Origin of the sequence: Aeromonas sp. XH, assembly GCF_033348475.1 — a bacterium.
GTDB lineage: Bacteria > Pseudomonadota > Gammaproteobacteria > Enterobacterales > Aeromonadaceae > Aeromonas > Aeromonas sanarellii.
Genome location: NZ_CP137630.1, coordinates 1 through 57,671, shown reverse-complemented (window position 1 = coordinate 57,671; position 57,671 = coordinate 1). Strand labels below are relative to the sequence as shown.

Below are 57,671 nucleotides of genomic sequence, written 5' to 3'. Positions count from 1 at the left end.
TCAGCCCCGGCCAGCGCCACAGCCCCCCTCAGGATCGCCAACGTCATCATTCCCGCCAGCTTTGCCAGCGCACTGGAAGAGGGGCTGGCGGTGCCGGTGCGCCTCCAATACACGGATGAGGACAATCGGATCGACACCCTGACCGATGGCTCCATCGGCAACGCCACCCTGTTGCTCCAGGACGGCAAACTGCATTTGCTGCACCTTGATTTCAGTGCCGGCCAGCAGCAAGGCCTGCTGAACGACGCCCTCACCGCCATGCTCTCCAGCAAGCAGCAACGCACCTTTTCTGCCGATGGCAGCCTGCGGCTCGATGCCAATGCGAGCATGCAGCTGGACCTCGTCGCCATGCTGTTGACCATTCGGGTCTCGCGGGAAGCATTTGGCCAGGCCAGGCAACCGGACAACCGGGTGGCATTGACCCCGACGGTCGATACCTTGACGGGGGTGCATCGCTACAACCTGGGCTACTCCTTCATCAACAACCCGCAAAGCGGTCACAGCGACTCCAATTTCCTGCAACTGGACAGCACCGTCGGGCTGGGTGCCCATCATGTCGCCATGGACGCCTCCCTCTACAATCTGGGTGAGCCTGAGCAGACCGGAGATATCTACCGCGCCATGTACGAACGGGATCTCGATGATCGCCGCATCGCGGCCGGCATGGTGTCAACGTGGGATCTGCAGACCCTGGGGGTGGTGACGGGCCTGACCACGGGCCGTATCTACGGGGCATCCTATGGCAACCAGGCGCAGTCTCGCAAACAGACGGCCAACGAATCGACCACGCCGCTACAAGTCTTCATGCCCGCCAATGGCGAGGCCAGAGTCTATCGGGATGGACGCCTGATCGGCCTGCAAAACCTGGCTATCGGCAACCAGAGCCTGGATACCTCTGCTTTCCCCAACGGGGTCTACAACGTCACGGTCGAAGTCCATGTGGATGGACGGCTGACCAGCACCACGACACAGCGTGTCACCAAGCTGGGCGGCAACCTGGGTTTTACCCGGGAGTGGGGCTGGCAATGGTGGGGAGGCATGATGGAAGGTACCCAGAATAACAGCGATTCCCCCCTGTTTGGCATGTCGCTGGCGCGTTCGCTGGACACCCTTGAACTGGCCACCACTACCTATGCCTTCGAGGAGGCGGCGGTAGGCGAGGCGCGCGCAAGCTGGCAGGTCACCGATCGCCTCGGCACCCAGCTGCAAAGCATGCTGGCTTCGGATCGTTCGTGGCGATTGGCCTCCAGCCTCTCCCTGCAGGCCCACGACTACGCCTCCTTGTGGATCAGCCAGGAGAAGCTGAAGACTGGCAGCACCCTGATGGTGGGCGATACCGAGCTCTACTCCGCCGGCATCACGCTCAACCTGGGTGGCTGGATCAGCGGGCTGGGTCAGCTGACCTTCAACACCCTGCACGATCGCCAGATGAACAGCGATCGCAGCTATATAGATTACTACCAGCACCTCTATGCGGGTCGATACGGCAACCTGTCGCTGCGCGCCAGCCTGCAGAGTGACAGTGGCACCCTCAATGGCTTCAGTAACAAGAGTGTCACCCTGGATTATTCGATTCCGTTCGACAACCTGTTCAGCTTTGGCATGAGCAGCAACGAACAGGGTCAGACAACGGCCAACCTCAGCTACCAGAAACGCATGGACGGCGTCATCAATCTGGCTGCGTTCAACGCCTCGCGCATGGTGCACGGCAGCGATGAGCACAATACGGCACTCTCCGGCACCCTGGGTTTCGAGCACAGTGCCATGGGCGGCACCATGACGCTGGGCCGCGGCCATGGCGGTGACATCAACGGCAACCTCATTGCACGGGGCGCCCTGGTCACCACGGAGAATGCCGTGATCGCATCGAGCCGGAGTGCCTCGGGTGCAGGTCTGATCATCAATACCGGGATCGCCCGTGAAGGGAAGATGATCGCCAAGGTGAATGGGCAGGACTACCCCCTGCAAGGGGAACAGACCTTCCTCGCCCTCTCCCCCTATCAGGAATACGAGGTTGAACTGCTCAACAGCAAGACGGGGAAAGACAGCTATGACATCAATACCGGCAAGCAGCGCTACACCCTGTTCCCCGGCAGCGTCGCCACCCTGGATGCAAGCGATAGCGTCAAGGAGATGGTGACTGTCTTCGGCGTACTCAAGGCAGAGGATGGCTCACTGCTGGCCAACGCCCGCATTGACAACCATATCGGGACCACGGTCACCAACGACGCCGGCGAATTCTCTCTGGATGTGGACAAGGCCAATCCCTTGCTGACCTTCCGCCAGGGGAGTGACTTCTGTGAAGCCGAGCTGGATCTTGCAAGACACACGGGCGCGGCCTGGGTCGGAGTCGTGACCTGCCAGGGACTGCCCACCTATGCCATGGTGAGGAAATATTAATCATGAACATCACACACAGACTGCTATTGGTCATTGCGCTTGGTACTGGCTGGGCTCAGCAGGGCAGTGCGGCTGTCTCCAAAACCGTCTGGCCGAATGCACCACTTCGCAATTTCCTGTTCATTGAAAACCAGGAAGACAACAACCTGTTTGTTGCACCAACCGATGCACTGGATCCACGACTGACCGGTGCGAATGCCTGGACCTCGCTCAAAGGAAATGGACAGGTGAGTCTGGCGTACGTTGATAACGGGTACAACACCGATATCAACAACTGGAACGTCGACATGTGGGAGAACGGCCCCATCCGTCGCCCTTATGTCAACCAGCGGTGCATCATGACATATACCCGTTGCGATCCCGACACAGCAGAGGCAGTCAACAAGCCGGCCGTTGTCGATGATCTCGGCTTTTTCGGGCTCATGGGGGCATCCGCTGGATGGGGCCATGGCAAGCTGAGTCCAGGCTTCTTCGACTATCTGCGGGTAATGCCCGTTGGGGCGATTCTGAACAGGGAAATGAATCTGTGCAGGACCACGCTCAAATATGATGCTGCTGCCGGAGAACGCTGTGTCGATCAGAACAGCGGTAACTGGTATGTGAGGAACATGCAGCACAAGAAGGCCGGACATTTACGCTTTATACAAACCAACGCAATTAGCGAAGTGATCGTAGACAGCAATGGAACACCTTACGTCTTGCCGGGTTCACAGGGTTGCGAGAACTACAGACTGGGCACTCGAGACGGTATTTTGTGTCGATTTCTTGATTACAATTTCAATGAAGATGGCAGCCAGAGCTATACCGAGCCTTATATGTATACCAATGTCAAAAACAGCTCGCTAAATAGCGCCATCGGCACAGCAGACCTGCAAATGAGCGCAGATCTAAAGAACTGGGCAAATAAGGGATCTCGTTACAATATCAGCTACTTAAGGGGGCAACAGTCTGTCTACCTTTTCTTGTCTAGCAACTTTTTCAAGCAGATCGTGAGACTGGGTTTACAAGAGCAGCTCACTCGCAGCCTGATCAACTTCAACATGAAAAACGGATATGCTCCAGAGAGTGGATATTATGAGTTCAGCGGTACAACCGAGATTCATATCAAACCACGGGATTTCAGCGTCTCGATCCTATCTTCGGATGGAGTAACCAATCCTTACAGGGAAGGCAGCGTCGGTAAAGATGTATTGAGCTTCCCATACAATATTTCGGATAGTGGCCCCATCAGTGCCGATCTGCTTGAGATCTTCATATCACAGGATAAGGGTGCCCCTTACCAGGGGTATTGCACTTTTTATCCTGCCGGAACGTCCACCTCCGAACAGGCCGTACCAATACCGACCAGGCTGGTATTCGATTCGGCGACGCATGGTGCCGCCTCCCGACATGCCATTCGCTGTGATCGGACCCCGGTAGATATTCGCGCATTGGGCATACAAGACAGCCAGCCACCGCAGGAATGGAACGATCCGATCAACGGCAAAGGCATTACGCGGTTCTATCAACTGGCGCTGGAATTTGACCTGACCGATCCCAGGGTACAGCGCACCGTCAACGATGAGATGTGGGAAGGTGCGGTAGAGCAAAGCGGCACCATTACCATCAAGGGAACCTGGCGCTGAGAATGGAGCACAACATGCATCGTCTTCTTTGGCCCTTGCTGGCCAGCCTCTTTGCCTCACAGGCCACGGCCATCGACATCGGGGCCATGACGGTTGCCATGGACCCGAAGGAAGAGTTCACCACGCGTACCGTGACCAACAACAGTGGCGCACCCAAGGTGTACGAAGTGCAGATGGAGAAGATCAGCGATCCCACGGCCAGAGGGCGCGCGGTGCCCACCATACCCGGTGAGCTGTTGTTTGCCCCCAAGCGCTTCACGCTGCACGGCAGGCAGGCACAGAACGTCAAACTCTACTACAAGGGACCGGCGGATAGCCAGGAGCGTTACTATCGCATCACCTTCACCGAGTCGCCGGCAGCCCAGGTGGATGAAGGCGGTCAGGCGCAGCGCCGGGGAACCGTAGAGGTGAAACTGGCTCTGCAATCCATCTTGGTCGTGCGCCCGCGTCAGCCACGTTTTGAATACCAGCTGGATCCGGCAAAGGGCAGCATCACCAATACCGGCAATACCTACTTCGAGTTCATGGTCAAACAGGGTTGTCAGCAGGCGGACAGCGAGGCCGACAGCAAGTACCTGCTGCCCGGCGAGACCTATCACAACCCCAGGATCGGTCAGCCGGGCAATCAGAAGCTGATCGTCTATCAATCCAGATTCATCCAGGTTGGCAAGGAGTGCTGGCCAGACTAGAGGCGCCCAGGGTCCTGCAACCCTCCAAGGGTCAGGAGGAGAGGGTTGCCAGCCGGGCGGCGAAACCCATGAAGAAGAGGCCGATGAGGCCGTTGCCGAGGCGCGCCGCGGTCTGGCGCCGGCGGAAGAAGCGGGCCATCAGGGTGCCGCCGAAGATCAGCAGGGTAAGGTAGACGAAGCTCATGGCCTCCAGCATGCCGGCCAGCACCAGATAGGAGATCCAGGTGTGGGCATAGCTGAAGTCGATGAACTGCACGAAGAACGATACGTAGAACAGGATCGCCTTGGGGTTGGTGAGGCTTAAGGTGAGCGCCTTGGTGAAGTAGCGCTCCCCCGGGTCCATCGCCGACGCCTGCCCCGCCTTTCTGGCGACGAAGTTGGCATGCAATATCTTCACCCCCAGGTAGAGCAGATAGAGGGCGCCGAGGTAGCGCACCAGGGTAAACAGCAATGGGGTGGTGCGAATGAGGGAGGCGATCCCCAGGTAGGCGCAGAAAATCAGGATGGCGTCGCCGACGAAGACCCCGAGAGCCGCCTTGTAACCCGGGCCTATGCCGCGCACCGCTCCGGTACGCAGCACGTACAGGGAGTTGGGCCCCGGCGCTATGATGATGAAGAAGAGACCCACCAGATAGGTCCAGACGTTGATAACACCCAAACTCTCAAACATGGCGCGCCCCCCTGGACTTGGAAAATAGCCCGGTCAGGCAGGCCCAGACGTTGATGAAACCCAGGCTTTCGAACATGTTCCCTCCATGGCGGGTGATGAACCGGATAACGGCGGCAGGCCTTCTATACTAATCCGCCCCCCGCCAAGCACAAGATCTGGCCTGCTCTCCACACGCCTTAGGATGAACGGCCTGCGCGCCGATCGAGAGCAACCCCGGAGTTCGCCCACTTTGGTTATGTCCAGACGCCCAGGGATAAGGCATGGTAGAAGACGTTTTGAACCACAGACACCACACCCCATGGAAAAGATCCTGAGCACAGAGACGCTCGACGCGCCCCCCGCAGCCGATGCCCTGAACACCACCCGATACCCCGTGATCGCCGCCATCAGCTTCTCGCACCTGTTGAACGACATGATGCAGTCGGTGCTGCTGGCCATCTATCCGCTGCTCAAACTTGGTCTCGACCTGTCGTTCGCCCAGATCGGCCTCATCACCCTCACCTACCAGTTCACGGGCTCGCTGTTGCAGCCGCTGATCGGCCTCTGCACCGATCGCAGGCCCATGCCCTACTCCCTGCCCCTCGGCATGGGGTTCACCCTGGTGGGGCTGCTCTCCCTCTCCCAGGCGGACAGCTTCGGCGCCGTGCTGCTGTCGGCCATGCTGATCGGCATGGGCTCGTCGGTGTTCCACCCGGAATCCTCCCGGGTCGCCCGCATGGCGGCCGGCAACCAGCCCGGCCTGGCCCAGTCCCTGTTCCAGATCGGCGGCAACCTGGGATCGGCCATAGGTCCCCTGCTCGCGGCCCTGATCATAGTGCCGCAGGGTCAGGGCAGCGCCGCCTGGTTCTCCCTGTTCGCCCTGGTCGGTGTCGTGGTGCTCGTCTTCGTCGGGCGCTGGTCAAGCCAGCACGGTGCCCACTTCCACCGCAGGATGAAGGCCCAGATCGGCAACGGCCTGAGTCGCCGCCAGATCGGCTGGTCCCTGGCCATCCTGGGCCTGCTGATGTTCTCCAAGTTCTTCTACATGACCAGCCTGAGCAGCTATTACGCCTTCTACCTGATGGACAAGTTCGGCCTGTCGCTGGACAGAGCCCAGCTCCATCTGTTCGCCTTCCTGTTTGCCGTCGCGGCGGGCACAGTGCTCGGCGGGCCGGTCGGCGACCACATCGGCCGCAAGCGGGTGATCTGGATCTCCATCCTGGGCGTCGCCCCCTTCACCCTGCTGCTGCCCCATGTCGACCTGTTCTGGACCACGGTGCTGTCGATGATCATCGGCCTGATCCTGGCGTCGGCCTTCTCCGCCATCCTGGTCTATGCCCAGGATCTGGTCCCCGGCAAGGTTGGCACCATCTCCGGCCTCTTCTTCGGTTTCGCCTTCGGCATGGGGGGCATAGGGGCGGCCCTGCTGGGCCGGCTGGCGGATGCCACCAGCATAGAGACCGTGTATCAGGTCTGCGCCTACCTGCCGCTCATCGGCTTGCTGACCGCCTGCTTGCCGACCATCAGAAAGGGCTAGCGGATAGCCCGCGAGGAATGCCGACCATAAAAAACGCGGCCCGAACGGGCCGCGTTGAAGTGGATGAGAACAAGGGCAGGTCAGCAGTACTGGCCGGCCACCCAACCGGAAGACCAGGCCCACTGGAAGTTGTAGCCGCCGAGCCAGCCGGTCACGTCCACCACCTCGCCGATGAAGTAGAGTCCGGGCACCTTGCGCACCTCCATGGTCTTGGAGGAGAGCTCGTTGGTGTCCACCCCCCCCAGGGTCACCTCGGCGGTGCGATAGCCCTCGGTGCCGTTCGGCAGGATCTGCCAGTCCCCCAGCAGGGTGGCGACGGCCTCCAGCTCCCGCTCGTTGTACTGGCGCATCGGCTTGCTGACCAGCTGACCCAGCTCCACCAGCTTGTCGACGAAGCGCTTGGGCAGCTCGCGCCCCAGCACCGTCTTCAGCTCCTGGGCCGGGTGGGCCTGGGCCCACTCCTTGAGGGCCGCCGGAATGTCCAGCTCCGGCAGCAGGTTGATGTGGATCTTCTCCCCCGCCAGCCAGAAGGAGGAGATCTGCAGGATGGCCGGGCCCGAGAGGCCGCGATGGGTGAACAGCATGGCCTCCTTGAAGCGGGTGCCATCCTCGGCGGTCACCGCCACCGGCAGGCTGACCCCGGCCAGATCGGCGAAGGCCTCCTTGTCGGCCTGATGCAGGGTGAAGGGCACCAGGCCGGCGCGGGTCGGCAGCACCCTGAGGCCGAACTGCTCCGCCAGCTTGAAGCCGTAGGGGGTGGCACCGAGCTTGGGCATGGAGAGGCCGCCGGTGGCCACCACCAGGGAGTGACAGCTGATTTCCCCCTGACTGGTGGTCAGCATGAAGCCCTCTTCGGTCTTGCTGACGGCGAGGATCTCGGTCTGGAACTGCAGGGTCACGCCGGCCCAGTCGCACTCGGTCAGCAGGATGTCGACGATCTCCTTGGCGCTCTCGTCGCAGAACAGCTGGCCGAGCGTCTTCTCGTGATAGCGCAGCCCGTGCCGGTCCACCAGATCGATGAAGTCCTGCTGGGTGTAGCGCGCCAGCGCCGACTTGCAGAAGTGGGGGTTGGCCGAGAGGAAGGCGTGGGGCCCGGCCTGGTGGTTGGTGAAGTTGCAGCGACCGCCGCCGCTGATGAGGATCTTGCGGCCCGGCTTCTTGGCGTTGTCCAGCACCAGCACGGAACGGCCCCGATAACCGGCCTGGGCCGCACACATCAACCCGGCCGCCCCGGCGCCGATCACCACCACGTCAAGCTGCTTCATCATCACTCACCCATCAAAAGAAAAACGGCCCCTGTACGAAAGACCGTCATTGTGCCCGGCAGAAACCATCGCCGCGGTTTCATGGCATGTCCAATAAAAAACAGCCCCTTTGCAAGGGGCCGTCATTGTACTGGCTGAACACTGAGTGTCCACGACTATCAGGCAGCGCCATCCATGATGCTGGCGGGAGCGCCCTTGGCCAGCTCGGCCAGCTCCTTGTCGATGAAGTAGAGGCCCTTGCCATCCTCGCCCACCAGCGACAGACGATCGACGATGCTCTTGAACAGCTTCTCCTCCTCGTGCTGCTCGGCCACATACCACTGCAGGAAGTTGAAGGTGGAGTAGTCCTGGGTGGTGAAGGCCACGTGGGCCAGGCCGTTGATGCACTTGGTGATGTGGTACTCGTGCTCCAGGGTGGTGCGGAAGATGTCGCCAAGGGAGTTGAACTCGTGGGGAGGCGCCTCGATGGCCCCCAGCAGCGGCATGGCACCGGTCTCGCTCACATAGGTGAACAGGCGCTCCATGTGCTGGCGCTCCTCGACGGCGTGCTGGCGCAGGAAGTTGGCCGCCCCTTCAAAGCCCCTGTCCTCGCACCAGGCGCTCATCTGCAGGTAGAGGTTGGAGGAATAGAATTCAAGATTAATCTGCTCGTTCAACTTCTCGATCATGGCTTTGGCCAACATGATGATTCTCCACTGTGATTTGCTCACGATTGTCGCCACTGTTGCATCCTGACGCAACCAGATACGACCGTCGGCGCGCGCAGTCATGACGGTTTCCCGCCTCATCCTGTCCCCCATACGGTTATAGAGAAGCAAAGAAACATGGTGTAGGTGACGTCAGCCATTATGATGGCGCCAGTGGTCAGGGACAGGATTCAATGAGATTCATTATGACACTGGCACTGCTCTGGATGATCCAGCTGCAGGCCGCTCCCTCCTTGCTCAGCGAGGCAGAATTGCAGGCAGCAAGGGATCCCATCGGATATCTTCAACGCCTCGATGCCAGCCCCCAGCAGGAGATGGAGCTGTTTCATGCCAGATCCCTGGCCAAGGCGGCACTGGGGCGCTATCCCGACGCCCTGCTGGACAACGCCCGTGCCCGCGCCCTGGCCACCGCCCGCCATGAAACCACCCGACTGCTGGATTTCCGGCTGCAGCAGGCGGCCCTCACCCTGGATACCGAAGAACCGCACCGGGCCCTCCGGCTGCTGGCGCTGCTGCAACCCGAGATCGGCGACCACCCTGCCCTGCTGTCGGAGTGGCACGCCCTCAACGGACTCGCCCTCTATCGCACCCAGCAGCTGAGCGCGGCGATCGCCGAGCTCAAGACCGCCTTCCGCCTCAAGCAGGCGGCGCCCGACTCCCCCATCGCCAGCCTGCAGTGTGCCCGCCTGCTGATGACGCTGGGCAACCTCTATGCCGATCTGAGCCTGCCCCGGGAGGCCGAAGGCTATTATCTGGAGGCCCTGCAACGCATGGTGCTGCTGAACGAGCCCAACAGCCAGATCATCATCCGCGCCAACATGGCGCGACTCTATATCGATACGGATCGCCCCGCCCAGGCCAGGCGACTGCTCGACAACCTGCTGGCCAACCCGGCGCTGGCACCGGATTACCGCGCCATCATCCTGGGTTATCAGGCCATGGCGCTCAACGCACAGCGCGACTGGGCGGGTGCCCTGCGCACCCTGGACGAGGCCCAGGCGCTCTATCAGCAGCTGGGTTATCCGGATGCCGGAGCACGCCTGCTGGAGACCCGGGCCCGGGCACTGCAGGGCACTGGCGAGAAGCAGCTGGCACTGCAACTGCTGACCACCCGGGGCGCCGCGGGAGCCAGCAGCAAGGCGCTGCAGGCCAGCCTGCTGGCCGATCAGGGACGCTATCCCGAGGCCTACCGGGCGCTCAGCGAATACGTGAGCGACTACAAGCAGCACTTCAACCAGACCCTGAGTCAGCATGCTGCCGCCTTCCAGGCCGAGATGGATCTGGCCCGCAGCGAGGCCAGCAACCGGGCGCTGCAGCAGGAGAACGAGAGCAAGCGCCAGCAACTGCTGCATCAGCATAGCGCCCGTTACTACCAGCTGATGCTGGTCGGCCTGCTGGCCGGCGCCCTGCTGCTGCTCGGGCTCACCACCCACCGGCTGCACCGCAGCTCGCGCCACCTCTACAAGCTGGCTACCTTCGATCAACTGACCGGGCTGCCGAACCGGCGAGCCCTGCTGGAGCGGCTGGCGCAGCAGTGGCAGCTGGAAGTTCCCCTGACCCTGATCATCATCGACATCGATCATTTCAAGCAGATCAACGACAGGCACGGTCACCAGGCCGGGGACCAGGCCATCCGGCAACTGGCCAGGGAGCTCAAGAGCTGGGCGCCGGACCAGCACCAGATCGGGCGCCTGGGCGGGGAGGAATTTCTGGTGGCCATGGAGCAGGATGGCGCCACCTGCTGGCGGCTTGCCGAACAGCTGAGAAACCGGATCGCCTACCTTGCCGCCCCCCACATGACCATCAGCATAGGGGTGGCGGAGCGTTCACCGGACGATGACAACCTGGGCCAGCTCATCCACCGGGCCGACATGGCCATGTATCAGGCCAAGCGCCAGGGGCGCAACCAGACCGTCCTGGCCCTGGCTCCCCAGGCCCAGGACGAACTCGCCTGCAACGTCGCCTGAGACGTAGGCCCGGGCCTACCGTCAGGATCAGGGCATCAGCTCGGTGAGCGACGCCACACTCACCGGTTCCCCGTAGTCCACCCCCGGCAGCCCGAAACCGTTGAGCTGCAGGAAATCCTGACGCAGCCCGGCAAAGTCCCCCAGGGCGTGGAAGTTGTCCGGCGTCACCTTGGACCAGAGCGCCGAGACGGCGGCCTGAATGGCCGGGTCGAGCTCGTGGTCGTCCATCCGGATCAGCCGGTTGCCGTCGGCCACCACCCCTCTGGGTCCGTACATCTTGGTGGCGAACAGCCGCTGCATCTGCTCGATGCAGCCCTCGTGCACACCGCGCTCCTTCATCACCCCCATCAGCAGGCCGAGGTAGACAGGCAGCACCGGAATGTAGGCGCTCGCCTTGGTCACCAGCGCCTTGCAGACCGACACCCAGGCGTGGCCGCCGACTTCCGCCAGTTGCAGGTTGATGGTCTCGGCGGTGGCGTGCAGATGCTCCTTGGCATAGCCGATGGTGCCGTCCCGGTAGAGGGGATAGGTGGATTCGGGGCCTATGTAGGAATAGGCCACGGTTTGCGCGCCGGGGGCCAGGCAATCCGCCTGTTGCAGCGCCTGCATCCAGAGCTGCCAGTCCTCGCCGCCCATCACGGTGACGGTGTCGCGGATCTCCTCCGGGGTGGCGGGAGCCAGGGATTGCTGTACCAGGGCGTCATGCTCCAGATCCAGCCCCCAGCCGCTGAAGGGCTGGCCCGTGGTCTTGAGCACGGAGCGCACCTGGGTGCCATCGGCCAGCACCCGGATGCCGCTCGCCAGCGAATAGATGACCAGGTCCACCTGCCCGAGCTGCTGGCGTATGGTCTCGATGGCCTGCTGGCGCATGGCATCGGAGAAGGCATCGCCGATCAGGTTGACGGCGATGCGCCCTGCCTGCTCCGCCTCCTTGCGAAACCAGATGTTGTTGTACCAGCCGGCGCTGCCCAGCCCCTTGTCGGAGGGGCCGCGCTCGAACGACACGCCGACGGTGTCGGCACCGGCACCGAAGGCGAGCGTGATGCGAGACGCCAGCCCGAAACCGGACGAGGCCCCAAGCACCAGCACCCGTTTGGGCCCGTTGAACGATCCCTCCGCCCTGACGCTGGCAATCTGCTGCATCACGGCGGCGCGGCAGCCGATGGGGTGGCAGTTGCGGGCAACACAGCCCTGGATTTGCGGGTGAATGATCATCGAGGAGTCTCCGGGAAAGGGGTGCAACAGGAGGAACGTCCGTGGCGGGCCGGCCCGCTCTCGGGGCCCGGTGACGCACGACGGTTTGCCAAGGGAACTGGCTACAGCATAACCAAGCGGCGGGGGATTACCTTGACATGGGGCGGAATATCGACGGGAAAAGGGCAGAAAAACAAAAGGGAGCGCGAGGCTCCCCAAAGCGGTATTCAGATGCTTTTTGTTGTTTTGTGTTCATTGCGAAGCACGGGCACATCCTATGCCCCTCCCTCTGTCGGGGCAATAGACCGCCTGTGATCGGCTTCAAACTCCTGTTCAAAATATACACTACCTTTTCATCGGGCACGGCAGCCCGGGTGTACGGGGCCCATGCAAATCCTGAAACTGTGGCAACGCCGCCGTTTTAGTTTCAGCAGACATTGGTATAGTGGACCCAGGATCAGTGAGGAGAACTCCCATGAATGGAACCTATTACAAACACGTACTGGCCGCGATCGACCTGTCGGAAGACAACCGCAAGGTGATCGAGAAGGCGGTCGACCGGGCCCGCTCCAACGGCGCCAAGCTGTCGGTGATCCATGTGGATGTGGACCTCAAGGATCTCTACACCGAGATGATCGACATCGACATCGACAACGTGCAGGACCAGGTGATCGCCGAGGCGAAGGAGAAGCTGGAAACCTTCCTGGCCTCGGTGGACTACCCCATCGAGAAGAAGCTGGTGATCTGCGGTGATCTCAGCGAGCGGGTCAACCAGGCGGTCAAGGATTACCAGATAGATCTGCTGGTGTGCGGCCATCGTCAGAGCTTCTGGAGCCTGCTGACCTCCAGTGCCCGCCAGCTGATGAATACCGTGCCCTGCGATCTGCTGGTCGTGCCCTTGCAGAAGTGATCAAACAGGCGTAGCTTGATTTGCCATGAACATGACCTCATTCAATCACAAGAACTGGTGGTGCCGCTTCTAAACAGGCGGCGCTGCTTTTCTATGTAAATTTTCCCAAAGAAAACACCGTGACCGCCGAGAGGCGGTCATTGTTTTCATCCCTGTGTCGCCTCCCGGCCCACCCCAACCGGAGAGAGTGACATGCACAACCCCATCATACTGACCGGCGATCGTCCCACCGGCAAACTGCACATCGGCCACTATGTCGGCTCCCTGCGCCAGCGCGTGGCGGCCCAGCACCATTACCGCCAGTTCGTGATGATCGCCGATCTGCAGGCGCTGACCGACAACGGCCACAACCCGGCCAAGGTGACCGATCACGTGCTGGAGGTGATAGCCGACTACCTTGCGGCAGGCCTCGACCCGGCCAGGACCACCTTCTGCCTGCAGAGCGCCCTGCCCGCCCTCGCCGAGCTCACCTGCTACTACCTGAACCTGGTCAGCGTCGCCCGGCTGGAGCGCAATCCCACGGTGAAGGCGGAGATCCAGCAGAAAGGGTTCGAGCGCAGCCTGCCCGCCGGCTTCCTGGTCTACCCGGTCAGCCAGGCCGCCGACATCACGGCATTTCGCGCCACCCATGTGCCCGTGGGGGAGGATCAGCTGCCCATGCTGGAGCAGACCAACGAGATAGTGCGCCGCTTCAACGCCCTGGTGGGCAAGGAGGTGCTGACCGAGTGCCAGCCCATACTGAGCGACACCGGCCGCCTGCCCGGCATCGACGGCAAGGCCAAGATGTCCAAGTCCCTCGGCAACACCATAGAGCTCGGCATGTCGAGGGACGAGATCAAACAGGCGGTGTTCGCCATGTACACGGACCCCGAGCACCTCAAGGTGAGCGACCCGGGTCGGGTGGAGGGCAATACGGTGTTCGCCTATCTGGATGCCTTCCACCCGGACAAGGCCCTGGTGGCCGAGATGAAGGCGCACTACAGGCGCGGCGGCCTCGGCGACATGCGCTGCAAGCAGGAGCTGAACGACTGCCTGCAGAGTCTGCTCGCCCCCATGCGGGAGCGGCGCCAGGCCGCCATCGCCGACAAGGGCCAGCTGCTGGCGCTGCTGCACCGGGGCACGCTGCAGGCCCGGGCCCTCACCGACGAGGTGCTGGCCGAGGTGAAGGGAGCCATGGGGCTGGACTACTTTGCCGGGCTGCGCTGAGCCGGCGTGCCCAGTGCGGCCTCGCCGTAGCGCTCGAAGGCGAGGCCGTGCAGCAGGCTCTTGAACCAGCGGATCGCCTCGTCGTGGGCACTGAGCGGGTGGCCCGCCATCAGATAGACGATGGGGATGGCGGGATCCAGCGGATGGAGGCGCAGCGGATAATGGCGGCAGAAGTGGCGCCCTATCATCTCGGGCACCACCACCAGGTAGCGTCCGGTCGCCATCAGGGGCGGCACCGCCATGAAGCTCGGCAGTCGGACACCCAATTCCCGCTCCACCCCGAAGCGCCCCAGCCAGAGATCCACCATGGCCTGGCTGTGGCCCCAGCTGGAGGTGTGGATGTGGGGCCGGCTGACCAGATCGTCCGGCCCCAGCGCCTCGGGCAGCGCGCTGCCAAGCGGCGACAGGCACACCAGGGGATTGCTGAACCACTCCTCCCGCCACAGCCGGGGGGAGAGATGGTTGGCGCCGGCGAACCCGATCACCAGATCCAACTCCCCCTTCTCCAGCTCCCGCTCGTAGTCGCTGTCCGCCAGCTCGCACACTTCCAGACGGCAGTGGGGCGCCAGCTGCACCATGCACTCCACCAGCGTCGGGACCAGGCCGTGCTCCACCGACCCCGGGGTGGCGATGCGAAACACCCGCTGGGCGCTGGCGGGATTGAAGTCCTTGGCCTGCCGCAGCCCCTGCTCCAGCATGGCCAGCGCCTGGCGTACCGGTCCCGCCAGCGCCTTGGCCCGCTCGGTCGGCATCATCTCGCGCCGGCTCATCACGAACAGGGGGTCATCCAGCGCCTGGCGCAAGCGTCCCAGGGCGTGGCTGACGGTGGACTGGGAGAGGTGCAGCCGTTCGGCGGCACGGGTGACGTTGCGCTCCTGCATCAGCATGTCGAACACGGTGAGCAGGTTGAGGTCGAGGCGGGAGAGGGGCAGTTCCATCGATATTAGCCATAGTTGAATGATGACAATTCATTTTTGGCATAGTAGCAGATTGCATAGAATGCGCAGGCGAATTACATCGGAGATTCAAATGCGTAGCTATCTGTTGTTGCTGGCGATCGGCCTGTTGTGGGGCTCCCAGTTCATCTTCATGCACCAGGCCGTGGCGGAACTGCCCCCCATCCTGGTGGCGGCCGGCCGCGCCCTGTGCGGCAGCCTGACCCTGGGCCTGCTCTGCCTGTTCATGCGCCTCAAGAGCGAACACACCCCCTGGCGCACCTACATGCTGATCGCCCTGCTCGACGCCACCCTCCCCTTCATCATGGTGGCCTGGGGCCAGCAGTACGTGGACAGCGCCATCGCCGCCGTGGTCATGGGTTGTATCCCCTTTGTGACCATTTTGGCGGCCCCCTTGTTTATTTCTGGTGAAAGAATCACCAAGGGTGGCCTCGTCTCCGTGCTCATCGGTTTCGTCGGCGTGCTGGTGCTGTTCTGGCCGAAGCTGGCCAGCGGCATGAATGCCGGTCTGCTCGGCGCCATGGCCATCCTGTTCGGGGCCAGCTGCTTCGCCATCGGCCTGCTGATGATCAAGCGCTTCGCCAAGGATCACCCCGTGGTGGTGGCGCGCAACATCCTGATCTCGTCCGCCGCGCAGCTGCTGCTGGCCGCACCCTTCGTCGCGGACCTGAGCGCCTTCACCCTGCCGAGCCAGCAGGCCATGGGCGCCGTCGCCATGCTGGGGATCTTCTGCACCGGTCTGGTCTACTTCCTCTATATGGCGCTGATCCAGAAGGCGGGCCCGACCTTCGCCTCCTTCAGCAACTACCTGGTGCCGCTGTTCGGCGTCATGCTGGGGGCCCTGTTCCTCGGCGAGCAGATCCAGTCCACCACGGGTGTGGCACTGGCGCTGATCCTGGGCTCGGTCGCCCTCAACCAGTGGGCCCAGCAGCGCCGCAACCAGCGGGAGGCCGCCCCATGTCAGGCATCCTGACCACGCTCTGCGGCGGCCTGGTGCTGATCGCCAGCTGGCAGTATCGCCACCGTCTGGCCGGGGTGCTGGGTCTGCTGATGGTGCTGCTGCCCTGGTTCTTCGACAGCAAGCTGCAAGCCATGCTGAACTATGCGCTGAGTGCCTGAAGACCCTCTCTGCGTGTGTGACGAGAGTGAGTCTCTCCTGTTTTTTGGGACCGTTTTGAAAAAACCTCCGATTTGTCCCTTCTACCGGCGCCCTGCGCCGGTTTTTTTATGCCTGCCCCCCGGGCCCGTAGCGGTAGCTCAGCCGCTCGTTCTTGCGCGGCCCCCGGATCTGCCAGCCGAGCAGGAAGCCGCCCTCTGTCTCGGTCAGCTCGGCACTGTAGTGATCCTGGCCACACAGGTGGGGCTCGGCGGTGAGCCAGCGGCCATCCGCTTGGGGCAGCAGCTCGAACAGCGCCACCGGCTGCTCGTAGCGCAGGTGGGAGAGCAGAATCCCCCTCGGGGTACGCTGCCACCAGAAGCGGTTGTGCATGGCCAGCACCCGGCCATGGGGGGTGGTGTAGTGGCCTCGCTCGGCAAACAACCAGCCTCCCTGGTGATCGGTCACCGTCACAACCCCCTCGCCGCGGCCGCACCAGTCGGTGGCGGAGCCCGCCCCGTTGCTCGCCTCGAAGGCAAATGCTCCGATCTGTGGCAAGCCTTCCCATAAACGCTGGATCGCGCCTTCCAACTCGGCCATCATAGCGCCCTCCAAATTGACAATTGACGACATTTCAATCACATGAACTACTTGATAGGGGTTACCCTGCTCTGGTCCTTCTCCTTCAGCCTGATCGGGGTCTACCTCGCCGGCCAGGTGGATGCCTACTTCTCCGTGCTGACCCGCATCGTCCTCGCCAGCCTGGTGTTCCTGCCCTTCCTGCGCCGCCGCTGGCTGCGCCCCGATCTGGTCGCCAAGCTGATGGCGCTCGGCGCCATCCAGCTTGGCATCATGTACCTCTTCTACTACCACTCCTTCCTGCTGCTGACGGTACCGGAAGTGCTGGTGTTCACCATCTTCACCCCCATCTACGTGACCCTGACCCACGATCTGCTGGAGGGCCGCTTCAAGCCGACCTATCTCTGGGGGGCCCTGCTGGCGGTGCTGGGTGCGGCCGTCATTCGCTTCGACGGTCTGACCGAAAGCTATGTGCTGGGATTCCTGGTGGTGCAGGGGGCCAACGTCTGCTTCGCCCTGGGCCAGGTGGGCTACAAGGTGCTGCTGGCACGGGAGGCCGAGCAGCCGCCCCAGCTCGCCGTGTTCGGCTGCTTCTATCTGGGGGCCCTGGTGATCGCGCTGCCAGCCTGGTGGCTGCTTGGCCAGCCCCAGTACCCGACCAGCAACCTGCAATGGGGCATTCTGATCTGGCTGGGGGTGGGGGCATCCGGGCTCGGTTACTTCCTGTGGAACAAGGGGGCAACCCTGGTCAGCAGCGGCGTGCTGGCCATCATGAACAACGCCCTGATCCCGGCGGGCCTGCTGGTCAATCTGGTGCTCTGGGGCAAGGATACCGACCTGCTCAGGCTCACCCTGGGTGCCCTGCTGATGCTGGCATCCCTCTGGGTCTGCCAGCGTCGCCGGGTCAGTGAAGGTTGACAGGAAACGGGCCCGCCCAGGCTGGCCCTCTTTGGTTCCACAGGTATTCGCGGGTGAGTGAGCGCTGACTGAAGATCAGCCGACGACGGTGTTGTGTTCCCGCTTCGCCTGGCCGTGGCAGGAGGCCAGTCGGGCCAGCAGATGATCGAGCTGCTCGGCACTCTGGCTCTGCACCAGGCCGATGCTGACGGTCACCGGGCGCTGGGGCAGCAGGCTGGCGTCGGCGATTTCGAGGCGCAGCCGCTCGGCGATCTCCAGCCCGCTCAGGCGATCGGTCTGGGACAGCATCAGGATGAAGCCGTCCTCGTCCCAGCGGGCGAAGGGATCTTCCCGCCGCAGCTCGCGGCGCACGATACGGGCCAGCTTGGCCAGCATGGCGTCGCAGGCGGCCTCCCCGAACAGCTGCAGGATCTTGCTGCGGTGATCCACGCTGAATTGCAGCAGACAGAAGCTGCCGCTCTCGCTGGCCAGCCGCTCGTCCAGCAGCATCTCGAAGTGGCTGCGACTCTCGAGGCCGGTGAGGGGATCCGTGTCATGGCGATCGTCCAGGGGCGGCATGGCCGCATCCAGATGGCGCACCACTCCCAGCAACTGCCCCCGCTCGTCGCGACGAACCCGCTCCTCCAGCCGAATGTAATGGCCCTGATGGTGCAGGATGCGGTATTCGAGCCGCAGCCCGCTGCTGCGTCCCTCCTGACAGGCCTCCAGGGCCTCGGCCAGGCGGGGGGCATCGTCCGGGTGCACCCGGTCCAGCCAGCCGAGATCATCCAGCTCGCTTGCCTCCAGCCCCAGCAGCTGCAGGCAAGAGGGATCGCGCCTCAGGCCGCGCTCGGCCGACCAGGTCCAGATCCCGGCCTCCAACATCGCCATGGCTTGTGCCATCAGCGTCACCTCAAGGGGAGTGGTGACCTCAACCCTGGGAGTCTCATACCTTTCCATCACGCGCCTCGACACCGGATCCGAATATCTGACCAATCAAACACTCTCAATAAGTAACATTGGCACTGGCGCCGAGCAACCGCGCCAGCACCACTTCCTCACCCCTCCAGGCCCTCATAGTCCGTTATCAGAGCCTGCCAACCTCCAGACACTAAGTGGAGGTCGGGCTCAGTCCGTCTTGTCCTGATAGCCCTTTATCAGTGCCTGCCAGCCTCCAGACACGAAGTGGAGACCGGGTTCAGTCCGTCTTGTCCTGATAGCCATTCATCAGTTCATGCCAGTTCTCCGGCACGAAGTGGAAACTGGTATGCAGCTGGGACTCCTTGTTGAAGGAGCGCAGCAACCGCTCCAGATTGGCCTGCTGCCAGCTGCCTGGGGAGCGGATCGCCCCCTTGTCGAAGTCGATCACCCACACCTTGCCCTCCTTGTCGAGCAGCAGGTTGTGGCTGTTGAGATCCGCGTGATAGACGCCGGCATCGTGCAGCTGGCGCACCGTCTTGCCTATCTTGTGCCAGACCTCACCGGCGATCGGCCCCTGCTTGAGCAGGGCCACCAGATCCTTGGCACCGCGGATGCGCTCGATCAGGATGTCGGCCCGATAGAAGGGCCCCTGTTTGACCATGCGCGCCGCGAACGGGCGCGGCACCGGCAGTCCCTGCTCGCTCAGGGTGGCCAGCAGGCGGTACTCGGCCATGGCCCGGCTCGACTCAACCCCTTCGAACCAGAAGCGATCCCGCACCAGCTTGCCCACCATGCCACCACGGTAGTAGTGGCGCAGCACCAGGTGGCGCGACTCATCCTTCACGAACCAGGTCACTCCGCGGCCGATGGAGGAACCCACCACCTGACGATGGGTCTGCCACCAGGCCGGATCGAACAGGGAGGGGGAAGGATCGCGGAAGGCACCGTCGGCATACCAGCAGATCTGGTTGTGGGTGGTCTGTGTCAGCATCATGAGAATTCCGGTCGATAGTGGGATGCAGGGCCCCCCTTCAGGGGACTGTGCCGGTCGGGCAGCTGGCGCAATTTTACAATCCGCAGGGGAGTTTGCATAATGCCATCCATCCATTTTGCCATCGTTGCGCCACATCATGCCGCTGTTCCAAACGCCGCCCTCCTCCATCTGCATCCTGCGGCTCTCCGCCATCGGGGATTGCTGCCACGCGCTGGCGCTGGTGCGCGTCATCCAGCGGGCGTGGCCAGAGACCCGCATCACCTGGATCACCGGCAAGATAGAGGCAACGCTGTTTGCCGATCTGCCCGGCGTCGAGGTCATCCCCTTCGACAAGAGCAAGGGCTGGCGTGGCTATCGCGATCTCTGGCGCACCCTAAAGGGACGCAGGTTCGATGCACTGCTCCATCTGCAGGCGGCCCTGCGAGCCAGCATCGCGACCCTAGGCATCAAGGCCAAAGTCAAACTCGGCTTCGACAAGGAGCGGGCCAACGACGGCCAGTGGCTGTTCACCAACCATAAAGTACCGTCCCCAGCCTCCCCCCACGTGCTGGACGGCTTTCTCGCCTTTGCCAAAGAGCTCGGCATCGAAGATCTGACCCCGGACTGGCAGCTCCCCCTTAGCGCCGAGCACCAGGTCTGGGCCAGGGAGACGATCGGCGGCAAACCGACCCTGCTCATCTGCGCCGCCGCGAGCAAACCCTTCAAGAACTGGACCGCCGAAGGCTATGCCGCCCTGGCGGATCACGCGGCCGGCAAGGGCTTTCAGGTCTATCTGTGCGGCGGCCCGGCCAGGCTGGAGCGGGATCTCGCCGCCGACATCCAGCGCCTGAGCCGCAGCAAACCGGTGGATCTGGTGGGGCAGACCAACCTCAAGCAGCTGCTGGCGCTGATCAGCGAAGCCAGCCTGGTGCTGGCCCCGGATACCGGCCCGGCCCACATGGCCACCCTGGTGGGGACACCGGTGATCGGCCTCTACGCCCACCACAACCCGGCGCGCACCGGCCCCTACCTGTGCCGCGATTACCTGGTCAGCGTCTATCAGGAACTGATCGAGCTGGAGACCGGCAAGCCGCTGGCCGAGCTCGACTGGCGTACCCGCCTCCAGGATCCGGACGCCATGAGCAAGATAACCCGCGAGAGCGTCATCGCCGCTTTCGACCGCCTCTGCGCCGCTCGCCATCTCCTGCCCGCCCGGGGCAACTCGGAAATTCCGAGCCCTGAGGCAGGGATAATCTGATGGCCCTCCCCCGGCACCGGAGGCAGAATGGCGGCCAATGTGGGTAACGCTCCCGCAGCAAGCTACGAATATTTTGATCGGCTGGAATATGATTCCGGCCGTTTTTTTATCCGCCCCCATCTGCTAACATTCGCCGCCTTTACATCCTCCTGGCTCTGATTCTTCCGCGTATTGCGAGCAACCGTCTCCCTGTCGGGCACAAGACGGCGGCCTCTGCTACAACCAAAGCGCGGCTCATCGTTTAAAGGTACAGACATGGCGCAACAAGGCACTCTCTACATCATCTCCTCCCCGAGCGGGGCAGGTAAGTCCAGCCTGCTCAACGCCTTGCTGACCAAACACAACAGCGCAGGCAAGATGCAGCTGTCGGTCTCCCACACCACCCGCGCCAGCCGTCCCGGCGAACAGCACGGGGTGCACTACCACTTCGTGCAGGTGGAGACCTTCAAGGAGCTGATCGAGCGCGGCGACTTTCTGGAGTGGGCCGAGGTGTTCGGCAACTACTACGGCACCTCCCGCGCCGCCATCGAGGCCTGCCTGGCTCAGGGGATCGACGTCTTCCTCGACATCGACTGGCAGGGGGCCCGCCAGATCCGCGAACTGATGCCGACCAAGTCCATCTTCATCCTGCCCCCCAGCCGCGAGGAGCTGGAGCGCCGCCTGATCGGCCGTGGCCAGGACAGTGCCGAGGTGATCAGGGGCCGGATGGAGAAAGCCATTGCCGAAATGGTGCACTATGACGAATATGACTATGTCATCATCAATGAAGACTTTGAGCAGGCACTGTTCCAGCTCAGGGCCATCATAGAGTGCCAACGCCTGGAATTGCGCCAGCAACAGCAGGCCCAGCAAAACTTGCTGAAACAGCTACTGGCAGAGTAAGCCAAAAACAAGTAAACTTTTGCGTCATTTTTAAACACCGCTTTTTCAATCACAGAAAGCCCAAACACTGGAGTCCCGCATGGCCCGCGTTACTGTAGAAGATGCTGTAAAACAGGTAGGTAACCGTTTTGACCTGGTGCTGGTCGCCGCGCGCCGCGCCCGTCAAATCGCGGTACAAGGCAAGGATCCCCTGGTCGACGAAGAGAACGACAAGCCGACCGTGATCGCCCTGCGCGAGATCGAACTGGGTCTGGTCAACAACCAGGTGATGGATACCCAGGACCGTTATGAGCAGCAAGAGCAGGAAGCCGCCGAGCTGGCTGCCGTTGCCGCCATCGCCGAAGGTCGCGGCTAAGTCAGTCGTTTCCCATAGTCGGCGCCCGCCCGGGTGCCGGCTGTTATCCCCATTTACAACCGCTCGAAAACCTCGCAAACTCGAGGGCATACCCTCAATTTCACGGATTGCCGTTTAACCGCTGCGGGGACTGTCTTGTATTTATTTGAAAACCTTAAAGAAATAGCCAGTTCCTACCTGCCACCCGAGCAGGTTGAGAAGCTCAGGCAAGCCTATGTGGTAGCCCGCGACGCTCACCAGGGACAGATGCGTTCCAGCGGTGAACCCTACATCACCCACCCCGTTGCCGTGGCCCGCATCCTGGGCGACATGCGCCTCGATCACGAAACCCTGATGGCCGCCGTGCTGCACGACGTCATCGAAGATACCCCTGTCACCAAGGACGACCTGGCCGAGCTGTTTGGCAACGCGGTCGCCGAACTGGTGTCCGGCGTCTCCAAGCTCGACAAGCTGAAGTTCCGCGATCGCAAGGAAGCCCAGGTCGAGAACTTCCGCAAGATGATGATGGCCATGACCCAGGACATCCGGGTCATCCTGATCAAGCTCGCCGACCGCACCCACAACATGCGCACCCTGGGCTCATTGCGTCCGGACAAGCGCCGCCGCATCGCCCGCGAGACCCTCGAGATCTTCGCGCCCATCGCCAACCGCCTCGGCATCCACACCATGAAGAACGAGCTGGAAGAGCTCGGCTTCGAAGCGCTCTATCCCATGCGCTCCCGCGTGCTGCGGGAATCGGTGCGCCGCGCCCGCGGCAACCGCCGCGAGATCATCGACTCCATCCAGAGCGAGATTGAGGGGCGTCTGCGGGAAGCCGGTATCGATGCCCAGGTGAGTGGACGCGAGAAGAACCTGTTCTCCATCTACAACAAGATGGAGAAGAAGGAGCTGCAATTCCACGAAGTGATGGATATCTATGCTTTCAGAGTGAGAGTGAAAGACATAGACACCTGCTACCGGGTGCTTGGGCAGATGCACAGCCTCTACAAGCCGCGCCCCGGTCGCTTCAAGGATTACATCGCCATCCCCAAGACCAACGGCTACCAGTCCCTGCACACCTCCCTAGTGGGGCCGCACGGTGTGCCGGTGGAGGTGCAGATCCGCACCGAGTTCATGGACCAGATGGCCGACAAGGGGGTCGCCGCCCACTGGGCCTACAAGCAGGATGGCGACAGCTCGGGCACCACGGCGCAGATCCGCGCCCAGCGCTGGATGCAGAGCCTGCTGGAGCTGCAGCAGAGTGCCGGCAGCTCTTTCGAATTCATCGAGGGGGTCAAGACCGACCTGTTCCCGGACGAGATCTATGTGTTTACCCCGGAGGGCCGCATCATGGAGCTGCCCGCCGGCGCCACCCCGGTGGACTTCGCCTACACGGTACACACCGACATCGGTCACGCCTGCGTCGGCTCCCGGGTCGACCGCCACCCCTACCCGCTCAGCAGCCCGCTGCACTCGGGTCAGACGGTGGAAATCATCACGGCGCCGGGTGCCCGCCCCAACGCGGCCTGGCTCAACTTCGTGGTGACCACCAAAGCGCGCTCCAAGATCCGTCAGTTCCTCAAGAACCTGCGCACCGAGGAGTCGGTAGTGCTGGGCCGCCGCCTGCTGAACCACGCGCTCGGCGCCAAGAACATCGAAGACATCCCGGAAGCCCGCGTCAAGCAGGTGCTGGCCGACACCAAACACGAGAACCTGCAGGGGCTGCTGGCCGACGTGGGCCTTGGCAACGCCATGAGCGTCATGGTGGCGCGCCGCATGCTGGGAGATGAACTGCCGCCGGAAGAGCAGCCCAAATCCACCAGCAAGAAGATGCCGATCAAGGGGGCCGACGGCATGCTGGTCACCTTCGCGAACTGCTGCCGCCCCATTCCGGGGGATGCCATCATCGCCCACATCAGCCCGGGCAAGGGCCTGGTGATCCACCAGGAGTCCTGCCGCAACATCAAGGGCTACAGCCGCGAACCGGACAAGTACCTGCCGGTACAGTGGGAAGTCGACAAGGAGCAGGAACAGGAGTTCCGCACCGGCATCAGCATCGAGATCGTCAACCACCAGGGCGCCCTGGCGGAGCTGGCCAACGTGATTGCCGCCACTGGCGCCAACATCCACGCCATCAGCACCGAGGAGAAGGATGGCCGGGTCTATGTGGTCACCCTGCTCATCACCACCAAGAGCCGGATCCACCTTGCCAACATCATGCGCAAGATCCGGGTGATGCCGAACGTGCTCAGGGTGAGCCGACAGAAGAACTGAACACAGGCGGCGCAAGCCGCCTGCTGCTTTTCAAGAGATACCCATGGCCCCATGCGGCAGGCCACCAGCCTTGTTGCGTGGACCAGCCTCACGACATAGAAACCGACATGACTCCTGAACGCTTCAAACGCATTTCCGACATGCTGGCCCAACGCCAGCTCGACCTGACCGTCTGCATGGAAGAGGTCCACAAGCCGCACAACCTGGCCGCCATCGTGCGTACCGCCGACGCCATCGGCATCCACCGGGTGCACGCGGTCTGGCCCAAGAGCTGGATCCACAAGCGCAAGGGCACCGCCCGCGGCAGCCAGAACTGGGTGGACGTGAAGCTGCATCCGGACATCGGCAGCGCGGTGGCCGAACTCAAAGCCTCCGGCATGCAGATCCTGGCGACTCACCTCTCCGACAGCTCGGTGGACTTTCGCGCCATCGACTACACCAGGCCCACCGCCATCCTGGTGGGCCAGGAGAAGCACGGCATCGGAGAAGAGGCGCTGGCCCTGGCCGATCACCATATCGTCATCCCCATGGTGGGCATGGTGCAGTCCCTCAACGTCTCGGTGGCCGCCGCCGCCATCCTCTATGAGGCCCAGCGCCAGCGCGAACAGGCCGGCTGCTACCAGCGCGGCTGTCCGCTCAGTTTGGAAGAGCAGAACACCATCTTGTTCGAGGGGGGCTATCCCGTCTATGCCCAGCTCTGCAAGGAGAAAGAGATGCCCTACCCCCAGCTCGGCCCGGCCGGCGAAATCCTGGCGGACGAGCGCTGGTGGCAGCAGATGCAGCTGACCCGCAAGGGGTGGGCCGCGCAACAGGAAGAGACGATGGAGATGGTGTATCCCGACGATGAAAATTAACTGCCTGCCCTTGCTGGCCCTGACCCTGTTTTCTGCCGGAGCCCTTGCCGTGAACCATGCCGTCCCCCTCACCACAGAGCACGAGGTCCCCGCCCTCTATCAGCAGACCCTGCCCGACTTCTGGCGCCAGCACGCCGTCGAGGGGGCCTTCAAGGGCAAGGACGGGATCACCATCCGCTACGCCGCCCTGCGCCAGGCCAAGGTGGACAGAGCCATCCTCATCGTCAACGGCCGGGTCGAGAGCTATCTCAAGTACCAGGAGCTGGCCTGGGATCTGTGGCGCCAGGGCTACAGCCTCTACCTCATCGATCACCGCGGCCAGGGGCTCTCCGGCCGGATGCTGGCGGACCCCGAGAAGGGGTATGTCGACCAGTTCGACGATTATGTGGTGGATCTCAAGCAGTTCCATGACGAGGTGATCGCGCAGGACAAGCCCGCCAAGCTGTTCCTGCTGGCCCACTCCATGGGTGGCGCCATCTCGGCCCGCTATCTGGAGCGCTGGCCTGATGACATCCAGGCGGCGGTGCTCTCCTCCCCCATGATGGGCATCAATCTGGGCGGCCTGCCCAAGTGGCTGGCCAAGGGGCTGGCGGCCACCATGGGCAGGGTCGGTGGCTGGTTTGGCGAGGCCCCTTATGGTCCTGGCCAGGGGCCTTACGAGGATCACGGCTTTGCCGACAACGAGCTGACCCACAGCGAGACACGCTATCAGGCCTTCCGGCAGGTCTATGCGCAGCATCCGCAGATCCGGCTGGGGGGGGCCACCGCCCACTGGATCCACCAGGGCATCGCCGGCTCCGATGCCGCCGTGGCCGACGCGGGCGCCATCAAGACGCCGCTGCTGGTGCTGCAGGCCGGCGACGACAGCGTGGTGGACAACGCGGCGCAGGATGCCTTCTGTGCCAACGCCCGTTGCGAAGGGGGCAAGCCGCTTCGCATCGAGGGGGCCTGGCACGAGCTCTTCATCGAGGCGGATCCCCAGCGCCAGGTCGCGCTCAACGCAACCCTGGCCTTCTTCGCACGCTACTAGCGGATGGTTATTTTTTGTACCCCTAAATAAATGGGGTCGCGGGTGCGGTTGCTGTACACTGCTCCCGCTTTCATTCGTAACCCCGAGGTGATGATGTATAAGGTCGTTGTATCCGATCTCGATGGTACCCTGCTCAACGGGCAGCACCAGATCTCCCCCCGTACCCGGGATACCCTGCACCGCCTGGTGGCACAGGGTGTCAAGTTCGTGGTGGCCACCGGCCGGCACCATGTGGACGTGCGCAGCATCCGCGACACCCTCGGACTCGATATCTATCTCATCACCTCCAACGGCGCCGTGGTGCACGACAAGCAGGATCAGCTGGTCTACAACCAGGCGCTGCCGAGCACGGTCGCGGCCGAGCTGATCGCGCTGGAGCGCGATCCTTCCATCCACATCAACGTCTACTACGGCGACGAGTGGCTGGTGGAAGAGGAGATGCCCTGGCTGCTGCAGTTCCATCACGACTCCGGCTTCAGCTACCGTCTGACCGATCTCGCCAGCCACCCGCTGGACAAGATCAACAAGGTGTTTTACATCGGCGACCACGAGAAGCTGCTGCTGATCGAGGCCGAACTCAACCAGCGTTACGGCGACCGGATCAACGTCACCTTCTCCCTGCCGGACTGTCTCGAGGTGATGCACGCCGGGGTGCACAAGGGCAATGCCGTGCGCGCCGTACTGGAGCAGCACGGGCTGGAGATGTCCCAGGCGGTGGCCTTCGGCGATGGCATGAACGACTTCGAGATGCTGAGCATGGTGGGCCGCGGTGTGGTGATGGGCAACGCCCACGATCGCCTCAAGCTGGCCCTGGCACACCACGAGCAGACCCTCACTTCCGATGAAGACGGCGTCGCCGTCTATCTGGAGCAGCTGTTCGCACTGACCGGCGTCAACGTCGCCTGACCCCTTCCGCCATGGGCATCCCCTGCCCATGGCACCATCCTCTGCAACAACCTGCGCCTCAGCGGATGAGGCTTTTCAGATCCGGCAGTGCCATCACTCCCTCTTCCGACTGCCACGCGAAACTCTGGTTGGCGCCGCCGTAACATTCGGCCAGTCGCAGCGGGGTTCCCGGCTGGTGGCGACGTCCAGCCACGTCCAGGCAGAGGCCGGTCTTGCGGTTGAACAGGCGATCCCCCTGCCACTGCCATTGGCGGCTCTCATCTCCACACTCGGCCATGGCCAGCTCTCCCTCCCCTCTGGCGACCAGGCAACGCTGCGCCAGTTGCAGGGCGCCGGCATCCCAGCTGAATTGCTGGCGGACACTCAGGTCACAAGGCTGGGTGATCAGCCGATCCCGGGCATCCATGGCCACGCAGAAGCCCCCGTCTGTCACCAGCGCCGAGGGAGGGGGGGCGCTCTGCATGGGGGCGGCCCCCATCAGGAGCTCGTCGGGTTGCGGCTTGTAGGCGCAGCCACCGAGGGCCACGACAGCCAGCGCCAGGGCGTTGGCGCGAACAGTGTTAGGGGACATAGGGCATGCTGGCCTGCAGTGTGTTCGATCACGAATGCCCGCGGATAGCGGGTCAGCCCCAGCATACCCGAAGCCTGGACGGGAAAGAGCCAACTGAAGTGTAAACAGACGTGACAGAGCGGAAAGGCCGCCAGAGGACAGAAAGCAAAAAACCCCGCATGGCGGGGTTCTTCAGAATGTGGTCGGTGATAAAGGATTCGAACCTTTGACCCTCTGGTCCCAAACCAGATGCGCTACCGGGCTGCGCTAATCACCGAAACTATTTTGATTTTACAAAAAACAAAGACGACCCTGTGGTCATCCTCGTTATACAGCAAGTATGGTGCGAAGAGAGGGACTCGAACCCTCACACCCGGGGGGCACTAACACCTGAAGCTAGCGCGTCTACCAATTCCGCCACCTTCGCATACCTGACAAGCTGTAAAATGGGGTGGCTGATGGGGCTCGAACCCACGACAACCGGAATCACAATCCGGGACTCTACCAACTGAGCTACAGCCACCACAGCTGTTTTTCGTTCTTCAACACGCCCGTTTAACCGGCGCACGTTGTATGGTGCGCCCGACAGGATTCGAACCTGTGACCTCTGCCTCCGGAGGGCAGCGCTCTATCCAGCTGAGCTACGGGCGCTACGCTGTCGAACGGGGCGCATTATTGATGATGGCGCTCACCTTGTCCACTCTTTTTTTGACACAAAGAATCAAGTGACTGTTTTTCAATCACTTTCGGCCCTTTTCAAGTATTTTTGTTTTGTTCAGCCTGGATCCAGCTTTACCCGCTACTTTTGACTCCCCTCATACAGCCACCATACAGCGATCGATGACGGGCAGAGTCTTGACTTGCCTCACGACCCACCTAGAATGAATGAACGTTCATTCAGTCATTGATTTCTGATAACCATGGATAAGAAAGAACGCATTTTTGAAGCGGCTCACGAGATCCTCGGCGAGCAAGGCTTCTACGGCCTTTCCATTGCCGTGGTCGCCAAGAAAGCCAAGGTGGCGGCAGGGACCATCTATCGCTACTTCAGCGACAAGGATGATCTGATCCGCCAGCTCTATCAGCACACTATTCTCAAATGTCATCCCCTGGTCATGGAGGGCGTGCAGATAGAGGAGGTGTCATACCGGCAGTATCGCCGCCTCTGGCTCAACATAGATGCCATCTTTACCAGCTACCCCAATGCACTCAAGTGCAAATTGCAGTACGAAAGTTCTCCATTGGGGGCTGAATTGGAGCGGGATCCGGTCATAATGGCGACGTGGGCGCCACTTGAGCGCTTCTTCGAGCAGGGACGCCAGCAGGGACTCTTCATCGACCTCCCCGTCCTGGTGTTGCAGGCATTGAGTCTGGATTGCGTGGCCAACCTGGCACAGCAACGCCGGGTTCACGATTTCGAATTGACGCAGGAACAGCTGGAGACGGTCATCCGGGCCAGCTGGAATGCCATTTTAAACCCTAATGTTTCCATCACAGGAGCCTGTTCATGAAAAAGTGGATGGCCGTCATGCTGCTGATAGCACTCGCCCTGTTTGGCAGTGTCATCGGTTTCAATATGTTCAAACAGAAGAAGATCGCAGAGTTCATGGCCAATCGTCCCGAGCCTGAGTTCCCGGTCACCGCCATGGTCACCAAGGCCCAGGACTGGGTCCCCACCATAGAGGCGATCGGCTTCATCGAGCCGAATCAGGGGGTCACCCTCTCCAGCGAGCTGTCAGGCACCATCGACGCCATCCGGTTTGAATCCGGGGCGCACGTCAAGGCGGATCAGCTGCTGCTGAGCCTGGACTCCAGCGTGGAAAAGGCCAACCTGAACTCTTCCCAGGCCAGACTACCGGCGGCCCGGGCCAAGTTCGAGCGCTACAAGAACCTGTACCAGAAGAACTCCATCTCCCGGGACCAGCTGGATGATGCCGAGGCGAGCTACCGCTCCCTGGAGGCGGACATCGACAGCCTGAAGGCCACCATAGCCCGTCGCGAAGTGCGCGCCCCCTTCAGCGGCGCCGTGGGCCTGCGCAACGTCTTCCTCGGCCAGTACCTGGAGCCGGGAACCGAGATAGTGCGGCTGGAAGACACCAGCGTGATGCGCCTGCGCTTCACCGTGCCCCAGACCGACATCTCCAGGATTACCCTGGGCCAGACCATCAAGATCAACGTGGATGCCTATCCCCAGACCCAGTTTGACGGCCAGATCACCGCCATCGAACCTGCGGTCAACTACCAGAGCGGCCTGGTCCAGGTGCAGGCGGACATCCCGAACAACGAGGGTCAGCTCCGCTCCGGCATGTTCGCCCGCGCCAGCATCATACTGCCCACGGTGAAGGATCAGATCGTGATCCCGCAATCCGCCATCTCCTTCACCCTCTATGGCGAGAACGTCTACGTCATTCACGAGGTGGACGGCGTGAAACGCGCCAAGCAGGTAGTGGTCAAGGCGGGTGAGCGCCGTGGCAACGACGTCCATGTGCTCTCCGGCATCAAGGCCGGCGATCAAATCGTGCTGTCGGGCCAGGTTCGCCTGAGCAACGACACCAAGGTACGCGTGGTCGAGAACGATGCCCTCGCCGTCCCGGCACAAACCCCGATGCTGTAAACGCGGAGATCTGCGATGCGATTTACCGACATATTCATAAAACGGCCGGTGCTGGCGATCTCGCTCAGCTTCCTGATAGCCCTGCTGGGCTTCCAGGCCATCTTCAAGATGCAGGTGCGGGAATACCCCGAGGTCACCAACACGGTGATCACGGTCACCACCAGCTACTACGGCGCCAGTTCTGACCTGATCCAGGGCTTCATCACCCAGCCGCTGGAGCAGGCGGTCGCACAAGCCGACAACATCGACTTCATGACCTCCTCGAGCCAGCTGGGCAGCTCCACGGTAACGGCCTACATGAAGCTGAACACCGACCCCAATGCCGCGCTGTCCGACATCCTGGCCAAGGTCAACTCGGTGCGTTCCCAGTTGCCCAAAGAGGCGGAAGACCCCTCGGTCACCTCCTCCACCGGCTCCACCACGGCGGTGCTCTACATGGGCTTCACCAGCCCTGAGCTCAACTCCAGCCAGATCACCGACTACCTGGAACGGGTCATCAAGCCCCAGCTGTTTACCGTGGGCGGGGTCTCCAAGGTGGATCTGTACGGCGGGGTCGAGTTCGCCCTGCGGGTGTGGCTGGATCCGGCCAAGATGGCCGCCTTTGACCTGACCTCCAGCGACGTGATGACGGTGCTCAACAGCAACAACTATCAGTCTGCCACCGGCCAGGCCACGGGTTACTTCACCCTGTTCAACGGCAACGCCGAAACCCAGGTCAGCAACATCGAGGAGCTCAAGCGCCTGGTGGTGGCGACCCGGGACAGCAAGGTGATCCGCCTCTCCGACATCGCCAAGGTGTCGCTGGAGAAGAGCCACGACATCTATCGCGCCAGCGCCAACGGCCGCGAGGCCGTGGTACTGGCCATCAACGCGGCCCCGACCGCCAACCCCATCAACATCGCCCACGATGTGCTGGAGCTGCTGCCGAGCCTGAAGAGCAACATGCCGAGCACCATGCAGGTGAACGTCCTGTATGACTCCACCATCGCCATCAACGAGTCCATCCACGAGGTCATCAAGACCATACTGGAGGCGGCCGCCATAGTGCTGGTGGTGATCACCCTGTTCCTGGGTTCGTTCCGGGCGGTCATCATCCCCATCATCACCATACCGCTGAGCCTCATCGGGGTGGTGATGATGATGGACATGTTCGGCTTCTCGATAAACCTGATGACCCTGCTGGCCATGGTGCTGGCGATCGGCCTGGTGGTGGATGACGCCATCGTGGTGCTGGAGAACGTCGACCGTCACATCAAGGAAGGGGAAGAGCCGTTCCGGGCCGCCATCATAGGCACCCGGGAGATCGCCGTGCCCGTCATCGCCATGACGGTCACCCTGGCCGCGGTGTACGCGCCCATCGCCCTGATGGGGGGCATCACAGGCTCCCTGTTCAAGGAGTTCGCGCTGACCCTGGCGGGGGCGGTCTTCGTCTCCGGCATCATCGCCCTGACCCTGTCGCCCATGATGTGCGCCAAGATGCTCAGGGCCAACGAGGAACCGGGCAAGTTCGAGCGTACCGTGCACGATCTGCTGGACCGGATGACGGCCCGCTACGACAGCATGCTGCATGCCGTGATGCAAAAGCGCATCGTGGTCATCCTGTTCGCCGTCATCGTGTTCGCCAGCCTGCCGCTGCTGTTCAAGTTCATCCCGAGCGAATTGGCACCGTCCGAGGACAAGGGGGTCATGGCCGTGCTGGGCACGGCCCCCTCCAACGCCAACCTGGACTACATCGAAAACACCATGGCGGACGTGAACAAGATCCTGGACGACCAGCCCGAGATCGCCTACTCCCAGGTCTTCTCCGGGGTGTTCAACGCCAACCAGGCCTTCGGCATCGCCTCCATGGTGCCCTGGAGCCAGCGTGAGGCGAGCCAGAAAGAGGTGCTGGATCGGGTCGCCGGTCTGGTGCAGGGCATCCCCGGGATGGCCATCACCACCTTCCAGTTCCCCGAGCTGCCGGGTGCGTCGAGCGGTCTGCCCATCCAGTTCGTCATCACCACCCCGAACAGCTTCGAGAGCCTGTTCCTGATCGCGGGTGAGATGCTGGCGGCCACCCAGGCCAACGGCCAGTTCGTCTATTCGGATCTCGATCTGAACTACGACTCGGCCACCATGAAGATCAGCATCGACAAGGACAAGGCGGGTGCCTACGGCATCACCATGCAGGACATCGGCATCACCATGGGCACCATGATGGCGGACGGTTACGTCAACCGTATCGATCTGGATGGCCGCTCCTACGAGGTGATCCCGCAGGTGGAACGCAAGTACCGCCTGAACCCCGAGTCCCTCAAGGGCTACTACGTGCGCGCCGCCGACGGCAAGTCGATCCCGCTGGGCAGCCTGATCAAGATTGAGGTGGTGGGCGAGCCCCGTGCCCTGCCCCACTTCAACCAGCTGAACTCCGCCACCATAGGCGCCGTTCCGGCCCCTGGCGTGGCCATGGGGGATGCGATCAACTGGTTCAAGGCCACCGCGGAAGAGAAGCTGCCCCAAGGCTATCGTTATGACTTCATGGGGGAAGCCCGCCAGTTCGTGACCGAAGGCAATGCGCTCTACGCCACCTTTGCCCTGGCCCTGGCCATCATCTTCCTGGTGCTGGCGATCCAGTTCGAATCGGTGCGCGATCCCCTGGTGATCATGGTGTCGGTGCCGCTCGCCATCAGCGGCGCGCTGATCGCCCTGGCATGGGGCATGGCCACCATGAACATCTACTCCCAGGTCGGTCTCATCACCCTGGTCGGTCTGATTACCAAGCACGGTATTCTGATCTGCGAGGTGGCGAAGGAGGAGCAGCTGCTGCACGGCCTGAACCGGATGCAGGCCGTGATGCAGGCCGCCAAGGTGCGTCTGCGCCCCATCCTGATGACCACGGCAGCCATGATCGCCGGTCTGATCCCCCTGCTCTATGCCTCGGGGGCGGGCGCGGCCCAGCGCTTCAGCATCGGCATCGTCATCGTGGCGGGGCTGGCCATCGGCACCCTGTTCACCCTGTTCGTGCTGCCGGTGATCTACACCTTCCTGGCCTCGGAGCACAAGCCGCTGCCGGAATTCGACGAGTCCATTCCGGCCAAGGCCAAGGGCGGTCACTGATCCCTGCCCACACAAATAAGGCCCCGAAAGGGGCCTTATTTTTATCCATTTGATCACACACGACACAAGTCCATGAAGCAGTTACACTAAACCGTTCTCAATCCAGACCGCAAGGACGCCATGTCAGGACTCTTCTCCAAGGCCGTCGGCCTTAACGGACTCTCATATCGTCTGCTTTCCTACATTCTGATCTGCAGCACGTTGCTGGCGCTGGCCATCACTGTGCTGCAGCTCGCCTGGGACTACAACAAGGACGTGACCGTCATCGAGGCCAGCATCGACCAGATCGAGGCCTCCTTCCTGCAGCCCATCTCCGCCAGCCTGTGGAACCTGGATGAAGAGCAGGTCAAGGTGCAGATCGAGGGCATCATGAACCTGCCCAACATGCAGTTCGTCATGGTCAAGGAGATGCTGGGCAACTCCGAGGTGCCCCTGCTGACCCAGGGGGTGGAGCAGGCCCAGTACGACATCTCCCGCGAATTCACCCTCAGCTACCAGGGGGAAGTGGTCGGCAAGCTGTTCGTCGCCGCCTCGCTAGATCAGGTCTATCAGCGCCTCATCGAGAAGTCCGTGCTGATCCTGGTCAGCCAGACCATCAAGACCCTGGTGGTCTCCTTCTGCATCCTGGTCATCATCTACTATCTGGTGATCCGTCATATCAACCGCATCGTCAGCTACGCCCAGAAACTGAGCCTGGATCGCCTGGCGGTCGAGCTGACCCTGGAGGGGCGCCCCCTGCCCCGCAAGCATCCGGACGAGTTCGATGCGCTGGCCGCCACCCTCAACCAGATGCGCACCCGGCTGAACGACGAATTCACGGCCCGCCACCAGGCCGCCGATCAGCTGCAACAGGAGCGGGACTTCTCCGCCACCCTGATCAACTCCGCCAACATGGTCATCTGCTGCATGGAGCCGGATCTCAACATCGCCAGCATCAACCCGGCGGCCATACTGCTGACCGGCTATCACCATGAGGAGCTGCTGCAGCACAACTGGCTGGATCTGTTCGTCAGCCAGGAGCAGCGCGACGAGCTGGCCGCCATCCTGACCGAACAGGGGGCGCTGGAGGACAGGGAGATCACCATGCACGACCAGCAGGGCAACGAGCTGGTCCTGCAGTGGACCTTCGCCCCCTTCTACGAGGGGCCCAATCTCAAGTACCTGATCGGCTTTGGCTACGACATCACCCCCCTCAAGAAGGTGGAGCGGGAGATCACCCTGTTCAACGAGCAGCTGGAAGGCAAGGTGGCGGAGCGTACCCGCAGCCTGAGCGATGCCAACGAGCAGCTCGGCAAGGCCTACGACGATCTCAAGCAGGCCCAGCAGACCCTGGTGGAATCGGAGAAGATGGCCTCTCTAGGATCCCTTGTCGCCGGCGTGGCCCACGAGATCAACACCCCCATCGGCATCAGCGTGACCGCCTCCTCCTATCTGCAGGAGCGAGTCGCCGACTTCAAGCAGCACCTCGAGGCCAAGCAGCTCTCCCGTTCCTACCTCAACGAGTTCACCCAGAATCTCGACGAGTCGATGCAGCTGCTGCAAGGCAACCTGAGGCGGGCCTCCGAGCTCATCGCCAGCTTCAAGCAGGTGGCGGTCGATCAGTCGTCCGAGGCGCGCTACAACTTCAGCCTCGCCGACAACCTGCACCAGGTGGTGGTCTCCCTCGGCTACAAGCTGAAGAAGGCCCAGTGCGAGGTCGACATTCAATGCGATCCCAAGCTGACCCTCTACTCCTTCCCTGGCAGCTTCACCCAGATCTATTCCAACCTGATCCTCAACTCCATCCATCACGGTTTCGATGACTGGGACAGACCCAGAAAGATCACCATCAAGGTGGAGCAGCAGGGAGACGAGCTGGTCATCGACTACAGCGACAACGGTCGCGGCATCCCGCCGGAGATACTGCCGCGCATCTTCGATCCCTTCGTCACCTCCAAGCGGGGTCATGGCGGCAGCGGGCTCGGCACCCACATCATCTACAACCTGGTGGTGCAACTGCTGCGCGGCCGCATCCACTGCGCCAGCGAACCGGGACAGGGTGCCCAGTTCCACATTCGCCTGCCCATCCAGCAGAACTGAGCACCGGCTCTTGTGAGCCGGCCGCTTTGTCCCCATCATGCTGTGATTGCATCCTCAACGAGCGGAGAACCTCGCAATGGCACAGCATTTTGACTACATCGCCATCGGCGGCGGCAGCGGCGGCATCGCCTCGGCCAACCGGGCCGCCATGTACGGCAAGAGAGTCGCCCTGATCGAAGCCAAAGAGCTGGGTGGCACCTGCGTCAACGTCGGCTGCGTGCCGAAGAAGGCCATGTGGTATGCAGGCCAGATCGCCGATGCCCTGAAATACGGTGCCGACTACGGCTTCGACACCACCCTCAACCACTTCAGCTGGGCCAGGCTGGTCGAGTCCCGTCAGGCCTACATCGGCCGCATTCACCAGTCCTACCAGAACGTGCTGGGCAAGAACCAGATCACCGTCATCAAGGGCTTTGCCCGCTTCGTCGACAGCCATACCGTCGAGGTGAACGGCGAGCACTACAGCGCCGATCACATCCTGATCGCCACCGGCGGCCGCCCCGAGGTCCCGACCATTCCGGGCGCCGAACTGGGCATCGACTCCGACGGTTTCTTCGACCTGCAAAGCCAGCCCAAACGGGTCGCCGTGGTCGGCGCCGGCTACATCGCCGTGGAGATCGCCGGCGTGATGCAGGCGCTCGGCTCGGAGACCCATCTGGTGGTGCGCAAGCACGCGCCGCTGCGCAACTTCGACCCCATGATCCACGAGACCCTGGTGGAGATCATGGCGCAGGAAGGGCCCAGGCTGCACACCCACGCCATTCCCAAGGCCGTCATCAAGAACGCCGACGACAGCCTGACCCTGCAACTGGAAGATGGTCGCCACCTCACCGTCGACTGCCTCATCTGGGCCATCGGCCGCGTCCCGGCCACCGACAGCCTCAATCTGGCCGCCACCGGCATTACCCTGGACGAGAAGGGCTTCATCCCCACCGACAAGTTCCAGAACACCGCCGTCGCCAACGTCTATGCCGTCGGTGACAACACCGGCCGCATCCAGCTCACCCCGGTGGCTGTCGCGGCGGGCCGCCGCCTCTCCGAGCGGCTGTTCAACAATAAGCCGGGCGAGCACCTCAACTACGATCTGGTGCCGACCGTGGTGTTCAGCCACCCGCCCATCGGCACCATCGGCCTGACCGAGCCGGAAGCCGTTGCCGAGTACGGGGAAGATCAGGTGAAGGTCTACCGCAGCCAGTTCACCGCCATGTACTCGGCCCTGACCCAACATCGCCAGCCCACCCGGATGAAACTGGTCTGCGTCGGGCCGGAAGAGAAGGTAGTCGGCCTGCATGGAATCGGCTTCGCCATGGACGAGATCCTGCAGGGCTTCGGCGTCGCCATGAAGATGGGCGCCACCAAGGCGGACTTCGACAACTGCGTCGCCATCCATCCGACCAGCGCGGAAGAGTTTGTGACCATGCGATAAGCGGGGTTGAAGCTGACCTCATCACCATCGGGTCAGCTTCCACCACTTGCTACCAAAACCCGGCTCAGGCCGGGTTTTTTGTGCCTTGACCGTCCACCAGCCAACAAAACCTGCCTTCTTTACGCCGATTTTACGCCAGCCAAATTGGGCTTTATGGCGCCTTTACGCTCGTTTTACATACCCTTTCAGCGTCAATGAGACCCATGGGATCGACACGGATATGCATCGATCCCTGACGCTAATTACCTCAACGGAGTCGTTATGAATTGGCTATATCTGCTGCTGGTCCTCGCCCTCGCGGGCTATCTGCTGCGCGCCCTCGCGCGCACTCATGAGTGAGGAACCGGATATGTGGCAAGAGATCATTTATCCCGTCGCGTTCGTGCTGCTGGTGCTGCTGCCGGCGCCTCTGCTTGGCAACTACCTGTATCGGGTGTTTGAAGGCAAGAGTCGCTGGCTGGCCCCGCTTGAGCGCGCCACCCTGGCCTGCTGCGGCACGGACGGGCGCGAGCAGGACTGGAAGTCCTACGCCCTCAGCCTGCTGGCTTTCAACGGCGCCGGTTTCGGCCTGCTGTTCCTGATCCTGATGGCGCAGGGGCTGCTGCCCCTCAACCCGCAGCAACTGCCAGGGCTGAACTGGCAACTCGCCTTCAACACCGCGGTCAGCTTCATGACCAACACCAACTGGCAGGCCTACTCCGGCGAAGCCAGCCTCTCCTACTTCAGCCAGATGGTGGGGCTCACCACCCAGAACTTCGTCTCCGCCGCCACCGGCGCCGCGGTCGCCATCGCCCTGTTTCGCGGCATCGCCCGCCAGCAGACCACCCACCTCGGCAACTTCTGGCAGGATCTGGTGCGCTTCTGCCTCTACGTGCTGCTGCCGATGGCGCTGATCCTGGCGCTGCTGCTGGTCTGGCAGGGGGTGCCCCAGAGCCTGTCGGCCTATATGCCGTTCCACGCCCTGGAAGGCCAGGAGCAGCTGCTGCCGCTCGGCCCGGCCGCCTCCCAGATCGCCATCAAGCAGCTCGGCTCCAACGGCGGCGGCTTCTTCGGCATCAACTCGGCCCATCCGTTCGAAAACCCCACCGCCCTCTCCAACTGGCTGGAGATGGTCGCCCTGCTGACCCTGGCCGCCGCCATGGTCTGTACCCTGGGTCGTTACGTGAAGGATCTGGCCCACAGCCGCGCCATCCTCATCGCCATGACCATCATGCTGGTGCTGGGGCTCTGCCTCGCCATCGGCCAGGAGCTGAAACCGGATCCCGCCCTCGCCCACCTCACCAGCGAAGCCGGCAACTGGGAAGGCAAGGAGAGCCGCTTCGGCCCCGTGCTGTCCAGCATCTGGGAAGTGGCCACCACCGCCGCCTCCAACGGCTCGGTCAACGCCATGCACGACAGCTTTGCCCCGCTCGCCGGCATGGTCGCCATGATCAACATGCTGCTGGGTGAAGTGGTGTTTGGCGGCGTCGGTGCTGGCATCTACGGCATGATGCTGTTCGTGCTGCTCACCGTGTTCCTGTGCGGCCTGATGGTGGGGCGCACCCCCACCTATCTGGGCAAACGACTCGGCATCACCGAGATGAAGTGGGTGGTCGCCAGCATGCTGGTGATGCCGATCGGGGTATTGGTGATCGGCGGCATTACCCTGCTGATGCCGGACTCCGCCACCGTCATCGGTCACGATGGCCCCCATGGCCTGTCACGACTGATCTATGCCTACGCCTCGGCCGCCGGCAACAACGGCTCCGCCTTCGCCGGCTTTGCCGCCGCCGACAGCTGGCAGTGCATCGCCATCGGGCTGGCCATGCTGCTCGGCCGCTTCGGCTACATCATTCCGGTGCTGGCCATCGCCGGCCAGCTGGCCCGCGCCCCGCGCCAGGAGACGAGCGAAGGGGACTTCCCCGTCAGCGGCCCGCTCTTCATTACCCTGCTGATCGTCACCGTGCTGCTGATGGGGGGTCTCTCCTTCCTGCCGGTGCTGGCGCTGGGCCCGGTGGCGGAACACCTGAGCCTGCTGGGAGGTGCCTTCTGATGCGGCACACCCGATTGATCTGCGTGACCAACTATTCGATGCAGGGAGCTTTCCAATGAGCAAGTCCGCTTCAATGAGCACCGACACCATTCAGGTGAAGGGCAAGAAACAGAAATCACAGATCCTGCAGGCCATGGTGGAAGCCCTCTATCGCTTCAACCCCAGGGCGCTGCTCGGCAGCCCCATCCTGTTCACCCTCTGGCTGGCGGCCGTGATGGCGACCCTGGAGTCGCTGCTGGGGCAACCGCTCTCCGGCGTCGCCCCTTCGCTGGCCTGGCAGCTGACCGCCTGGCTCTGGCTCACCCTCTGGTTTGCCAACTTCGCCGAAACCCTGGCCGAGGGGCGCGGCAAGGCACGGGCCGACAGCCTGAAGGCCGGCATGAGCCAGCTCAAGGCACGTCGAGTCACCAGCCCGCAGGATGACAAGGGCGAGTGGGTACCGGCCACCAGCCTGCTCAAGGGCGATCTGGTGCTGGTGCGCAGCGGCGAGATGATCCCCGCCGACGGCGAAGTGGTCGCCGGCATCGCCTCGGTCAACGAGGCAGCCATCACCGGCGAATCCGCCCCCGTGATCCGCGAGTCGGGCACCGACCGCAGCGGCGTGACCGGCAACACCACAGTCGTCTCCGACGAAATCTGGATCCGGGTCAGCAACAACCCGGGTGAAAGCACGCTGGATCGCATGATCGCCCTGGTGGAAGGGGCCAAGCGCCAGAAGACCCCGAACGAGATGGCGCTGGACGCCCTGCTGGTGGGGTTGACCCTGATCTTCCTGCTGGTGGTGGCCACCCTGCCCTGGTTCCTCGACTACAACGGCACCCAGGTGCCCAGGCTCTATCTGCTTGCGCTCTTCATCACCCTGATCCCGACCACCATAGGCGGCCTGCTCTCCGCCATCGGCATCGCCGGCATGGATCGTCTGGTGAAGCTCAACGTCATCGCCAAGTCGGGCCGCGCGGTAGAGGCCGCCGGCGACGTGCGCACCCTGCTGCTGGACAAGACCGGCACCATCACCTTCGGCAACCGGATGGCGGACGAGTTGATCCCGGCCCCCGGGGTGGACCCCTCCCTGCTGGCCCAGGCCGCCATGCTGGCCTCCCTGGGTGACAACACGCCTGAAGGCAAATCCATCCTGACCCTGGCGGGCAAGAGCCACACCAAGCCGAGCCAGCTGGAGAGCGACAAGGTGATCCCCTTCAGTGCCGAGACCCGGTTGAGCGGGCTGGATCGCAACGGCCACCAATACCGCAAGGGGGCGGTGGACGCGGTGCTGTGCTACCTCTCCCTCGATCGCAAGGGGGTGCCCGAGCTCATCCTCAAATCCGTCGATCACATCGCCCGCCAGGGGGGCACCCCGCTGCTGGTCTGCACCCACGAGAAGCTGCTGGGGGTGGTGTTCCTCAAGGACATCATCAAGCCGGGCATCAAGGCCCGCTTCCAGATCCTGCGCCACATGGGGATCCGCACCGTGATGATCACCGGTGACAACCCGCTGACCGCCGCCGCCATCGCCGCCGAGGCCGGGGTGGACGACTTCATCGCCGAGGCGACCCCGGAGAAGAAGCTGGCCTACATCCGCCAAGAGCAGGCAGACGGCCGCCTGGTCGCCATGTGCGGGGACGGCGCCAACGATGCACCGGCGCTGGCCCAGGCCGACGTGGGCCTGGCCATGAACGAGGGTACCCAGGCCGCCAAGGAGGCGGGCAACCTGGTGGATCTCGACTCCAACCCTACCAAGCTGCTGGACGTGGTGCTGGTGGGCAAGCAGCTGCTGGTGACCCGCGGCGCCCTGACCACCTTCTCCATCGCCAACGACGTGGCCAAGTACTTCGCCATCCTGCCGGCCCTGTTCATCGCCGCCTATCCGCAGCTGGGAGCGCTGAACCTGATGCAGCTGGGCAGCCCACAGAGTGCCATCCTGTCGGCCATCATCTTCAACGCCCTGATCATAGTGGCGCTGGTGCCGCTGGCCCTGCGCGGGGTCAGCTTGCAGGGCACGGCCGCCAGCCTGCTGCGCCGCAACCTGCTGATCTACGGCGTCGGCGGTCTGATAGTGCCCTTTATCGGTATCAAGCTGATCGACCTGGTTATCACCGGCCTGGGGCTGGTGTGATGAAAACGCCGCGCGATGGTATCCACGGCCAGATCGTGCACCCATACATCGGCATCAAGTTGATCGACCTGGTCATCACCGGCCTGGGGCTGGTGTAACGGCATCAACGGATGCGGGGCAGACCCGCATCCACTCAACACATTTGGAGCAACTACATCATGATCGCAATCAGAACCCTGCTGACCCTGACCCTGCTGCTGGGGGTGGCGTATCCGCTGGCCGTCACCGGGCTGGCCCAGGTGCTGTTCCCCTGGCAGGCCAACGGCAGCCAGCTGCACGACGACAAGCAACAGCTGATCGGCAGCGCCCTGCTGGCCCAGAAGTTCGAGCGGGCGGAGTACTTCAACTCCCGCCCCTCCGCCAGCGATTTCGCCACCATTGGCAGCGGCGCCAGCAACCTCGGCATGAGCTCACCCCTGCGGGCCGAGTTTGCCGCAGAGGTGGCAAAAGAGCAGCCGGAAGCCAGAGTCCCCGCCCTGCTGACCCGCTCCGCCTCAGGCCTGGATCCCCATCTGCCTCTGGATGCCGTGCTGCCCCAGGTGGACAGGGTGGCCAAGGAACGGGGGCTGGATCCCGCCCGGTTGACGGAGCAGGTCAAGTCGGCGGCACAAGCTGGTATCCTTGGCCCGCAGGTGGTCAACATTCTCCAGTTGAACCTGCAACTCGATCATCAAAAGGGCGCCTGAGGGCGCTCCTTGCGATGCAGTAGATCACCCCTTTCAACGCAGCCGCAGGGCCCGCCGGGGACAAGCATGAGCAATGAGGTCACGGCCGCGGTAAGGCCGACGCAACGGGAGCACGGGGATGCGTGATGAGGTGAGGGCCGACGCCTTGCTGGCCAGCCTGGAAGAGGAACACAAGGGCAAGCTGAAAGTCTTCCTCGGCGCCGCCCCCGGGGTCGGCAAGACCTACGCCATGTTGCAGGCGGTGCGGGAACAGGCCAGGGAGGGTGTCGACATCCTGATCGGCGTGGTGGAGACCCACGGCCGCCAGGAGACCCTGGCCCTGCTGGACAAACTGCCCATCCAGCCGCGCCAACTCTACTCTCACCGTCAACAGCGGCTGGAAGAGATGGACCTCGATGGCCTGCTTGAGCGCAAGCCCGCCATCGCCGTGGTGGACGAGCTGGCCCACACCAATGCCCCGGGCAGCCGCCACGAGAAGCGCTGGCAGGATGTGGAGGAATTGCTCGGCGCCGGCATCGACGTCTACACCACCCTGAACGTGCAGCACCTGGAGAGCCTCAACGATCTGGTGTGGCAGCTGACCGGGGTCAGGGTCAAGGAGACCCTGCCGGATCAGGTGCTGCTGGATGCCGACAGCATCATCCTGATCGACCTGCCCCCCAAGGAGCTGCTCGACCGCCTCAAGGAGGGCAAGGTCTATGTGCCCCACCAGGCCAAGGCCGCCCTGCAATCCTTCTTCTCCCTCAACAACCTGACCGCCTTGCGCGAGCTGGCGATGCAGACCGCCGCCAGCCATGTGGAGGGAGATCTGCAACTGCAGTGGCAGGCGGCGGGCAAGAGTACACTGCCGCTGCGGGGCAAGCTGATGGTCTGTCTCGGCGAACAGCACGGCGCCTCCCTGGTGCGCTACGGCCACCGCTTCGCCCAGCGCCGGCAGCTACCCTGGCTGGTGGTGCACATCGACAGCAAGGGGCAACGCTCGGCCGAGGTGGAGCAGGCGCTGGCGCTGGCCTCCCAGCTCGGCGCCAGGGTGCTGACCCTCTCCAACCCGGCGGTGGCCGATGCCCTGCTGGAGACCGCCGAGCAGCAGCAGGTATCGCAGCTGCTGCTCGGTAAACCGCACAATCCCCCCTGGCGCCGCTCCTTGGTGCAGCACCTGCTGAAACAGGCCAAGGGGTTCGAGATCACGCTAGTGGATACGGAGACGCGCAAGCCCGGTAAGGGTCTGCACCCCGTCGGTCCCAAGGACATCCGCCAGAGCCTGCTGGCAGTCGCCATCATGGGTGCGACCTCGGCCGTCGTCTGGGGGCTCTCCCACTGGCTGCCACCCGCCTCCCTGCCCATGCTGTTCGTGCTGGGGGTGCTGGCCACCGCCCTCACCACCAGCCTGGTGCCCGCCATCCTGGCAGCGGTGCTCGGCTTCGTGGCCCACAACCTGTTGTTCACCCCACCCTATTTCTCACTCAGCGTGGCCAGCCAAAGCGACCTGCTCACCCTGTTCGTGCTGCTCATCGTCGGCATCGCGGCCGGCCGGCTCGCCTCACGCCAGCGCCAGCAGCTGGTGGGGCTGCGCGAGACCCAGCAGCTCGGCAACGCCCTGCTGTCGTTGAGTCAGGGGTTGGCCACCGCCAGCAACCCGGTGGAAGTGCTGCGACAGGGCACCCAGGCCATCGCCCTGGCCCTGGGCCAGCCGGTGTTTGCCCTCGACGAGGATTACCAGCACAGGGCCGGTGACGAACTGCGGGGACCCGGCCAGACCGACAAGGCGGCTATCGACTGGTGCCTGGCCCAGAAGCAGAGCGCCGGCGCCCACACCGCCACCCTCAACGCGGCCGAGGCCCAGTATCATCACCTCAGCGACGAGCTGGTGCTCGGCATCCGGCTGGCCAAACCGCTCGCCTCCTCCGCCGAGCATCAACTGCAGGCGCTGCTCACCGACATCCGTGCCGCCCTGGCCCGTATCGATCTCAACGAGCGGCTGGCGGACAGCCAGCTGCAGGCGGAGACGGATCGGATGCGTGCCGCCCTGCTCTCCTCCGTCTCCCACGATCTGAAGACGCCGCTCGCCACCATCATGGGGGCCGGCAGCACCCTGCTGGAATACGGTGACCGGATAAGTGCGGAGGATCGCAGCGAACTGCTGCACTCGGTGCAGGACGAGGCGCGCCGCCTGCACAGCTATGTGCAGAACCTGCTGGACATGACCCGCATCGGCTCGCCGGACTTCCAGCTGAAGCGGGACTGGGTCGAGCTCGCCGATCTGGTGGAGAGCGCCCGCAAGCGGCTCGACTCCTCCTGGCGCCAGCACAAGCTGCTGGTGCACTTCGATCAGCAGCTCCCCCGGCTCTATGTGCACGGCGCCCTGATCGAGCAGGTGCTGGTCAACATCCTCGACAACGCCTCCCGCTACTCACCAGCCGGCACCCCCATCGAGTTCAAGGTGATGCTGGCGGACCCCGACCTCATCATCGACATCATCGACATCGGGGTCGGCATCGCCGAGTCGGACAGGGACAAGATCTTCAACCTCTTCTACACCCAGCCGGTCGGCGACTGCGGCAGCCGCGGCACCGGGCTTGGCCTCGCCATTTCCCGCGCTATGATAGAGGCCCACGGCGGTCGCATCTGGGCATTCGCCGGGCCTAACGGCAACGGCACCTGCATGCGCATCTCCCTGCCGCTGGCCCTCAATGCGCCCGAGGTGTAGATGCACAGGCCTGGCCGGTTTCTCTCTCTTCCATCTTCACTGCCGGAGGTCGAATGGCCCATATCCTGGTCATAGATGATGAAGCGGCCATCCGCCGCTTCCTGCGCATCAGCCTGGTCGCCGAGGGGCACCAGGTGAGCGAAGCCGTGAGTGTCGGCGAGGGGCTGGCGCAGTATCGCCACCTCAATCCCGACCTGGTGATCCTGGATCTCGGCCTGCCGGACGGTGACGGTCTCCAGGTGCTGCAGGCCATTCGCGAGCACCACGCCAACCCAGTGCTGGTGCTGTCGGCGCGGGACTCCGAGCAGGAGAAGGTGCGGTTGCTGGATGCGGGAGCGAACGACTACATGAGCAAGCCGTTCGGCGTCGGCGAGATGATGGCCCGCATCCGGGTGCTGCTGCGCCAGCGTGCGGGGGCCACCAGCGGCGAGTGCCGCCACTTCCCCCAGTGCGGGCTGACCCTGGACAGCAGCAGCCACAGAGTCACGCTGCAAGGCGAAGAGGTCCCCCTCTCCCGCAAGGAGTTCGCCCTGTTACAGGCCCTGGTGTGCCACCCCGGCAAGCTGGTGCAGCAGACCCAGCTGCTCAACGACATCTGGGGACCGAGCCACAAGGAGGACACCCACTACCTGCGCATCGTCATCGCCAGCCTGCGCAAGAAGCTGGGTGACAATCCCCATCAACCCACCCTTATCGAGACTGAATCCGGCATTGGCTACCGCTTTATCGGCAGTTGATGTTGCAGCAAGAAGCTGGGTGACAATCCCCATCAACCCGCCCTTATCGAGACTGAATCCGGCATTGGCTACCGCTTTATCGGCAGCTGATGTTTCACGTGGAACGACGCCAGCCGCAGATCAATGCCAGCAGACCGCAGCCGCCGAGCAGCAGGCCAAGATCCTGCAACAGGGCGGCGATGGCCAACCCCAGGCCGAGCAGCAGATAGTAGCCGAGCCCGAACAGGGCGCCGGCACTGCCCGCCACCTCCCGATAGGCCAGCAGAGCCTGGCTCAGCACATTGGGGATCGCCAGCCCAAACGCCACCACCACCCCCATCATGGGCAACAGGAACCAGAGGCCGCCCTGACTGAGCCACACCCAGGCCCCGCAGATGAGTGCCAGGCCGCAGGCCAGCCGAACCACTGAGGCCGGCTGCCAACCAAGCCCCAGCAGCCGCTGGTTCAGGAGGCTGCCCCCCAGGGTCGCCAGAGCAAGCAGGATCCCGGTGTAACCAAACTCGCCCGCACTCAGCCCCAGACCGGCAAACAGGAAGGGCGCCAGGCTGTAGTAACCGAACAGCATGGTGTTGAACAGGGCCACCAGAGCGGCGCTGCACCACAAGCCAGGGTCACGGGCCATCCGGCATGCCAGCGGCCAGAGGGCTATCTGTTGCGTGATGGCTGGGCGGGTCTCCGGCAACTGCCAGCCTGCCGTCAGCAGCAATCCGGCGGCCAACACCAGCAGGGCGCCGAACACCCCGAGATAGCCGAACCAGCTCGCCAGCTGGCCGCCGCTCACCAACCCCAGCACCGGACTCAGGGAGAGCGCTATGCCCATCACCGAGAAGACCCGCGCCAGCTCGCTGCCCCGATAGCTGTCGCGCAGCATGGTCTGGGTCACCACGGAGCCCACGGCGGCGCCGAAGGCCGAGATGATCCGGGCCAGCAGCAGAGTTTCAAATTGAGTGGCCAGCAGCGCCAGCAGGGTGCCGGTGCCATAGGTAAATAACCCCGCCAGCATGGCGGGGCGCCGCCCGACCAGATCGCACAGCCGGCCCCAGCAGACCACGCCCGCCGCAAACGCCAGAAAATAGACCGACAGGGTCTGGGATGCCTGCCCCTCGCTCACCCGAAACTCAGTGGCGATCTGGGTCAGTACCGGGCTGTAGATGGTCTCCACTATCTGCGGAAACATCATCAATCCGACCACCAGCCAGAGTGGCGGCAACCTGTTGTTCATGACATACCTCCTTCACAAGAGGCGTCATTCTAGAGAGTCACCGATTGTCCGATTACAATAAGCAGGACTATAAACATCAATAATCGGACACATGGCCTTTATTCTTCCCGATCACCCCTTCGACCCCGACCAGCACTATGGCCCCGTGGTTGGCATCGCCGCCGCCCTCGGCTGGCACGACTCCGGCCGCCATCAACACCGGCGTCATCAGCTGCTGTTCGCCCAGGCCGGCTGCATGACCATAGAGCTGGACAATCGGGTCTGCCTGCTCCCGCCGACGCGGGCAGCCTGGCTGCCAGCGGGCCTGCCCCATCGGGTGCTGATGCGCGGGGTGGTGGCCTATCGCTCCCTCTATTTCCAGCCGAGACCAGCATTGCCGACCGAGATGGCGGTGCTGGCGGTCAACCCGCTGCTGCGGGAGATCATAGAGCGGATGGCGCTCTGGCCGTGGGACAAACCGGAGGTGGAACAGCATTGCACCCTGGCGCTGCTGAAGGAGGAGCTGGCGCAAGCGCCGCGGGAATCCTGGCAGCTGCCGCTGCCGTCAGACGGGCGTCTGGTCGACTGGCTGCAGGAGATAAAGCGGGGTGACACCCTGCCCGATCGGCTCAACCGGCTGGCCGAACGGGTGGGTGCCAGTGACAAGACCATAGGTCGCATCTTCATGCGGGAGACCGGCATGAGCTACCAGGCCTGGCGCCAGCAGTGGCGGCTGTTGCGGGCCATGGAACTGCTGGCCGATGCCGAGCCCATCAGCCGGGTGGCGGCTGCCCTGGAGTTTGCCAGCGACAGCGCCTTCATCAGCTTCTTCAGGCAGCACACGGGGCAGACCCCCTTGCGCTACCTCAACTCTCGGGGTGAGTCGCATCGGCCGAGCTCGCCTCCACCACCAGGGTCTCCAGGGCCAGCGGCTTGAGGTTGTGGATGGCCTCTGCCACTACGTCATGGGATGCCTGCTGCTGCAGGGCCAGCACCTCCTGCTGCAACCCGGCGCTGTCCAGTTCGGGTCTGGGGTTCTCGGCGGCCATGGCGGTCAGGCTCAGGCTGCTGGCAATCAGGGTAGCGATCAGGATCTTCATCTGGTGTGCTCCGGTGTGGTTGAGATGACCAGAGAGTTATTCCAATAGTTGTGCCAGATTTATAAAATCATGATTTTATTGATATAAATAATTTTTTGATGCCTCCACGCCTCTTCCTGGATCGAATATTGGTTATTTTAAAACCTATAAATGGTTTTTTTTACCACCTCCATAATGACAACCCTGTTCCACGTGGAACGTCCCGTTTTTTTCATCGACACCCGCTTTTAAACTGAGCTATGGTGCTAGCTCTTCCTCTAACTGACTCTGGATTTGCCACCGAATGGAATTCTCCTTGTTCGGCGAGAAGTTCACTCGCCACGCCGGTATTACCCAACTCATGGATGACCTCAATCAGGGACTGCTGAACCCAGACGCCATCATGCTGGGAGGCGGCAACCCGGCCCCCATCCCCGCCATGCTGGAACGCTTTCAGGCCGAGGCCAAAACCCTGCTCGACAACGGCGAACTGATCAAGGCCATGGCCAACTACGATGGCCCCCAGGGCAAGGACAGATTCACCAGGGCGCTGGCCGGGCTGCTCAGCAAGGAGCTGGGCTGGGCGATCTCGTCCCGCAACATCGCCCTGACCAATGGCAGCCAGAACGCCTTCTTCTATCTGTTCAACCTGCTGGCCGGTGAGTTCGCCGACGGCCGCAAGAAGAAGGTGCTGTTCCCGCTGGCCCCCGAATACATCGGCTATGCCGACTCGGCCCTCTCGGAGGATCACTTCGTCGCCTACAAGCCCACCATAGAGAAGCTGCCCGCCGGCCAGTTCAAATACCACGTGGATTTCGAGAGCCTGCAGGTGGGCGACGACATCGGGGTGATCTGCGTCTCCCGGCCGACCAACCCCACCGGCAACGTGCTCACCGACGAGGAGATCGAGCACCTCGATCAGATCGCCCGTGACAAGGGGATCCCGCTTCTCATCGACAACGCCTACGGCGTCCCCTTCCCCGGCATCATCTTCAGCGAAGCCAGGCCGTTCTGGAACGCCAACACCATCCTCTGCATGAGCCTCTCCAAGCTCGGTCTGCCGGGCACCCGTTGCGGCATCGTCATCGCCGACGAGAAGATCATCCGGGCCATCACCAACCTGAGCGGCATCATCAATCTGGCGCCGGGCAGCCTGGGCCCCGCCATCACCATTCCGATGATAGAGAGCGGTGACATCATCACCCTGAGCGAACAGGTGGTGAAACCCTTCTACCAGCAGAAAGCCGCCTTCGCGGTCCAGTTGCTGCGCGAGGCCATTCCGGATCCGCGCTTCCACATCCACAAGCCGGAGGGTGCCCTCTTCCTCTGGCTCTGGTTCGAAGACCTGCCGATCCACAGTCAGGCGCTCTACGAGCGGTTGAAGGAGAAGAACCTGCTGATCGTGCCCGGCCACTACTTCTTCCCCGGCATCGACGACCCCGAGTGGCGCCACAGCCAGGAGTGCATCCGCCTCAACTACTCCCAGAGCGAGGAGCTGGTGCGCCGTGGCATCGCCATCCTGGCCGACGAGATCAACAGCCTCTACGCCGGCTAACCCCATGCTGCAAAAACAGAGAGGCCTGCAAATGCAGGCCTCTCTTGTTTGTCGCGATCCGGTTTGCTTAACCGGGCAGCGCCAGTTGCTCGGGTTTGCCGATGGGAATGGCGCGGGGCTTGAGCGCCTCCGGCAGCTCCCGGGCCAGCTCTATGGTCAGCAGACCGTGCTCCAGTTTAGCCCCCTGCACTTCCACGTGCTGGCTCAGCTTGAAGGCGAGCTCGAAGTCCCGCTCGGCGATCCCCTGGTGGAGGAACTGGCGCTCGCCCATGGTGGCGACCTTGCGCCCCTTCACCTTGAGGGTGCCGTTTTCGGTCTCCAGCTCCAGCTCATTGCGATCGAAACCGGCCACGGCAACCGTGATGAGGTAACTGTCGTGATCGCGCTTTTCGATGTTGTACGGGGGGTAGGCCGAGGTCTTCTGATCGAACAGGCCTTCCAGCTCGCGGGCCATTCGCTCGAAGCCGACGGCGTTGGAATAGAGATGAGAAAAATCGAGGTTACGCATGATCCTATCCTTCTAACAAGCAACAGGGTTTACTCTCCACGGGCCCGTCAATCGGCACCCGGGAAACATCAACAATGCAACGAGGTCAGGCTGTCAGCCGTTGATCTCGATCTTGCGGGGCTTCATCGCCTCGGGCACTTCGCGCACCAGATCGATGTGCAGCAGACCGTTTTTCAGGTCGGCCCCCCTCACCCGCACGTAGTCGGCGAGCTGGAAGCGGCGCTCGAAGCCGCGCTCGGCTATGCCTTGATAGAGGTAGTTGCGCTCGGTGTCGGCCTGCTTGTTGCCCTTCACCGTCAGCAGATTTTCCTGGAAGCTCAGCTCCAGCTCTTCCTGGGTAAAGCCCGCCACCGCCATGCTGATGCGGTAGTCGCTGTCACCCAGCTGCTCGATGTTGTAGGGGGGATATCCGGCATTGCCATTGCTGGCGGCAGATTCGATGAGATTGGCCAGACGATCGAAACCGATGGCAGAACGATAGAGCGGAGAAAAGTCGATAGAACGCATAGTATTACCCTCTTGTGAGCGATAACGGATTGTTTGCCCTCCTGATGGACGGGCGCCTGGTCGAAACCTCTGTCGAGCGTTCCGGCCTTGTTATCTATATAGGGGCCAGCATTTGGCTTTCAAGGGCCCTGCTCGAAAAATCTTCTTGCCGCCCGTGGCAGACTTTTTTCCTCATTGTGCTTCCTCCCCCAGTCACAAACATGGCACCCTGAGCGGAGATCTTGAGGAGCCACATCATGTCCCGTTCCGAACGCCTGCTGGCCCTGCTGCAACTGCTGCGCGGCCATCGCTACGCCACCACAGGCACCGAGCTGGCAAGCCAGCTTGGCATCAGTCTGCGCACCCTCTATCGGGATATCGCCACCCTGCAGGCACAAGGCGCCCATATCGAGGGGGAAGCGGGCATCGGCTATGTGCTGCGCCCCGGCTTCATGCTGCCGCCGCTGATGTTCAGCGAGGAGGAGCTGGACGCACTGGTGCTGGGTTCACGCTGGGTGGCGGCCCATGCCGATCATGCCCTCAGTACCGCCGCCAGCAGCGCGCTGGCCAAGATAGAGGCCGTGCTACCCGCCGACTATCGTCAGCAGCTCCAGAGCAATGCCCTGCTGATCGGTACCTCCCGCAGCGACCGCCTCACCGATGAAGCCCCGTTGCGCAGCGCCATCCGCCAGCAACGCAAGGTGACCCTGGGCTATCGGGATCTCAAGGAGGAGAGTTCGGAGCGCACCGTCTGGCCCTTTGCCCTCGGCTACTTCGAGCAGGTGCGGGTACTGGTGGCCTGGTGCGAGCTGCGTCAGGGCTTTCGCCACTTTCGGGTCGATCGCATCACCCGGATGCAGACTGAAGATTGCCGCTATCCCAAAAGCAGAGAGAGCCTGCTGAAGGAGTGGCGCGACAGCCAGCAGATCCCGCAACCCAGATTCATTGCTGACAGAAACTGACAGCAGGTCGCGCCATGCTGACGGGGTCGGCGCCATTGCGCCATTTCATCAGCAAGGTGCATCACCATGTTAGTCCCCCAGTTCACCATCCTCTACGTTGCCAACCCGGCTCATAGCACTCTCTTCTATCGCGAGCTGTTCGGACACTCACCGGTGGAGGAGTCCCCCACCTTTGCCATGTTCGTATTCGAATCAGGCGCCAGACTGGCACTCTGGTCCAGCACCACGGTCGAGCCCGCAGTGACCCAAGCGGCCGGAGCGATGGAGCTGGCCTTCGCCCTCCCTGATGATGTCGCCGTCGATAGACAGTCTGCCGAGTGGCAGGCACGCGGTCTCACCCTGATCCAGGCACCGACCCGGATGGAGTTTGGCTACACCTGCATGGCGCTCGATCCGGATGGCCATCGTCTGCGCCTCTACTGCCCGGCCCCCGAACTGGGCTGAACCGGCACCATCAAGACGGAGCCATGTTTCACGTGGAACGCGCCATGTCCCTTCCACCCAGAAAACAAAAAGCCGCTCACGAGGAGCGGCTTTTGATTGTTGTCGGACCGTCTGATTAGACGTCGAGGTTGGCAACCCGCAGGGCGTTGGTCTCGATGAAGTCGCGACGGGGCTCTACGGCATCCCCCATCAGGGTGGAGAAGAGCTGGTCGGCGCCGACCGCGTCGTCTATGGTGACGCGCAGCATGCGACGGGCTTCCGGATCCATGGTGGTCTCCCACAGCTGCTCCGGGTTCATCTCCCCCAGCCCTTTATAGCGCTGGATGTAGATGCCGCGCTTGCCTTCGCCCATCAGCCACTCGACCGCTTCCACGAAGTTCGCGACCGGTTTGACCTTCTCGCCACGCTTGATGTAACCGCCTTCCTCGATCAGGTTGGCGATCTCCTTGCCCAGGGAGACCAGCTGACGGTACTCGGCGGACTGCAGGAAGTCGTAGCTCAGCGGGTATTCACGGTCGACCCCGTGCTGGCGTACCACGGCGTGGGGCACGAACAGGCTGCGCTCCTCGTCGCGGCGCACCTGCATCTGGTACTGGATGCCATGGTTGCTCTCGTTGAGCACGGCCTCCATGCTTTGGCACCAGGCCTGCAGATCGCTCTCGCTGGCCAGCAGGGTTTCGTTCAACTCAGGCTGATAGATCAGCTGGGTCAGCACGGCTTCCGGCGCGCGGCGGGACATGCGGGTGATGAGGTGAGTCACGGAGCGATGCTGGTTCACCAGACGCTCCAGCGCCTCGCCACCGATGGCCGGGGCAGACTCGTTGACGTGCAGGGTGGCACCGTCCAGCGCCATGGCGGTCTGGTACTGCAGCAGCGCGTCCTCGTCTTTCAGGTACTGCTCCTGCTTGCCCTTCTTCACCTTGTAGAGTGGCGGCTGGGCGATGAAGACGTAGCCACGCTCGATGATTTCCGGCATCTGACGATAGAAGAAGGTCAGCAGCAGGGTACGGATGTGCGCACCATCGACGTCCGCATCCGTCATGATGATGATGTTGTGATAGCGCAGCTTGTCCGGGTTGTACTCGTCGCGACCGATGCCACAACCCAGGGCGGTGATCAGGGTGCCCACCTCCTGGGAGGAGATCATCTTGTCGAAACGGGCCTTCTCCACGTTCAGGATCTTGCCCTTGAGCGGCAGTATGGCCTGGTTCTTCCGGTTGCGACCCTGCTTGGCGGAACCGCCCGCAGAGTCCCCTTCCACTATGTAGAGTTCGGAGAGCGCCGGGTCTTTCTCCTGACAGTCGGCCAGCTTGCCGGGCAGACCGGCGATATCCAGCGCGCCCTTGCGGCGGGTCAGTTCGCGGGCCTTGCGGGCCGCTTCGCGGGCACGGGCCGCATCGATGATCTTGTTGACCACGATCTTGGCGTCGCCCGGGTTCTCCAGCAGGAAGTCTGCCAGCTTCTCGCCCATCGCCTGTTCCACGGCGGTCTTCACCTCGGACGAGACCAGCTTGTCCTTGGTCTGGGAGGAGAACTTGGGATCCGGCACCTTGACGGAGATAACGGCAATCAGACCTTCACGGACGTCGTCACCACTGGCGGCGGACTTGGCCTTCTTGCTGTAGTCCTCCTTGTCCATGTAGTTGTTCAGCGTCCGGGTCAGCGCGGTACGGAAGCCCACTAGGTGGGTACCACCATCCCGCTGCGGAATGTTGTTGGTGAAGCAGTAGACCCCTTCCTGATAGGCGTCGTTCCACTGCATGGCGACTTCGACACCGATGCCGTCCTGCTCTGTGGTGAAGTGGAACACCTTCGGGTGGATCGGGGTCTTGTTCTGGTTCAGGTACTCGACGAAGGCCTTGATGCCCCCTTCGTAGCAGAAGTGCGCCTCGCGGCCGTCACGCTCGTCCATCAGGCGGATGGAGACGCCGGAGTTGAGGAAGGAGAGCTCGCGCAGACGCTTGGCCAGGATCTCGTAGTGGAACAGGGTGTCGCTGAAGATGGTCGGGCTCGGCCAGAAGCGGACTTCGGTCCCGGTGCCGGTGCTGTCACCAATCTGCTTGAGGGGTGCCTGCGGCTCGCCCAGATGATAGGTCTGCTCGTAGACATGACCGTTGCGGCGAATGGTCAGCAGCAGCTTGTCGGAAAGCGCGTTCACCACGGAGACACCCACACCGTGCAGACCGCCGGACACCTTGTAGGAGTTGTCATCGAATTTGCCGCCGGCGTGCAGCACCGTCATGATGACTTCGGCGGCGGAACGACCCTCTTCCGGGTGGATGTCCACCGGAATGCCGCGACCGTTGTCGCGCACGGAGACGGAGCCGTCGGAATGGATCTTGACCTGGATATCGGAGCAGTAGCCAGCCAGAGCCTCGTCGATGGAGTTGTCGACGACCTCGAACACCATGTGGTGCAGGCCCGATCCATCGTCCGTATCGCCGATATACATCCCCGGGCGCTTGCGGACCGCATCCAGGCCCTTGAGCACCTTGATATTCGAGGAGTCGTAAGTATTTTCACTCATAGCTTACTCTCTGCCTTCTCTAACGTTTCGGAGATCTTGCCTTGTTCCACGTGGAACAGCTTGCAGTCACTCGCATCCATCATGTCTGCGAGCTGACCGGTATCGATGGCGGTGATGAACACCTGGGACGCGCACTGCTTCAGCCTTGCGGCCAGCAGACGACGTTTGTCGACATCCAGTTCAGAGGCAAAATCATCAATTAAAAAAATACAGCCGCGGCTGCTATGTTGATTCAAATAGAGCCCTTGGGCCAGCCGCATGGCACAGACCAGCAACTTCAGCTGACCCCTGGACAAAATATCCTGCGCGGGCACGCCGTTCGCCTTGAGCCGTACGTCCGCCTTCTGCGGACCGACCCCAGTGTACCCCAGCGAACGATCCCGTTCGAACCCCGCCTCCAGCAATGCATCGAGGGGAGTGTCTTTTTCCCAGCCTCGATAGAATCCAAGACTGATGTCGAACTCCGGCAGAAAATCCGCCGTCATCTCCTTGATCAGGGGCGTAATGGCCTGACAATAACTGGCGCGAAACTCCGCCAACTCGCCACCCAGTCGCACCAGTTCCTGATCCCAGAACGCCAGTTGACGATACTGGGTGCTCTGGCGCAGCAAGGCATTGCGCTGCTTCAACAGCCGACGCACCCGCCCCCAGAGGGAGAAGAAGGTCGGCTCCTGATGGAAAACACCCCAGTCGAGCCAGGCCCGGCGAGCCTGGGGCCCACCGGTCAGCAGGCTGAAACCATCGGGGTGGATCAACTGTACCGGCAACAGCTCCGCCAGATCGGCCAGGCGCTGGGCCTGGGCACCGGCGATCTTGAGCTGGGTTTCGCCCCCCTTGTCCTTGGCAAGCCCGATGGGCACCTGACGCCCCTCCAGCTCGCACTGGGCAAACAGGGTAAAGGCCCGCTCGCCCTGGCGGATGACCCGCCCGGTCAAATGGGTACGAAACGAGCGGCCGAGACCAAGATAATGAATGGCTTCCAGCACGCTGGTCTTGCCGCTGCCGTTGCTCCCGACCAGAATATTGAGGCCGGGAGACAGCGCGAGACTGGCGTGCTGGATGTTGCGAAAGTCGCTGAGCTGGAGTTTGACCAGGGTCACGACTAGATCCGCATCGGCATCACCACGTACTGGGCATCTTGGTTCTCAAAATCCTCAATAATGGCGCTGCTGATGGAATCGCTCAGGCTGATCCGGATCTGGTCACATTTTAACGTATTCAACACGTCCAGCACATAGGAGACGTTGAAGCCGATCTCCATCTCGCCAGCGGCGTATTGTACGTCAAGCAGCTCTTCGGCTTCTTCCTGTTCCGGGTTGTTGGCGGTGATGCGCAGCAGGTTTTCCTGCAGATTGAGACGCACCCCACGGAATTTCTCGTTGGAGAGGATGGCGGCACGGGCAAAGGCCTGGCGCAGATCCTCGCGACCGGCGATCAGGGCCTTGTCGCTCCCTCTCGGGATGACGCGGCGCCAGTCCGGGAAACGGCCATCCACCAGCTTGGAGGTGAAGATAAAACCATCCAGGGCGGCGCGCAGGTTGCTGCGGCCCACTTGCAGCCGCACCGGCTTGTCTTCCGCTTCCAGCAGGCGCACCAGCTCCAGCACCCCCTTGCGGGGCAGGATGACCTGATGATCGGGTAGCGATTCCTGCACCACTTCGCGGCGGCAGGTGGCCAGCCGGTGACCGTCCGTCGCCACGGTACGCAGGCCGTGACCTTCGCTCTCGAACAGCATGCCGTTCAGGTAGTAACGCACGTCCTGGCTCGCCATGGAGAACTGGGTCGCGTCGATGAGTTTTTTCAGCTCCAGCTGGCTGATGTCGAACTCGAGCACGGATTCCCAATCCTCGATGTTCGGGTATTCGGTCGCCGGCAGGGTCGACAAGTTGAAGCGGGAGCGGCCGGAACGGATGATGAGGCGCTCTCCCTCGGTACTGAAGCGGATCTCCGCCCCTTCCGGCAGACCGCGACAGATGTCCAGCAGCTTGCGCGCCGGCACTGTGGTGCGGCCATCCTGGCTGTCGCTGTTGAGATAGACCTGTCCGATCATCTCCACCTCGAGATCGGTCCCGGTCAGCGACAGCAGGCCATTGCTGACATCGAGCAGGACGTTGCCGAGGATGGGCAGGGTCGGCCGGCCACCCAGGGCACCGGACACCAGTTGCAGGGGACGTAACAGGGCCTCACGGCTAATTTCGAGCTGCATCTGTGCTCTCCGTTGTTATTGGGAGGAAAGGATTCGGATCAGGCTGGAACATGCAATCTGCATCTGTGCACTCCGTTCCGTTATCAGGAAGAAAGGGTACGGATCAGGTTGGAATAGTCTTCCTTGATGTCGTGACTCTCTTCCTTCAGCTGCTCGATCTTGCGGCAGGCATGAAGAACTGTGGTGTGGTCACGGCCACCAAAGGCATCCCCTATCTCAGGCAAGCTGTGGTTCGTCAGCTCCTTGGCCAGCGCCATCGCCAGCTGGCGCGGGCGGGCAACGGAACGGGAGCGGCGCTTGGAGAGCAGATCCGCCAGCTTGATCTTGTAGTACTCCGCCACCGTCTTCTGGATGTTGTCGATGGTGACCAGCTTCTCCTGCAAGGCCAGGAGATCGCGCAGCGCCTCGCGCACGAAGTCGATGTTGATGGCGCGGCCGGTGAAGTTGGCGTTGGCGATCACCCGGTTGAGGGCGCCTTCCAGTTCACGGACGTTGGAGCGAAGCCGCTTGGCGATGAAGAAGGCCACTTCGTCTGGCAGGTGGATCTGGTTCTCGTCCGCCTTGCGCATCAGGATCGCAACCCGGGTCTCCAGCTCGGGCGGTTCGATCGCCACCGTCAGACCCCAGCCGAAGCGGGACTTGAGACGATCCTCCACCCCGTTGATCTCCTTCGGATAGCGATCCGAGGTCAGGATGATCTGCTGGTTACCTTCGAGCAGGGCGTTGAAGGTGTGGAAGAACTCCTCCTGGGAGCGCTCCTTGTTCGCGAAGAACTGGATGTCATCGATGAGCAGGGCATCGACGCTACGGTAATAACGCTTGAACTCTTCAATGGCGTTATTCTGCAGCGCCTTCACCATGTCCTGCACGAACCGCTCGGAGTGCATGTAGATGACCTTGGCGTCTTTCTTGCGATCCTTGATGGCATTGCCAACGGCGTGCAGCAGGTGGGTCTTGCCCAGACCGGTGCCACCGTAGAGGAACAGCGGGTTGTAGGCGCCACCCGGATTGTCTGCCACCTGACGGGCAGCCGCACGGGCCAGCTGGTTGGACTTACCCTCGACGAAATTCTCGAAGGTGTAGTTCACGTTGGTGTTGCTCTTGTGATTCGGCTCGGGCTTGGCTTCGGCCTTGTTCTCCCAGCTCTTGGGAGAGTTATTCACAGGATCGACACCGCGTGCCGGCGCCCTGGCGACCGCGACGGGATGGGGGCGATTGCCGATGTCAAAACGCAGGGTGGGAGCATCGGCCCCACACAGCTCGTTGATGATGCCGTTGACCCGGAGCAGGTACTTGTCGCGCACCCAGTCCAGAACGAAGCGGTTCGGTGCATACAGGGTCAGAGTATTGTCACTCAACTCCGCTTGAAGCGGCCGGATCCACATGCTGAATTCTGCCGAGGGCAACTCATCTTGCAGCCGGTTAAGGCACTGCTGCCATAGCGAAGCAGTCACTCTAGACTCCCGTCAATTGATTAAGTAAAGACCGGCTATTCTACGTTTTTAGTGGCCGGATCTCCAGTTGCCGCCGCACGGATCCAGCAAATAAGATCCT

The 57,671-nt window shown here is 62.6% G+C and carries 48 protein-coding genes and 4 tRNA genes (1 of these 52 running past the window's edge); 31 read left to right on the top strand and 21 right to left on the bottom strand.

From position 1 onward, the window contains the following. The 3 genes in view from R2B70_RS00265 to R2B70_RS00255 are tightly spaced (at most 14 nt apart) and all read left to right on the top strand, a layout consistent with a single transcriptional unit that may run on beyond the window. Positions 1–2,400, top strand: partial view of a fimbrial biogenesis outer membrane usher protein gene (locus R2B70_RS00265; RefSeq protein WP_318162351.1) — the 3' portion only. Its footprint begins 48 nt before the window's first position; only the last 2,400 of its 2,448 coding nucleotides appear in the window; its start codon lies off the left edge, out of view; it ends in the stop codon at positions 2,398–2,400. A gap of 2 nt (positions 2,401–2,402) precedes the next feature. Then, positions 2,403–4,025, top strand: coding sequence for a hypothetical protein (locus R2B70_RS00260; RefSeq protein WP_042079024.1), 1,623 nt, complete (start codon positions 2,403–2,405; stop codon positions 4,023–4,025). Positions 4,026–4,039: 14 nt separating this feature from the next. Then, on the top strand, positions 4,040–4,714 hold the full coding sequence (locus R2B70_RS00255; protein WP_318162350.1) for a molecular chaperone: 675 nt from the start codon (positions 4,040–4,042) through the stop codon (positions 4,712–4,714). A 31-nt stretch (positions 4,715–4,745) separates the two neighbouring features. Here the strand turns inward: R2B70_RS00255 and leuE are convergent, their stop codons facing one another. Then, a complete protein-coding gene (leuE, locus tag R2B70_RS00250; RefSeq protein WP_042079027.1) occupies positions 4,746–5,384 on the bottom strand; it encodes a leucine efflux protein LeuE in 639 nt (212 codons plus the stop codon). Between the two features lie 298 nt (positions 5,385–5,682). On the opposite strand from leuE, the gene R2B70_RS00245 reads away from it, so the two are divergent. Continuing rightward, complete coding sequence (locus tag R2B70_RS00245) at positions 5,683–6,900, top strand: MFS transporter (RefSeq protein ID WP_042079029.1); 1,218 nt, start codon at positions 5,683–5,685, stop codon at positions 6,898–6,900. Between the two features lie 80 nt (positions 6,901–6,980). Here R2B70_RS00245 and R2B70_RS00240 read toward each other — a convergent pair whose 3' ends face one another. Beyond that, positions 6,981–8,165, bottom strand: coding sequence for an NAD(P)/FAD-dependent oxidoreductase (locus tag R2B70_RS00240; RefSeq protein ID WP_318163384.1), 1,185 nt, complete (start codon positions 8,163–8,165; stop codon positions 6,981–6,983). Between the two features lie 158 nt (positions 8,166–8,323). Then, entirely contained in the window at positions 8,324–8,848 is a 525-nt protein-coding gene (gene ftnA / locus R2B70_RS00235) for a non-heme ferritin (protein WP_042079031.1), read from the bottom strand. Between the two features lie 209 nt (positions 8,849–9,057). Here ftnA and R2B70_RS00230 point away from each other — a divergent pair, with 209 nt between their 5' ends. Further along, complete coding sequence (locus R2B70_RS00230; protein WP_318162349.1) at positions 9,058–10,839, top strand: GGDEF domain-containing protein; 1,782 nt, start codon at positions 9,058–9,060, stop codon at positions 10,837–10,839. Between the two features lie 27 nt (positions 10,840–10,866). On the opposite strand, the gene fabV is transcribed toward R2B70_RS00230, so the two are convergent. Further along, the gene (fabV, locus tag R2B70_RS00225) at positions 10,867–12,054 is read right to left on the bottom strand and encodes an enoyl-ACP reductase FabV (RefSeq protein ID WP_318162348.1); all 1,188 of its coding nucleotides are present in this window, start codon (positions 12,052–12,054) and stop codon (positions 10,867–10,869) included. Positions 12,055–12,508: 454 nt separating this feature from the next. Between fabV and R2B70_RS00220 the strand changes: the two genes are divergently transcribed. Both R2B70_RS00220 and trpS read left to right on the top strand, forming a co-directional pair. Next, positions 12,509–12,943 (top strand): universal stress protein, encoded by a 435-nt coding sequence (locus R2B70_RS00220; protein WP_042079034.1) that lies wholly within the window; start codon positions 12,509–12,511, stop codon positions 12,941–12,943. A gap of 192 nt (positions 12,944–13,135) precedes the next feature. Then, on the top strand, positions 13,136–14,149 hold the full coding sequence (gene trpS / locus R2B70_RS00215) for a tryptophan--tRNA ligase (RefSeq protein WP_318162347.1): 1,014 nt from the start codon (positions 13,136–13,138) through the stop codon (positions 14,147–14,149). On the opposite strand, the gene R2B70_RS00210 is transcribed toward trpS, so the two are convergent. After that, the gene (locus R2B70_RS00210; RefSeq protein ID WP_318162346.1) at positions 14,128–15,087 is read right to left on the bottom strand and encodes a LysR family transcriptional regulator; all 960 of its coding nucleotides are present in this window, start codon (positions 15,085–15,087) and stop codon (positions 14,128–14,130) included. The genes trpS and R2B70_RS00210 overlap by 22 nt on opposite strands. 91 nt (positions 15,088–15,178) lie before the next feature. Here R2B70_RS00210 and R2B70_RS00205 point away from each other — a divergent pair, with 91 nt between their 5' ends. Both R2B70_RS00205 and R2B70_RS00200 read left to right on the top strand, forming a co-directional pair. Beyond that, positions 15,179–16,078 carry a DMT family transporter gene (locus R2B70_RS00205; RefSeq protein ID WP_042079037.1) on the top strand — a complete coding sequence of 300 codons (900 nt, stop codon included), beginning with the start codon at positions 15,179–15,181 and terminating at the stop codon, positions 16,076–16,078. Then, positions 16,063–16,224, top strand: a complete 162-nt coding sequence (locus R2B70_RS00200) for a hypothetical protein (RefSeq protein WP_084203067.1) — start codon at positions 16,063–16,065, stop codon at positions 16,222–16,224. The genes R2B70_RS00205 and R2B70_RS00200 overlap by 16 nt, the downstream gene beginning before the upstream one ends. A gap of 106 nt (positions 16,225–16,330) precedes the next feature. Here R2B70_RS00200 and R2B70_RS00195 read toward each other — a convergent pair whose 3' ends face one another. Then, positions 16,331–16,801, bottom strand: a complete 471-nt coding sequence (locus R2B70_RS00195; protein WP_042079099.1) for a DUF6314 family protein — start codon at positions 16,799–16,801, stop codon at positions 16,331–16,333. A gap of 42 nt (positions 16,802–16,843) precedes the next feature. Here R2B70_RS00195 and R2B70_RS00190 point away from each other — a divergent pair, with 42 nt between their 5' ends. Beyond that, on the top strand, positions 16,844–17,698 hold the full coding sequence (locus tag R2B70_RS00190; RefSeq protein WP_216991392.1) for a carboxylate/amino acid/amine transporter: 855 nt from the start codon (positions 16,844–16,846) through the stop codon (positions 17,696–17,698). 75 nt (positions 17,699–17,773) lie between these two features. Here the strand turns inward: R2B70_RS00190 and R2B70_RS00185 are convergent, their stop codons facing one another. Both R2B70_RS00185 and R2B70_RS00180 read right to left on the bottom strand, forming a co-directional pair. Further along, the gene (locus R2B70_RS00185) at positions 17,774–18,637 is read right to left on the bottom strand and encodes a sensor domain-containing diguanylate cyclase (RefSeq protein ID WP_318162345.1); all 864 of its coding nucleotides are present in this window, start codon (positions 18,635–18,637) and stop codon (positions 17,774–17,776) included. 238 nt (positions 18,638–18,875) lie between these two features. Continuing rightward, positions 18,876–19,589 carry a 3-deoxy-D-manno-octulosonic acid kinase gene (locus R2B70_RS00180; RefSeq protein WP_209794827.1) on the bottom strand — a complete coding sequence of 238 codons (714 nt, stop codon included), beginning with the start codon at positions 19,587–19,589 and terminating at the stop codon, positions 18,876–18,878. Between the two features lie 127 nt (positions 19,590–19,716). Here R2B70_RS00180 and R2B70_RS00175 point away from each other — a divergent pair, with 127 nt between their 5' ends. The 7 genes from R2B70_RS00175 (at position 19,717) to R2B70_RS00145 (ending at position 27,109) form a co-directional block, all read left to right on the top strand. Next, the gene (locus R2B70_RS00175; protein ID WP_318163383.1) at positions 19,717–20,829 is read left to right on the top strand and encodes a glycosyltransferase family 9 protein; all 1,113 of its coding nucleotides are present in this window, start codon (positions 19,717–19,719) and stop codon (positions 20,827–20,829) included. 255 nt (positions 20,830–21,084) lie between these two features. Continuing rightward, entirely contained in the window at positions 21,085–21,711 is a 627-nt protein-coding gene (gene gmk / locus R2B70_RS00170; protein WP_042079041.1) for a guanylate kinase, read from the top strand. Between the two features lie 79 nt (positions 21,712–21,790). Continuing rightward, entirely contained in the window at positions 21,791–22,066 is a 276-nt protein-coding gene (rpoZ, locus tag R2B70_RS00165) for a DNA-directed RNA polymerase subunit omega (protein ID WP_005307060.1), read from the top strand. Positions 22,067–22,201: 135 nt separating this feature from the next. Next, on the top strand, positions 22,202–24,319 hold the full coding sequence (gene spoT / locus R2B70_RS00160) for a bifunctional GTP diphosphokinase/guanosine-3',5'-bis pyrophosphate 3'-pyrophosphohydrolase (protein WP_042079042.1): 2,118 nt from the start codon (positions 22,202–22,204) through the stop codon (positions 24,317–24,319). 107 nt (positions 24,320–24,426) lie between these two features. Continuing rightward, positions 24,427–25,173, top strand: a complete 747-nt coding sequence (gene trmH, locus R2B70_RS00155; RefSeq protein WP_318162344.1) for a tRNA (guanosine(18)-2'-O)-methyltransferase TrmH — start codon at positions 24,427–24,429, stop codon at positions 25,171–25,173. Continuing rightward, positions 25,163–26,203 (top strand): alpha/beta fold hydrolase, encoded by a 1,041-nt coding sequence (locus R2B70_RS00150; protein WP_318162343.1) that lies wholly within the window; start codon positions 25,163–25,165, stop codon positions 26,201–26,203. Before trmH ends, R2B70_RS00150 begins: the two co-directional genes overlap by 11 nt. A 93-nt stretch (positions 26,204–26,296) precedes the next feature. Then, on the top strand, positions 26,297–27,109 hold the full coding sequence (locus tag R2B70_RS00145) for a Cof-type HAD-IIB family hydrolase (protein WP_209794803.1): 813 nt from the start codon (positions 26,297–26,299) through the stop codon (positions 27,107–27,109). 58 nt (positions 27,110–27,167) lie between these two features. Here R2B70_RS00145 and R2B70_RS00140 read toward each other — a convergent pair whose 3' ends face one another. The 5 genes from R2B70_RS00140 to R2B70_RS00120 form a co-directional block, all read right to left on the bottom strand. Then, the gene (locus R2B70_RS00140) at positions 27,168–27,680 is read right to left on the bottom strand and encodes an RICIN domain-containing protein (RefSeq protein ID WP_318162342.1); all 513 of its coding nucleotides are present in this window, start codon (positions 27,678–27,680) and stop codon (positions 27,168–27,170) included. 179 nt (positions 27,681–27,859) lie between these two features. After that, positions 27,860–27,936 (bottom strand) — tRNA-Pro (locus tag R2B70_RS00135). 64 nt (positions 27,937–28,000) lie between these two features. Then, positions 28,001–28,086: transfer RNA gene (locus R2B70_RS00130), tRNA-Leu, on the bottom strand. 20 nt (positions 28,087–28,106) lie between these two features. Further along, a tRNA-His gene (locus tag R2B70_RS00125) sits at positions 28,107–28,182 on the bottom strand. Between the two features lie 51 nt (positions 28,183–28,233). Beyond that, positions 28,234–28,310: transfer RNA gene (locus R2B70_RS00120), tRNA-Arg, on the bottom strand. 269 nt (positions 28,311–28,579) lie between these two features. Between R2B70_RS00120 and R2B70_RS00115 the strand changes: the two genes are divergently transcribed. From R2B70_RS00115 to R2B70_RS00070, 10 genes are all read left to right on the top strand, one after another. Then, complete coding sequence (locus R2B70_RS00115) at positions 28,580–29,170, top strand: TetR/AcrR family transcriptional regulator (protein ID WP_042079047.1); 591 nt, start codon at positions 28,580–28,582, stop codon at positions 29,168–29,170. Continuing rightward, positions 29,167–30,273, top strand: a complete 1,107-nt coding sequence (locus R2B70_RS00110; protein WP_042079048.1) for an efflux RND transporter periplasmic adaptor subunit — start codon at positions 29,167–29,169, stop codon at positions 30,271–30,273. The genes R2B70_RS00115 and R2B70_RS00110 overlap by 4 nt, the downstream gene beginning before the upstream one ends. Positions 30,274–30,288: 15 nt before the next feature. Then, positions 30,289–33,369, top strand: a complete 3,081-nt coding sequence (locus tag R2B70_RS00105) for a multidrug efflux RND transporter permease subunit (RefSeq protein WP_042079049.1) — start codon at positions 30,289–30,291, stop codon at positions 33,367–33,369. 120 nt (positions 33,370–33,489) lie between these two features. Continuing rightward, on the top strand, positions 33,490–35,448 hold the full coding sequence (locus tag R2B70_RS00100) for an ATP-binding protein (protein WP_042079050.1): 1,959 nt from the start codon (positions 33,490–33,492) through the stop codon (positions 35,446–35,448). 76 nt (positions 35,449–35,524) lie between these two features. After that, positions 35,525–36,874: a glutathione-disulfide reductase gene (gene gorA / locus R2B70_RS00095; protein ID WP_318162341.1), complete on the top strand. Its 1,350-nt coding sequence runs from the start codon at positions 35,525–35,527 to the stop codon at positions 36,872–36,874. Between the two features lie 349 nt (positions 36,875–37,223). Beyond that, entirely contained in the window at positions 37,224–38,906 is a 1,683-nt protein-coding gene (gene kdpA / locus R2B70_RS00090) for a potassium-transporting ATPase subunit KdpA (protein WP_318162340.1), read from the top strand. Positions 38,907–38,961: 55 nt separating this feature from the next. Then, positions 38,962–41,019 (top strand): potassium-transporting ATPase subunit KdpB, encoded by a 2,058-nt coding sequence (gene kdpB, locus R2B70_RS00085; RefSeq protein WP_318162339.1) that lies wholly within the window; start codon positions 38,962–38,964, stop codon positions 41,017–41,019. Between the two features lie 158 nt (positions 41,020–41,177). Beyond that, a complete protein-coding gene (locus R2B70_RS00080) occupies positions 41,178–41,705 on the top strand; it encodes a potassium-transporting ATPase subunit C (RefSeq protein ID WP_318162338.1) in 528 nt (175 codons plus the stop codon). Positions 41,706–41,823: 118 nt separating this feature from the next. Then, positions 41,824–44,412: a sensor histidine kinase gene (locus tag R2B70_RS00075; protein WP_042079056.1), complete on the top strand. Its 2,589-nt coding sequence runs from the start codon at positions 41,824–41,826 to the stop codon at positions 44,410–44,412. A 53-nt stretch (positions 44,413–44,465) separates the two neighbouring features. Beyond that, positions 44,466–45,149: a response regulator gene (locus R2B70_RS00070; protein ID WP_318162337.1), complete on the top strand. Its 684-nt coding sequence runs from the start codon at positions 44,466–44,468 to the stop codon at positions 45,147–45,149. A 94-nt stretch (positions 45,150–45,243) separates the two neighbouring features. Here R2B70_RS00070 and R2B70_RS00060 read toward each other — a convergent pair whose 3' ends face one another. Further along, positions 45,244–46,371 carry a multidrug effflux MFS transporter gene (locus R2B70_RS00060; protein ID WP_318162336.1) on the bottom strand — a complete coding sequence of 376 codons (1,128 nt, stop codon included), beginning with the start codon at positions 46,369–46,371 and terminating at the stop codon, positions 45,244–45,246. A 91-nt stretch (positions 46,372–46,462) separates the two neighbouring features. Here R2B70_RS00060 and R2B70_RS00055 point away from each other — a divergent pair, with 91 nt between their 5' ends. Beyond that, the gene (locus tag R2B70_RS00055; RefSeq protein WP_318162335.1) at positions 46,463–47,287 is read left to right on the top strand and encodes a helix-turn-helix transcriptional regulator; all 825 of its coding nucleotides are present in this window, start codon (positions 46,463–46,465) and stop codon (positions 47,285–47,287) included. Here the strand turns inward: R2B70_RS00055 and R2B70_RS00050 are convergent. Next, a complete protein-coding gene (locus R2B70_RS00050; protein WP_318162334.1) occupies positions 47,217–47,450 on the bottom strand; it encodes a hypothetical protein in 234 nt (77 codons plus the stop codon). The two genes, R2B70_RS00055 and R2B70_RS00050, sit on opposite strands and share 71 nt — an antisense overlap. A gap of 283 nt (positions 47,451–47,733) precedes the next feature. On the opposite strand from R2B70_RS00050, the gene R2B70_RS00045 reads away from it, so the two are divergent. Then, positions 47,734–48,984: a valine--pyruvate transaminase gene (locus tag R2B70_RS00045; protein WP_318162333.1), complete on the top strand. Its 1,251-nt coding sequence runs from the start codon at positions 47,734–47,736 to the stop codon at positions 48,982–48,984. A 67-nt stretch (positions 48,985–49,051) separates the two neighbouring features. On the opposite strand, the gene R2B70_RS00040 is transcribed toward R2B70_RS00045, so the two are convergent. Both R2B70_RS00040 and R2B70_RS00035 read right to left on the bottom strand, forming a co-directional pair. After that, the gene (locus R2B70_RS00040; protein WP_010635613.1) at positions 49,052–49,492 is read right to left on the bottom strand and encodes an Hsp20 family protein; all 441 of its coding nucleotides are present in this window, start codon (positions 49,490–49,492) and stop codon (positions 49,052–49,054) included. Positions 49,493–49,585: 93 nt separating this feature from the next. Beyond that, entirely contained in the window at positions 49,586–49,999 is a 414-nt protein-coding gene (locus R2B70_RS00035) for an Hsp20 family protein (protein ID WP_209794794.1), read from the bottom strand. 236 nt (positions 50,000–50,235) lie between these two features. Between R2B70_RS00035 and R2B70_RS00030 the strand changes: the two genes are divergently transcribed. Then, positions 50,236–50,940, top strand: coding sequence for a YafY family protein (locus tag R2B70_RS00030; RefSeq protein WP_318162332.1), 705 nt, complete (start codon positions 50,236–50,238; stop codon positions 50,938–50,940). 66 nt (positions 50,941–51,006) lie between these two features. Continuing rightward, positions 51,007–51,384 (top strand): VOC family protein, encoded by a 378-nt coding sequence (locus tag R2B70_RS00025; protein WP_216991377.1) that lies wholly within the window; start codon positions 51,007–51,009, stop codon positions 51,382–51,384. Between the two features lie 115 nt (positions 51,385–51,499). On the opposite strand, the gene gyrB is transcribed toward R2B70_RS00025, so the two are convergent. From gyrB to dnaA, 4 genes are all read right to left on the bottom strand, one after another. Next, a complete protein-coding gene (gene gyrB, locus R2B70_RS00020) occupies positions 51,500–53,911 on the bottom strand; it encodes a DNA topoisomerase (ATP-hydrolyzing) subunit B (protein ID WP_209794793.1) in 2,412 nt (803 codons plus the stop codon). Further along, the gene (recF, locus tag R2B70_RS00015; protein ID WP_318162331.1) at positions 53,908–55,011 is read right to left on the bottom strand and encodes a DNA replication/repair protein RecF; all 1,104 of its coding nucleotides are present in this window, start codon (positions 55,009–55,011) and stop codon (positions 53,908–53,910) included. The genes gyrB and recF overlap by 4 nt, the downstream gene beginning before the upstream one ends. A 2-nt stretch (positions 55,012–55,013) precedes the next feature. Then, positions 55,014–56,117, bottom strand: coding sequence for a DNA polymerase III subunit beta (gene dnaN, locus R2B70_RS00010; protein WP_318162330.1), 1,104 nt, complete (start codon positions 56,115–56,117; stop codon positions 55,014–55,016). An 83-nt stretch (positions 56,118–56,200) separates the two neighbouring features. Beyond that, the gene (gene dnaA, locus R2B70_RS00005) at positions 56,201–57,571 is read right to left on the bottom strand and encodes a chromosomal replication initiator protein DnaA (protein WP_042079066.1); all 1,371 of its coding nucleotides are present in this window, start codon (positions 57,569–57,571) and stop codon (positions 56,201–56,203) included. Positions 57,572–57,671: the final 100 nt, after the last annotated feature.

Excerpts from the sequence above, each read along its gene's own strand:
- R2B70_RS00260 (WP_042079024.1), top strand. The coding sequence starts at position 2,403 with ATGAACATCACACACAGACTGCTATTGGTCATTGCGCTTGGTACTGGC.
- R2B70_RS00255 (WP_318162350.1), top strand. The coding sequence starts at position 4,040 with ATGCATCGTCTTCTTTGGCCCTTGCTGGCCAGCCTCTTTGCCTCACAG.
- leuE (WP_042079027.1), bottom strand. The coding sequence starts at position 5,384 with ATGTTTGAGAGTTTGGGTGTTATCAACGTCTGGACCTATCTGGTGGGT.
- R2B70_RS00245 (WP_042079029.1), top strand. The coding sequence starts at position 5,683 with ATGGAAAAGATCCTGAGCACAGAGACGCTCGACGCGCCCCCCGCAGCC.
- R2B70_RS00240 (WP_318163384.1), bottom strand. The coding sequence starts at position 8,165 with ATGAAGCAGCTTGACGTGGTGGTGATCGGCGCCGGGGCGGCCGGGTTG.
- ftnA (WP_042079031.1), bottom strand. The coding sequence starts at position 8,848 with ATGTTGGCCAAAGCCATGATCGAGAAGTTGAACGAGCAGATTAATCTT.
- R2B70_RS00230 (WP_318162349.1), top strand. The coding sequence starts at position 9,058 with ATGACACTGGCACTGCTCTGGATGATCCAGCTGCAGGCCGCTCCCTCC.
- fabV (WP_318162348.1), bottom strand. The coding sequence starts at position 12,054 with ATGATCATTCACCCGCAAATCCAGGGCTGTGTTGCCCGCAACTGCCAC.
- R2B70_RS00220 (WP_042079034.1), top strand. The coding sequence starts at position 12,509 with ATGAATGGAACCTATTACAAACACGTACTGGCCGCGATCGACCTGTCG.
- trpS (WP_318162347.1), top strand. The coding sequence starts at position 13,136 with ATGCACAACCCCATCATACTGACCGGCGATCGTCCCACCGGCAAACTG.
- R2B70_RS00210 (WP_318162346.1), bottom strand. The coding sequence starts at position 15,087 with ATGGAACTGCCCCTCTCCCGCCTCGACCTCAACCTGCTCACCGTGTTC.
- R2B70_RS00205 (WP_042079037.1), top strand. The coding sequence starts at position 15,179 with ATGCGTAGCTATCTGTTGTTGCTGGCGATCGGCCTGTTGTGGGGCTCC.
- R2B70_RS00200 (WP_084203067.1), top strand. The coding sequence starts at position 16,063 with ATGTCAGGCATCCTGACCACGCTCTGCGGCGGCCTGGTGCTGATCGCC.
- R2B70_RS00195 (WP_042079099.1), bottom strand. The coding sequence starts at position 16,801 with ATGGCCGAGTTGGAAGGCGCGATCCAGCGTTTATGGGAAGGCTTGCCA.
- R2B70_RS00190 (WP_216991392.1), top strand. The coding sequence starts at position 16,844 with ATGAACTACTTGATAGGGGTTACCCTGCTCTGGTCCTTCTCCTTCAGC.
- R2B70_RS00185 (WP_318162345.1), bottom strand. The coding sequence starts at position 18,637 with ATGGAAAGGTATGAGACTCCCAGGGTTGAGGTCACCACTCCCCTTGAG.
- R2B70_RS00180 (WP_209794827.1), bottom strand. The coding sequence starts at position 19,589 with ATGCTGACACAGACCACCCACAACCAGATCTGCTGGTATGCCGACGGT.
- gmk (WP_042079041.1), top strand. The coding sequence starts at position 21,085 with ATGGCGCAACAAGGCACTCTCTACATCATCTCCTCCCCGAGCGGGGCA.
- rpoZ (WP_005307060.1), top strand. The coding sequence starts at position 21,791 with ATGGCCCGCGTTACTGTAGAAGATGCTGTAAAACAGGTAGGTAACCGT.
- trmH (WP_318162344.1), top strand. The coding sequence starts at position 24,427 with ATGACTCCTGAACGCTTCAAACGCATTTCCGACATGCTGGCCCAACGC.
- R2B70_RS00150 (WP_318162343.1), top strand. The coding sequence starts at position 25,163 with ATGAAAATTAACTGCCTGCCCTTGCTGGCCCTGACCCTGTTTTCTGCC.
- R2B70_RS00145 (WP_209794803.1), top strand. The coding sequence starts at position 26,297 with ATGTATAAGGTCGTTGTATCCGATCTCGATGGTACCCTGCTCAACGGG.
- R2B70_RS00140 (WP_318162342.1), bottom strand. The coding sequence starts at position 27,680 with ATGTCCCCTAACACTGTTCGCGCCAACGCCCTGGCGCTGGCTGTCGTG.
- R2B70_RS00115 (WP_042079047.1), top strand. The coding sequence starts at position 28,580 with ATGGATAAGAAAGAACGCATTTTTGAAGCGGCTCACGAGATCCTCGGC.
- R2B70_RS00110 (WP_042079048.1), top strand. The coding sequence starts at position 29,167 with ATGAAAAAGTGGATGGCCGTCATGCTGCTGATAGCACTCGCCCTGTTT.
- R2B70_RS00105 (WP_042079049.1), top strand. The coding sequence starts at position 30,289 with ATGCGATTTACCGACATATTCATAAAACGGCCGGTGCTGGCGATCTCG.
- R2B70_RS00100 (WP_042079050.1), top strand. The coding sequence starts at position 33,490 with ATGTCAGGACTCTTCTCCAAGGCCGTCGGCCTTAACGGACTCTCATAT.
- gorA (WP_318162341.1), top strand. The coding sequence starts at position 35,525 with ATGGCACAGCATTTTGACTACATCGCCATCGGCGGCGGCAGCGGCGGC.
- kdpA (WP_318162340.1), top strand. The coding sequence starts at position 37,224 with ATGTGGCAAGAGATCATTTATCCCGTCGCGTTCGTGCTGCTGGTGCTG.
- kdpB (WP_318162339.1), top strand. The coding sequence starts at position 38,962 with ATGAGCAAGTCCGCTTCAATGAGCACCGACACCATTCAGGTGAAGGGC.
- R2B70_RS00080 (WP_318162338.1), top strand. The coding sequence starts at position 41,178 with ATGATCGCAATCAGAACCCTGCTGACCCTGACCCTGCTGCTGGGGGTG.
- R2B70_RS00075 (WP_042079056.1), top strand. The coding sequence starts at position 41,824 with ATGCGTGATGAGGTGAGGGCCGACGCCTTGCTGGCCAGCCTGGAAGAG.
- R2B70_RS00070 (WP_318162337.1), top strand. The coding sequence starts at position 44,466 with ATGGCCCATATCCTGGTCATAGATGATGAAGCGGCCATCCGCCGCTTC.
- R2B70_RS00060 (WP_318162336.1), bottom strand. The coding sequence starts at position 46,371 with ATGAACAACAGGTTGCCGCCACTCTGGCTGGTGGTCGGATTGATGATG.
- R2B70_RS00055 (WP_318162335.1), top strand. The coding sequence starts at position 46,463 with ATGGCCTTTATTCTTCCCGATCACCCCTTCGACCCCGACCAGCACTAT.
- R2B70_RS00050 (WP_318162334.1), bottom strand. The coding sequence starts at position 47,450 with ATGAAGATCCTGATCGCTACCCTGATTGCCAGCAGCCTGAGCCTGACC.
- R2B70_RS00045 (WP_318162333.1), top strand. The coding sequence starts at position 47,734 with ATGGAATTCTCCTTGTTCGGCGAGAAGTTCACTCGCCACGCCGGTATT.
- R2B70_RS00040 (WP_010635613.1), bottom strand. The coding sequence starts at position 49,492 with ATGCGTAACCTCGATTTTTCTCATCTCTATTCCAACGCCGTCGGCTTC.
- R2B70_RS00035 (WP_209794794.1), bottom strand. The coding sequence starts at position 49,999 with ATGCGTTCTATCGACTTTTCTCCGCTCTATCGTTCTGCCATCGGTTTC.
- R2B70_RS00030 (WP_318162332.1), top strand. The coding sequence starts at position 50,236 with ATGTCCCGTTCCGAACGCCTGCTGGCCCTGCTGCAACTGCTGCGCGGC.
- R2B70_RS00025 (WP_216991377.1), top strand. The coding sequence starts at position 51,007 with ATGTTAGTCCCCCAGTTCACCATCCTCTACGTTGCCAACCCGGCTCAT.
- gyrB (WP_209794793.1), bottom strand. The coding sequence starts at position 53,911 with ATGAGTGAAAATACTTACGACTCCTCGAATATCAAGGTGCTCAAGGGC.
- dnaN (WP_318162330.1), bottom strand. The coding sequence starts at position 56,117 with ATGCAGCTCGAAATTAGCCGTGAGGCCCTGTTACGTCCCCTGCAACTG.